This is a genomic window from Kitasatospora sp. SolWspMP-SS2h, from assembly GCF_003259315.1.
Taxonomy (GTDB): domain Bacteria; phylum Actinomycetota; class Actinomycetes; order Streptomycetales; family Streptomycetaceae; genus Kitasatospora; species Kitasatospora fiedleri.
On sequence record NZ_QLLT01000012.1, the window covers coordinates 113458 to 170136 of the forward strand.

A 56679-nucleotide genomic window follows, 5' to 3' on the forward strand; every position below is an offset into this window, starting at 1 on the left:
ATCTCGGTCTCGTTGAGCCAGCGGGGATCGTCCATGCCCCGCAGTCTACTCCGGTTGTTCAAATTCGAACTCAGGTGTACCTTCGGGAGCGCAAGGTTCAAATTTGAACTACACGGTGCGGAACCACCCGGTTCCGCACCGCACCGCCGACAGCGAACGGCAGCGCGGCCCCGGCAGCAGGAGGACGGACCCATGAGCACCCCCACCACCGAGCGCATGCCCGCGCTCTACCTCTCGCACGGCGCGCCCCCGCTCGCCGACGACCCGGTCTGGCCCGGCGAACTCGCCGCCTGGTCCGCCGACCTGCCCCGCCCCAAGGCGATCCTGATGGTCTCGGCACACTGGGAGGAGGCCCCGCTGGCGATCGGCGCGGTGCGCACCCTCCCGCTGGTGTACGACTTCTGGGGCTTCCCCGAGCACTACTACCGGGTCCGGTACGCCGCCCCCGGCGCGCCCGAGCTCGCCGAGTCCGTCCGCAAGCTGCTGCGCGCCCCCGGCACCCCCGTGCAGGACGTGCCGGACCGCGGGCTGGACCACGGCGCGTACGTCCCGCTGGTCGAGATGTACCCCGACGCCGACATCCCCGTCCTCCAGGTCTCGCTGCCCACCCTGGACCCGCGGCGGCTGATGGAGATCGGCCGCAGGCTCGCCCCGCTGCGCGACGAGGGCGTGCTGATCGTCGGCTCCGGCTTCTTCACCCACAACCTGCGCGCCCTCTCCCCCGACGGCCGGATCACCTCCGTGATGGCCGAGTTCGACGACTGGGGCCGCCGCGCCCTGGACGCCCGCGACCTCGACGCCCTGCTCGACTTCGAGCACAAGGCCCCCGCCGGACGGCTCGCCCACCCCCGCACCGAGCACTTCGCCCCGCTCTTCGTCACCCTCGGCGCCGGCGAGGCCGACCTCGGCGAGCAGCGCAGCGTCATCGACGGCTTCTGGATGGGCCTGGCCAAGCGGTCGATCCAGCTCGGCTGACCGGGCCCCGCCCCCTCCCGCCACGGCTGGTCCTTACGCGTCCTTTCCGCCCCGTTCGGCAGAATGCATCCGGCACGGCGATCGGAGACCGGCGACCGACGGGCTCCGGAAGGACCGGCAGGCTCCGGACGGACCGGCGGTCAGCGGAACGGGAGGACGGACGGGATGGCGGGAGCGGGATGCCCGGGCCGGGCCAGGTACTGCCTGGCCGCGATGGCCGCCGGCTGGGCCGGCAGCTGGCCGGCCCTGCACGCCGAGGGGAACGTGCAGGAGCTGCTGCGGCACTGCCTGAGCGGCCCCGGCGTTCCCTCGTACGCCGTGCTGCTGGCCTGGGCCGGGCTGCTGCTCAACCTGGCCGCCGCGGTCTGGGCCGTCCGGCTGGCCCACCGGACGCTGCGGGAGACCAGCCGGCCGATCAGCGCCGGGCGCGGCCTGCTGTTCGTGGCGCTGCCCTCGGCGCTGCTGATCGGGGCGTTCCAGTGCGCCGTCCTCCAGGACGCCGGCGCGCACCGCGGGCCGCAGCGCAGCCTGTGCGCGGGCGCGCCGTCCGGTGGCGGGTGGGCGGGTCCGACGGGGGCCCGGCCGGTGGGTCAGTAGCCGCAGGTGAAGCGCTCGCCGCGGTGGGCGGGGCGTTCGAGCTCGTCGACCAGGGCGACCGCGAGGTCCGGCAGCGAGACGGTGGACAGGCCGTCCGGGGCCGTGACCAGCGCGTCGGTGCCGGAGCGGTAGCGGCCGGTGCGCTCGCCCGGGAGCAGGCTCTGCGGCGGGCTGAGCACCGTCCAGTCCAGGTCGCGGACGGTGCGCAGGTAGTCCAGCGCCCGGCCGTGGGCGCGCATCAGCTCGAACTGGCGCGGCGGCACGGACGGGTCGTCCCACAGCGGGGCGCCGGACCCGGCGGTGAGGCTGCCCGCGCTGCCGACCACCAGCAGGCGCGGGGCCGCGTCCGCGAGCTGCCGCAGCCCCGCGACCAGCGCGTGCGCGGCCGGTTCCACCAGCCGTCCCCGGCCCGGGCCGTCCCCGCCGCCGACGGCGCTCACCACCGCCTCCTGCCCCTGCCCGACCCGCGCGACGTCCGCCGGGTCCAGCACGTCCCCGCGCTCCACCCTGATCGCCAGCCCCTGGTACTCCTCCGGCCGCCGCACCACCGCGGTCACCCGGTGGCCCCGGGCCAGCGCCTCGGTCACCACGCACCGACCGATCCCGCCGTTCGCCCCGATGACCGCGATCTGCATGCCCGACCAGCCTCGCTCTCCGCACCGCGAATCCGACGTTTCATCAGACCATGTGATCGGGCGGAGGCCCGGGAGGTCGCCACGGGGCCGAAGGCCGCTGCGCGGGGCCTGGGGGCCACGGGAGGGGAGGTGAAGAGACGGGAGGTCGCCACGAAGCCAGGGGCACGGACGCCGCTGCGCGGGGCCCGGGGCGACGAAGCGGAGGCCGGGGAGGTCGCCACCGGGCGGAGGGAGGGCCGAGGGCCGCTGCGCGGGGCCCGGGGGCCACGGGAGGGGAGGTGAAGAGACGGGAGGTCGCCGCGAAGCCAGGGGCACGGACGCCGCTGCGCGGGGCCCGGGGCGAGGAAGCGGAGGCCCGGGAAGCTGGCACCGGGCGGGGTCTCGGCGGGCCTGGGTGGGATTGGGTGGGGTGGTGGCGGGGTGAGGTTCGGGGGTAGGGGTGGGGGGTCGGGTCGTCGAGTCGTCGGGTGGGAAGGGGTGGGGCGGGTGGACCGGCTGGTGGCGGATCTGATCGCGGAGGGGGCGGAACTGGAGGCGCTGGTGGGCGGGTCGGGGCACGACGGGTTCGCGGCGGGGACTCCGGCGGCGGGGTGGACGGTGGCGCACCAGGTGGCCCACCTGGCCTGGACGGACCGGTGGACGCTGCTGGCGGTGCGGGACCCGGCGGGGTTCGCGGCGGCGCTGGGGCGGGAGTTCGCGGACGGGGCGGCGGCGGTGGACCGGGGGGCCGCCGAGGGGGTCGGGGAGGATCCGGCAGCGCTGCTGGAGCGCTGGCGGGCGGGGCGGGCGGAGGTGGCGGCGGCGCTGGCGGAGGTGCCGCCGGACGTGCGGCTGCCGTGGTTCGGTCCGCCGATGAAGGCGCGGTCGATGCTGACGGCGCGGCTGATGGAGACCTGGGCGCACGGGCAGGACGTCGCGGACGCGCTCGGGGTGGAGCGCGTCCCGACCGACCGGTTGCGGCACGTCGCGCACCTGGGGGTCCGGACCGTCGGTTTCGCGTTCGCCGCGCACGGGCGGCCCGCGCCGGACGTCCCGTTCCGGTTCGAACTGCGCTCCCCCGGCGGCGAGTCGTGGTGCTGGGGCGCGGCGGACGCGGCCGACCGGGTGAGCGGCCCGGCGCTGGACTTCTGCCTGCTGGTCACCCAGCGCCGCCACCGCGACGACCTGGCGCTGACCGCGGAGGGCGAGGCCGCCCGGGCCTGGCTGCCGATCGCCCAGGCGTTCGCCGGGCCGCCCGGCGAGGGGCGTCCGCCCCGGCGGGGGTGAGCGGGTCAGCGGGGGGGGTGAGCGGGTCAGCGGCGCGGGAGGCAGGGTTCCTGACCGGGCATCGAGATGTACGAGCCGGTCTCCTCGTCGCCGCGGAGCTGGAGGAGGACCACCCCGTTCGGGCCGTCGGGGCCGTAGCCGAGTGCGGTGACGCGTCGGCACAGGTCCAGGGCCTGTGCGCGGGCGGTGCCGGGCTCGACGTCGATCGTGACGGCGTTCCCCTGCCCGGGGACGTCGTCCGAGCCGGAGGGCTGGCGCAGGTAGGAGCCGTCGGCGACGTGCGGCAGGCAGCGGATCTCCTGCGGCAGCGACGTCGACCAGCCGCCGAGCCAGCTCTGGGTGGGGCTGGGCGCCGCCCCGCACGCGGCGCCGGGGGACTCGGCGGCGGCGGTCGCGGTCGCGGCGGCGGCAGCCATGGTGGCGGTCGCGTCGGCGGCAGCCGTGGTGGCGGTGGGGGCGGTGGTGCCGGTGCAGCCCGCGAGGGCGAGCAGGGCGGTCGCACCGAGGGCGAGTGCGGCGGCGCGGCGGCTGGGCATGGGTCTCCTCTGGTCCATCCGCACCCTACCGACCGGGGCAACCGCTTTCCCGCCGCCCCCCGCACGCCCCCGGCGGCCCACCGGCCGCTACTCGGCGGCGAGTTCCGCGCGGGCCCGGTTCACCCAGCGGCGGACGCCGCGGGCGGCGGGGGCGTCGGTCAGGTCGGCGGCTTCCCGGAGGTGGGCGGCGGCGTCGTCCGGGCGGCCCTGCCGGGCGGCGAGGTGGGCCAGGCCGACGAGGTTCGCGGCGACGCCGGGGAGGAAGCCCAACTCGCGGCGCAGGCGGGTGGATTCCTCCAGGTGGGTGCGGGCTTCGTCGAGCCGGCCGGACAGGTGGGCGGCGATGCCGAGGTGGCGGCGGGCGTAGGAGACGGTCAGCCGGTCCCCGGCGGCGGTGGCGAGGGCGAGGGCGTGTTCGAAGGCGGGCAGGGCGGTGGCGGTGTCGTCCCGGACGACCTGGTGGAAGGCGCCGATCCAGAACCGGGCCTCGCCCTCGCCGCGGGTGTCGCCGAGGGCCCGGTACAGCCCGGCCGCGCGTTCGAACAGCTCCAGTTCCCGCTCGTCCGCGACCCGCTGTTCCAGGAAGCGGGCGTGGGCCACCCGGCCGCGGGCCAGCGCGAGGTCGGCCTCGACGGCGTCGAGGTCCCGGTCGGCCGCTGACAGGACGTCAGTCCTTCCGCCGAACACGGCCTGTTCGTAGCGGAGTTGGGCTTTCTCGATCCGCGCGTCCATGGTCATGGGCCGATCGTAGCAACGATGTTCGAACGGCGGCCGTACGGTGCGGCGGCCCGGACGAGCGGGATGGTTTGACCTAGATTGCCCGGTTATGGGAGACAGTGACGGGATCAGTCGGCGGACGGTGCTCAGGACGGCCGCCGTCGCCGGTCTCACGGCGGTGGCGGGCGGCGGGACGCGGGCGGCGGCAGCGGGCACGGCGCCGGCGGGGGGCTTTCCGCAGCCCGTGACGGCGCACCGGCGGCCGACGCCGGGGCGGGTGCCGTCGGTGCTGGAGCAGGTGCTGGACGTCCGGTACGCCGGGATCGACGTGCCGGGCCACGGGCGGATCACCACCCGCGCCTACAACGGGGCGTTCCCGGGCCCGACGCTGCGGGTGCGGGCCGGGGACACCCTGCTGCTCACCCACGTCAACGGGCTGCCGCCGAACCCGGCCGCGCCCGGCACCGGGGACGCCCGCGCCCACGGCGCACGGATGCCGCACCGCCCCAACAGCTTCAACCTGCACACCCACGGGATGCACGTCTCCCCGTCCGGGCACGCCGACAACGTGCTGCGGGAGTTCGCGCCGCGCGCCGCCGAGGGCGACCCGGAGCCGCGCTACACCAGCGCCGTGCACGTCCCGGCCGACCACCCCGCCGGGACGTACTGGTACCACCCGCACCTGCACGGCTCCACCGCCGAGCAGCTCGCGGGGGGCCTGGCGGGGGTGATCGTGGTGGAGGGCGACGTCGACGAGGTGCCGGAGATCCGGGCCGCCGCGGACCTGGTGGTCTGCGTCAACGAACTGAGGCTGCGCGACGGGCGGGTGCCCGCGTTCACCTCGAACAGCTGGCTGTCCGGGGTGCCGTCGGTGTTCACCGTCAACGGCGCGGTCAGCCCGGTGCTGGCGCTGCGGCCGGGCGAGGTGCAGCGGTGGCGGCTGGTCGGGGCCACCGCGTTCACCGCGCTCACCCTGCAACTCGTCGGCGAACAGGGCACGTTGACCATGCACCGGATCGCCCAGGACGGGGTGACGCTGCCCGCGCCGGTGGCCGCGCGGACGGTGGAGCTGGCGATGGGCAACCGGGTCGACGTCCTGGTCCGGGGCGGGGCACCCGGGCGGTACGAGCTGCGCGCGGAGCGGGTGGGCCGGCCGCTGCTGACCGTCGAGATCGCGGGCGAGCCGGTCGACCCGCCGATGGGCCTGCCGACCGCGCTGCCGCCGGGCCGCCCGTTCCTCGACGAACGGGAGGTCACCGGCCCCGACCGGGAGGTGGTCTTCCACGCCGACCCCGGCGTCCTCCCGCAGCCGTTCCCGGACGCCTTCCGCATCCTCGGCAGCCACCCGACCCCGCCCGCGCACCCCGGCGGCGACCTGCGCCGCGACCCGGCGTACGGCCTGTACGACCCCGGCTACGTCAACCACGTGCTGCCGCTGGGCCGCACCGAACGCTGGACGGTCCGCACCGGCGAGACTTCCCCCGGCTTCAACCACCCCTTCCACCTGCACACCAACCCGTTCCTGGTGACCCACCGCAACGGCGTCCGCCTCGACCCGCCGGTCTGGCACGACACCGTCGGCCTGGCCGGCGGACACCCCGGCGACGAGGTGACCTTCCTGGTCCGCTACGAGGACTTCACCGGCCGCGCCCTCGCCCACTGCCACCAACTGCACCACGAGGACCTCGGCATGATGCAGGCCGTGTCGTACGTCGCCCCGTGAACCATCCCGCCGAACCGCCCCGCCAGGGCCGCGCCGCCTCAAGCCGGCCCCGGCCCCGGCGGCGGGGACGCGGGCCGCACCCGCCGCACCTCGCTCCACACGGTCTCCCGCGCGACACCGCCGTTGCGCGCCGGGGACGAGTACCGGTGCCCCCAACGGTCGCCCAGCGCAAGGGCCTCCAGCACCCCGTACTCGTCCGGCGCGGGACCGTTCAGCCGCAGTTCGACCCGGTAGCAGCTCGCGGTCCCGGTCAACCGCGCCTCCCCGCCACCGGCCCGGGCCAACCGCTCGGCGATCTCCCACGCCCGAGCCCGGGCCTCCTCGTCCCCCTCCGGGACGTCGTCCCCCGCCGACGGCTCGCCGGTGTACCGCACGCACTTCCTCCGATGTCTCGTTCCGCGTGTCCGGCAAGGGCGTTCAGGCCGCGTCCGGCGCCCCGCCGACGGCGGGGGCGACGGCGCAGCGCGGGCACCCGCAGGGCGGCCAGATCAGCGCCGAGACCAGGGGCAGGCAGAACGCCTCGTCGCACGTCCGGTGCGAGACCTGCACCCGGGTGCCGTCGCCCCGCACCCGGTAGACCCGGATCGTCAACTTCGATATCGGGCATGGGCTTTCGCGGGCCGAGCCGTCCGCCACCGGATCGTCCGATCGAGGCTGTGCGGTCGTCATGATCGTTGCTCCATCGTGCAGACGCCCTCGGCGAGGGTCACTTTCCGTGTTGTCTCCATGCGGGGAAGGGCGGTCAGATCGGCAGGTCCCAACCCGGACCGTCCTCGGTCCCGATCCAGACGCGCTGACCGGTGGGTGACACCGTGATGCCGAAGCCCTCCTGGTGCGGGCCGCCGGCGGACTGCCACTCCTCGACGGCGCTCTCCACCCGGTCCCAGAGGCGGAGCGGCCCGCGCTGGACCACGGTCCATCCGCCGTCGCCGTCGGGTCCGGGTGCGGTCCGCGCCTGCGAGCCGGTGGCCACGTCCACGAGGATCTGCTGTCCGCCGGCCCCCATCCGTTCGGCCGAGGGGGCCGCGAGTTGGGCGACCCAACTGCCGGTCCAGGTGGCGATGGTGCCGGGGTCGATCCGGGTCGGTCGTTCGTCCCCGGGCAGCAGGGTGATGCTCTGCCGGGGCGGCCGGTCGTGCGGGCGGGCCGTCATGAAGCTGGTGTGGCCGGGCAGGAACCGCCCGGTGGCTTCGCCTGGGCCGGTCACGGTGAGCAGCGCGAAGCCGTAGCCGAAGGACCAGCCGGAGAGGGTGACGAGGATCTTCCCGCCCGGCTCGACCTGGTGCAGCCACGGGTAGGGCACGTGGCGCACCGAGCAGGTGGCGATCAGCCGGTCGTACCCGCCGCCGTCCGGGTCGCCGAGGAGCCCGTCGCCGATGACGAGGCGGGGCGAGTGGCCGGCGGCCCTGATGGCGGCAGCGGCGGCCCGGCCGACCACCGGGTCGTACTCGACGCTAGTGACGTGGTCGTCCCCGAGGCGGTGCGCGCCGAGCGCGGTCGAGTACCCGGTGCCCGTACCGATCTCCAGCACCCGGTGCCCCGGCTCGGCACCGAGCTGGTGCCACATCCGCAGCACCAGTGACGGCAGGGTGGACGACGACGAGGGGACGCCCGTCACGGCGCCCCCGGCCACCTCCTCGGGGCGGGTCCGCCCGTCGAGTTGGGTGATCAGGGTCTGGTTCGTGTAGACGCCCTCCAGCCATCCGGGCTCGCCTTCGCGGACGACCCGGTACCCGGTCGGGCCGCTGCCCTGCTCCGGCAGGAAGTACGCCCCGACGAACAGTTCCCGGGGGACGGTCCGCGCGGCCCGGTCCCACCCGGGGTCGGTGACCGCGTCGTCCCCGGTGAGACCGTCCACCATGGCGGCGCGGAGTTCGGCCGATGTGTTCACGTGTCAGCGCCTTTCTCCAGTTGATCGGCGAGTGCTCCGGCGATGGCGGCGGTCGTCCCCGGCGGCTGCCAGGCCCACTGGCCGTTCGCGTTGCACTCCAGGAAGTACCAGGAACCGTCGGCGGTGACCGCGAAGTCGAACGTGCCGAAGGTCAGGCGGAACTCGGCGAGGTAGGCGCCGACCGAGCGGGCGACCGGCCCGGGCACCTCGACCGGTGCGCACGACATCAGGTCCTGACGGCGGCGCCAGTCGAGATCGGGGCTCTCGATGCGGACACCGAACAGCCGGTCGCCCACGGCGGTCACCCGCACGTCGAACGCCTTCGGCACCTCGGCCTGGAACAGGTGCGGGCACACGGACACGGCGTCGGTGATCTCGGCCGGATCGACCCCTCGCACCCACACCTGCCGCGCGGCCCCCCGCGCGGTCCGGTACCGGCTGTCCCACAGCGGCTTGTAGACGGCTCCGCCGGGCTGGCGGGAACAGAACTCCCTTGCCTCTTCCGGATTTTCGGTGATGACCGTGTTCGGCACCAGGAACCCGCTCCGGCTCGCCGCGGCGAGCTGGGCCGGCTTGTACTCCGCGTTGCGGATGAGCCACGGGTGATTGACGTAGTGCGCCCCGGGCAGCGAAGCGAGGATGCCGCCGGTTCCCCAGAAAGCCTGCGCGGCGGCGAACCTGCCGTCGCGCTCCGCCATGCCCGGCGGCGGTTCGTAGGGCGAAGGCCTGCGGACCCACACCGAGCGGACCTCGGACAGGTCGAGCGTGCGACTCACCGTGCGAAGGGTGCCCCGCTGCTGCCCACCTGGGCCGTAACGGGCGGTCAGCGAGGCGCCCCCGGGCGGATCGGCACCGGGATCGAACCGGACCACCGGCACGCGGCGGTCGGCGAGGAGACGCAACACGACATCCGCCGTGACGTCGCAGGCGTTGGTCAGGACCAGCACGGCCCCGGGCCGATCCCCCATCTCAACCCGTGCCCTGGTCCTGGTCGTTCGCCTGGATGCTGTCCGTGTCGGTGGGCGCGCTCTGCCCACCGCTCTGACCGTCGCCGCCACCCGTACTGGTGGGCGAACTCGTGTTGGTGCCGGTGCCGTGCGCGCCCAACTCGACCGTGCGGCCGTGCTCGTCCACGATCACGGCAATCTGCGTCTCGGGGTCGATCACGGGAGTGAACTGCGGGACGGCGGCGCTCGGCGCGTACGGCGCCATGCGGGTGGTGCCCCACGGTGTGGTCGTCATCTGTGCGGTACCTCCGAATCCTGGTGGTGCGGGCAGGGTGAACCCCGTCCGGGCATGCCATGGGATGCGGACAGTGAGTGACCGTCCGTGTATCCATAGTTGCGATATCGCTGACGGACCGCCAGCATCTGAACTGGACAGTACGAACCTGGGAGTTCAGTTGGGGCGGCCGCTATGAACAAGAAGGATCTTGATCCCACGCTCTCCCCCGCGCACGCGTTCGGGGTCCAGCTCCGGCGTTCGCGCGAGTCGAAGGGACTCACGCAGGCCCAGTTGGGGAAGCTACTAGGCATCACCGGCACCTACGTCGGCTGCTTCGAGCGCGCGAGCCGGACTCCCCACATCGATACCGTGACCAGGGCGGACGAAGTACTGGAGACCGGCGGGACGCTGGCGCTCCTGCACTGGAACATCCGGCACTCCGCGTTGTTCGAAGGCTTTCCGGAATTCGCCGAGCGCGAGGCGGAGGCCACCGAGCTACGGCTCTTCGAGATCGGCATCGTGCCCGGCCTGCTCCAGACTCCGGAGTATGCACAGACCGAGGTCGCCGGTCTGGTCGCCCGAGGGACCATTTCAACTGAACAAGCCGCCGAGCGGCTGTCTTTCCGCCTTGCCCGACAGACTGTGATCACCCGCCAACAGCCGCCGGTGGTCCACGTCGTGATGGACGAGAGCGCGCTTCACTGGCAACTCGGCGGCCCGTCGGTGATGGTGCCCCAGTTACGGCACCTCGAAGAACTGGCCGAACTGCCGCACGTGATCATCCAAGTGGCACCGTTCACCCTCGGCGCCCGTCGCCCGTTCCATTCCGCCGTGACACTGCTCACCCTCCCCGATCACAGCCGGATCGGTTACGGGGAGACCACGAAGCGGGGCTACCTCGAACGAGACCTCCTCACTGTTCAGCAGTGGTCCAGGGACTACGACCGCTTGCAGGTCGACGCGCCGTCCGTAGCCGACTCGGTGGCGATGATCCGTGCCGTACGGAAGGAACTGGAACGACGCCCCCTGTCCGCGACCTGAGCGCCGCGCGTTGGACCAAGTCGAGCTACAGCGCCAACGGCGGGCAGTGCGTCGAACCGGCGCTGAACCTCGTTCAGGTCCACGGCATCGTCCCGGTCCGCGACTCGAAGGATCCCGAGGGCCCTGCCCTGGTGTTCCCCACCGCTGCCTGGGCGGCCTTCGCCTCGGCCGTCCGCAGTGGCGAACTCGGCTCGGTCTGACAGCACCCCGCTCCGCCGAGCCCCCTCCCGCAGGGGGCTTTCGGCCGTCCTGAGGGCTGTTCCCGTAACTGATCTTCGGGGTGGTCGAGAGCCAGGCTCGCTGACTGCCGGGGCGTTGGTCTGTGCGGCCTGAAGAAGTTTGTGCAGGCGGGCGATGCCGGGCATCGCGTGGTGGATGCCGTCTCCCTTGAGTCGGCAGTCCGTCAGGGTCTTCCAGGTCCTCATCCGCGCGAAGACGTGCTCGACGCGGGCCCGCACCTGCTTGTGCTCACGGTTGTGCTCGACCTGTCACTCGGCCAGTGGTGGTAGTCGCCGTAGCCGAGTCGGTGCCGAGCGGCCAGCGGTAACCGGCATCATGCAAACCGGCCAGGGCCGCATGATCGTTGGACACCAGCACTTGGGCCAGTCGAGCTGCGGCCGCGACCACAGCAGGCCAGCCAGGGGAATCCAGATAGACCTCGTCGCGGGCATCAGCGCCGACCGAGTCCTGCACTGCGCTGTACGCAGCACCGAGACGGGACATCAACTCGACTTCCTGCTTGGTACGAAGGGACTGCCCCAACCACGGCAGCGGATTGTTCGCATCGCAGAAGTCATCGAAAAGCACGTGCACCGTGTGGTCGAGATCCTCGAACTGCTCCGGATCCGGCCACACCTCTCGCTGCCATGTCGGACTGGCCAACGCCACAACAGCGGGCACGAGGTGAAGGCGGTAGAAGGGCAGAGCAATGCCGTGATCGATCACCAGCCGAGACTACTCACCCAGTGATCGGCCGGACAGTTCCCGGCCGGGTGGTGTCACCGTCACAGCTACTCGAACTGGAAGAACGGATGAAGCAGTCCCGAGGCTGGGAGATCGCGAACAGGGCGCGATCGGTCATCGACCGGGCGGTCAGCGGATCGACGGAGGTGCGGGCGGCGGTGCTCCAGGACGGGGCGAGCGGACCGGCGTCGGTGAAGTCCGGCGGGTGGAGCGAGATCACTCGGATGCCCTCGGGGCGCAGCCGGGCTGAGAGCACGTCGGCGAAGCCTGCTTGAGCGGCCTTGGCGCTGGAGAACGCCGGGTGCGAGGCGGAGCGGTGGTTGCGCGGCTCGGCGCCGGCGGAGACCAGGTTGACCACGTCGGCGGAAGCGCGCGGCAGCGGGAGCAGGTGGCGGGTGAGCGGGACGGTGGCGGCGATGGTGCCGGCGGCGGCCTCCGCAGCGGTCTTCCGCGCCGGTGACGACCAGGACGGTCGGCCAGTTCCATCGGTGGCCACCTCTCGGTGGCGCGTTCCCGGTGGGGGAACATACCGGTACGGATGGAGGGAGCCGGGGTGCGGGGCTGGGGTGCGGAGGTGGCGGTGGTGTGCGGGTGTGGGGCGCGGGCGTGGCGGGAGGTGGGGCAGTCCGTTCGGGGTGGGCGGCTGTGCTGGGACGCGGAGTTGCGGTGTGCGGGGTGCGGGGGCGGCGGCTGTCCGGGGTTCGGGGAGGGGGACGCGCCGGGCTGGGTCCGTGGGCCGCTGCTGGAGCGGTACGGGCCGGTGGTGGTGCGGTTGGTCGATCCGGGGGCGGGGCGGGGTGCGGTGCTGCGGGTGGTGCGGGCGGCCTGGCCGGTGACGTTGTCGCAGGCCGTCGAGGTGCTGGGGCGGCTGGCCGGGGAGGGGGTGGCGGGGACACCCGCGGAGGCGGCGTGGCTGTGCGGGCGGTTGGCGGGGCAGGGGGTGGCGGCCGAGGCCGTGCCCGGTCCGGCGGGGGCGGGCGGCGGGTGGCCGTGGGGGGCGTCCGGGTGAGGGGGGCGGGGGTCAGTCATGGTGGGGTTCGGTGGAGCGGTGGCGGTGGGCGGCGCGGGTGAACTGGCCGGTGCCGACGCGGGCGGCGAGGGTGTCGTCGGGGCCGGAGAGGAGGGAGCCGTAGCCGGTGGCGGCCCAGAGGCTGCGGTCGGCGGGGACTTCGAAGTAGGGGACGGTGCGGCCCTGGTCGCGGACGGCGAGCACCTGCGGGGAGCGGCGGGCCTTGAGGGCCTGGCCGCAGTCCGCGCAGACGGCGACGTCGACGCGTTCGCGGCGGCCGAGCGGGCGCCAGGTGGTGCGGCGGGCGGCGGTGCCGTGCCGGGGGTCGAAGAAGCAGAGCGGCAGCCGGGGTTCGGGGGCGAGCGCGGCGCGGCCCTCGGCGGCCAGGGCGAGCACGCCGGCCAGGTCGGGGATGCCGTCGGCGCCGTCCAGGACCCGGCCGGCCGCGTCGTAGGCGTCCAGGGCGCGGCCCAGGCCGGGGGTGGAGCCGTCGGCCTCGTCCAGGGCCGCGCCGAGGGCGAGCACCTCGTCGGCGGCCTGGCGGCGCAGCCCGGCCTCGTCGGCGGCCCGGTCGGCGGCGAACACCGCGTCGGGGAAGGTGAACGCGGTGTGCCGGGGCCGGCGGCGGCTGCGGGCGACCAGGGCGGCGCCGACCACCAGGGCGAGCACCAGCGCCGCGGCGAGCGCGAACGGGCCGGTGGCGGACGAGGAGGAGGACGCGCCGGGGGTGTCGTCGGTGTGCGGGCGGGCCGAGTACTCGCGGTCGACCCGGTCCGCCTCGGCCTTGTAGACCTCGGTGCCCTTGCCGGTGGCGACCAGGTCGATCACCCGGCCGACCTTGGCGGCCAGTCCGGCGTCCTTGAGTTCCTTGAGCAGGCCGACGGCGTTGGCCGAGTCGCGGACCTGGTGGGTGTCGGCGGGCCACTCGAAGCCGTTCAGCCAGCTGCCGTAGTCGTCGCTGGTGACCATGATCAGCGGCGACTGGCCGAGGCGTTCCTGCACCACGGCGGCCATCGCCTTGGCGCTGCCGTCGAAGGCGTCGCCCTTCTGGAGCGGCACCAGCACGACCTTGACGGGCAGTCCGGTCGCGGCGATCTGCTCGGTGAGCTGCTGCTGCTGGGCGGGGGTGACGGCGGCGGCGAAGGCCGGGTCGACGTACACCGGGGAGGTCTTCAGCGCCTCGGCGATGCTCGCGCCGGTCGCCGTGGTGGCGGGGGTGGCGTCGGCCCGGGCGGGGGCGCCGGTACCGGCACCGAGCAGGGCGGCGCAGGCCAGCAGCAGGACGGCCAGCAGGCGGGAGGCCAACGGGCGGGAGGCCGGGAGGCGGGAGGCCGCCCGCCCGGTGGGCACGGTCGGCGCGGTCGCGGCGGTCGGCGGGGTGCGGCGGTCACTGGACACTGGCGGACTCCCTGGCCCTGAGGATGAGTGCGTCGAGGCCCTCGCGCGCGGACGGCAGGACCTGCCCGGCCTGGTCCCAGGCGGGGCGGGTGCGGTCGTCCGGGCCGGGCGGGCGCAGCAGCAGCCGGTCGGCCTCGGCCCGGCGGGTGGCCAGGTCGACGGGGTCGCGGGTGGTGCCGCCGCTGCGGAGGGCGTCCCGGCAGTCGGAGCAGAGCTGGGCGGAGCCGGGGCCCAGCTCGACGGCGGGGAACCAGGACGGGACCCGGCCGCCGTCGGCCGTGCCGTGCAGCGGGTTGAGCCGGCACAGCAGCGGGCCCCGGCGGCCGTGCAGGGCGTCGAACCCGGCCCGGGCGAGGGCGGTGGCGGCGGCCAGGTCGGACGGCTCGGCGGTGCGCAACCCGTCCGCGCCGACCAGGAGTTCGGCGGCGTCCAGGCAGTCCCAGGCGCGGGCCCGGCCGGGGGCGTCCTGGTCGACGGCGGCCAGCCGGACGGCGAGGGCGCGGACGTCCTCCTCGGCCCAGGCCCGCAGGTGGCGGGTGGACGGCCGGGCGGCGGTGCGCCGGGGGCCGGGGGCGCGCTGCGGGGCGGCCGGGGCGGCGGCCAGGGCGCGCCGGGAGCGGAGCACGGCCCGGCCGGCGGCGATCGCGGCCCAGGCGAGCAGCAGCAGGAGGCCGTACACCATCGCGCCGAGGATCAGGCCGCCGCCGAAGTCGTCGCCGAACAGCGGCGGCAGCCTGTTGCCGCGCAGTTCGGGCAGGTCGGAGCGGCCGGCGCCGGACGACGGTTCGCCGGTGGGCCGGGCGGCGGCCACCTGGTCCAGGACGCTGTTCAGCCGGTCCGGGAGGCGCAGGTCGTCGGAGTCGGTGCTGCGGTCGGGGTAGCGCAGGTCGGCGCGGCGGAACCGGCTGGGGGCGTCCGTGCCGACGGGGCCGTACTCGGCGAGTTCGACGTAGCCGCGGACCGGGTCGACCTGGACGTACACGCCGTCCCGGCCGGTGCGCCGGTGCACCTGGGCGAGCAGGGTGGCGCCGTCGCCCTCGCTCTCGTCGTCGGAGTCGGAGGCGGTGAACAGCAGGTACACCGGGGTCTTGGCCGCGAGGTCGGCCATCCGCTGCCGGACGGCCGCGAGTTGGGCGGGCGTCAGCACGGTCGGGGCGGAGGCGTCCTGGTAGACGCCGTCGGCGGTGAGCGCGGCGGCGGCCTCGGTGGTGCGGGCCTCCAGGTCGGCCCGGGTGACGGTGAGGTCGGGGCCGTCGGTGGTCTGCGGGAAGACCGCGGGCGCGGCGAACACCACGCCGAGCACGGCGGCCGCGGTGGCCAGCAGGGTCACCGCGAGGACGCCGCGGTGCCGCGGCTCGGCGACGCGGGCGGAGGCGCGGGCGGCGGCGGGCCGCTTCGCGGAGCCCTTCGCGGAGCCTTTCGCCGGGCCCTTGGCGGAACCCTTCGCGGGGCTCTTCGTCAGACCCTTGGTGGGGCGCTTCGTGCGGCCCTCGGCGGGCTTCTTGCCCAGGTCGACGGCCCCGGACCGGCGGAGCGGGCGGCGGCGGGAGAGGCGCAGGCCGAGGGCGAGCAGCAGGCCGGGGAGGACCACGACGGCCAGGCCGAGCAGCAGGTTCTGGTTCTGCCGGTCGGTGGCGGACATGTACCGCCGGGGGTAGTCGCCGTCGCGGCGTTCGGTCGCGCGCGCCTCGGCGGCGACCTGGTCCTCGCCCCGGCCCACCCGGTCGGTGAAGGCGGTGAACCCGGCGAGCGGTCCGGCGTCGTACGGGGTGACGCGGTTGGCGATCCGGGCGGCGTCGGCGGCGGCGGGGAGGTCGACGCCGAACGCGGAGACGGTCAGGTCGCCGAACTCCCCCACCAGCACGTACAGGCCGTCGGCGCCCAGCCGGTCGTGCACCTGGGCGAGCAGGGTCCGGTCGGCGTTCGGCAGCACCAGGACGTAGGTGGGCACGCCGGTGCGCCGCGCGACGGCGGCGAACTGCGGGGCGAGCGAACGCGGTATCCGGCGCGGCAGGTCGGCGGAGACGTAGACCGGGTCCCTGCGCAGTTCGGCGGCCAGCCGCTCGGCCTGGGACGCCTCGGCGGGCAACTGCCCGGCGGCGGGGGCGGTCGCGGTGGCCGGAGCGGTCGCGGTGGCCGGAGCGGTCGCGGTGGCCGAAGCGGTCGCGGTGGCCGAAGCCGTAGCACTCGGGTCGGCGGCGGTAGCCGGGGCGGCGGCGGTGCCGAGCAGCGCCAGCGCGGCGAGCACGGCCGCGGTGGCCACCAAGGCTCCCGGGGCTCCCGGGGCTTCCGGGACTCCGGGGAGCACCGGTCGGGTCGGCCGTCTCCGGCCCGGTGTCCGCTTCTGTGTCCGCATGGGGCGCCTCCCGGTGGTTCGGCCGGTCACTTTACCCGCGCTTGATGGGGACGAGAACCGGTGCCCGTCGGTTCCGGATGGTTGGATCGGGGCGGCGGCGTCGCCACGGGCACCGCCGGACGGAGGGACGAGGACGATGAGCGGCGCGGCGCGGCCGGACGGCGAGGACGGACAGGACGACGGGCGGGACGGCGGGCGGCACCCGGCGGACCGGCACGACCTGATCCGGGTGCACGGGGCCCGGGTGAACAACCTCAAGGACGTCAGCGTCGAACTGCCCAAGCGCAGGCTGACGGTGTTCACCGGGGTGTCGGGTTCGGGCAAGAGCTCGCTGGTGTTCGGGACGGTCGCGGCGGAGTCGCAGCGGCTGATCAACGAGACGTACAGCGCCTTCGTCCAGGGCTTCATGCCCTCGCTGAGCCGCCCCGAGGTGGACGTGCTGGACGGCCTGACCACGGCGATCATCGTCGACCAGCAGCGGATGGGCGCCGACCCGCGCTCGACGGTGGGCACCGCGACGGACGCCAACGCGATGCTGCGCATCCTGTTCAGCCGGCTCGGCGACCCGTACGTCGGCCCGCCGCCCGCGTTCTCCTTCAACGTGCCGACGGTGCACGGCGCGGGGGCGGTCACGGTGGAGCGCGGCGAGGGGGCGCAGGCCGAGCAGCGGACGTTCGGGCGGGCCGGCGGGATGTGTCCGCGCTGCGAGGGGCGGGGCAGCGTCTCGGACATCGACCTGCGGCAGCTGTACGACGGGGCGAAGTCGCTGGACGAGGGCGCGCTGACGATCCCCGGCTACAGGCCCGGTGGCTGGAACTACCGGCTGTACAGCGAGTCCGGCCTGGTCGACCCGGGCAAGGCGATCGACGCGTACACCGAGCAGGAGCGGCACGACTTCCTGTACCGGGAGCCGACCCGGATGAAGATCGCCGGCATCAACATGACCTACGAGGGCCTGGTGCTGCGGGTCCGGAAGTCGATGCTGGCCAAGGACCGGGCCGCCCTGCAACCGCACATCCGCGAGTTCGTGGACCGGGCGGTCGCCTTCACCACCTGCCCGGAGTGCGCGGGCACCCGGCTGAACGAGGGCGCCAGGTCCGCGAAGATCAGGGGCCGCTCGATCGCCGACGCCTGCGCCCTCCAGATCAGCGACCTCGCCGACTGGGTGCGGGAGTTGGACGAGCCGACGGTGCGCCCGCTGCTGGAGTCGCTGCGACAGCTGCTGGACTCGTTCACCGCGATCGGCCTCGGCTACCTCTCGCTGGACCGCCCCGCCGGGACGCTCTCCGGCGGCGAGGCGCAGCGGGTGAAGATGATCCGGCACCTGGGCTCCTCGCTGACCGACGTCACGTACGTCTTCGACGAGCCGACCACCGGCCTGCACCCGCACGACATCCAGCGGATGAACGGGCTGCTGCGGCAGCTGCGCGACAAGGGCAACACGGTGCTGGTGGTGGAGCACAAGCCGGAGACCATCGCGATCGCCGACCACGTGGTCGACCTCGGGCCGGGCGCCGGGGCGGCGGGCGGCGAGGTGTGCTTCGAGGGCAGCGTCGACGGGCTGCGCGCCAGCGGCACCGTCACCGGCCGGCACTTCGACGACCGGGCCGCACTCAAGGCCGAAGTGCGCACTCCCACCGGCGTGTTGGAGATCCGTGGGGCGGACGCGCACAACCTGCGGAAGGTCGACGTGGACGTGCCGCTGGGCGTGCTGACGGTGGTGACCGGCGTGGCGGGCTCCGGGAAGAGTTCGCTGGTGCACGGTTCGCTGGTGAACGGCGCGGCGCTGGCCGGCGGGGTGCCGGAGGGCGTGGTGGCGATCGACCAGAGCCCGATCCGGGGCTCGCGGCGCTCGAACCCGGCGACGTACTCGGGCCTGCTGGAGCCGATCCGCAAGGCGTTCGCGAAGGCCAACGGGGTCAAGCCCGCCCTGTTCAGCGCCAACTCGGAGGGCGCCTGCCCGAGTTGCAACGGCGCGGGCGTGGTCTACACCGACCTGGGGATGATGGCCGGGGTGGCGACGGTCTGCGAGGAGTGCGAGGGCCGGCGCTTCCAGGCGGCGGTGCTGGAGTACCGGCTCGGCGGCCGGAACATCGCCGAGGTGCTGGCGATGTCCGTCGACGCGGCGGAGGAGTTCTTCGGCACCGGCGCGGCCCGCACCCCGGCCGCGCACACCGTCCTGAAGCGGCTGTCCGGCGTCGGCCTCGGCTACCTGACGCTCGGCCAGCCGCTCACCACGCTCTCCGGCGGCGAGCGCCAGCGCCTCAAGCTGGCCGCGCAGATGGCCGAGAAGGGCGGCGTGTACGTGCTGGACGAGCCGACCGCCGGGCTGCACCTGGCCGACGTCGAGCAACTGCTGGGCCTGCTGGACCGGTTGGTCGACTCCGGCAAGTCGGTGATCGTGGTCGAGCACCACCAGGCGGTGATGGCGCACGCCGACTGGATCATCGACCTCGGCCCGGGCGCGGGCCACGACGGCGGCCGGATCGTCTTCGAGGGCACCCCCGCCGCGCTGGTCGCCGACGGCGGCACGCTGACCGGGCGCCACCTCGCCGAGTACGTCGGGTCCGGCATCGACTGACGGACCGTCACCGACCGTCGTCGCCCGGTGCGTTCGCGCGGGCGGCGGCGACGGTCGGCCACCGCGCCGATCCCCTCCGTCACCCGCCGCCGCCCCTCCGGTCACTCCCCCGCATCGCCTCGGCAAAGTTTTCATCCCAGGCGGGTCTTCCCCCGCGACAGCGTCCCGGCCCCGGCCGAGAATGACAGCCGGTCTGCACGGAGCACGACAACGCGGGTACGGACGGTACCCGGTACGGGGGAATGAGCATGGCCATCCAGCTGTCGCTGGCCGAACTGGACACCGAGCGCTGGACGGGGCTGGAGACCGCGCACTGGTCCAGCCCCGCGACGATGGTGCCGCGGGTGCTGCGCCGGCTGGCCGCCCCCGGGCCCGGCGGCGCCCGCCCCGAGGACTGCGAACTGCTGCACTGCCTGGTCCCCGAACCGGGCCGGCCCGTCCCGTCCGCGGCCCCCGTCGCCCTGCCGTTCCTGCTCGCCCTGGCCGCCGACCCGGCCACCGGCACCGCCCGCGCCCCGCTCACCGTCCTGCTCGCCCGCCTGCTGCGCGCCGCCCCCGACCTGCCCGAACGGCACCGCTCGCACGCCCTGCCGCTGCTCACCGACCCGGACCCGGCGGTCCGCCGCGCCGCCCTTCCGCTCGCCCCCGACCCCGGCTGCCTGCTCGGCCTGTGGCGCACCGAGGCCGACCCGTCCGTCCGGCTCTCCCTGCTGCTCGCCCTCGCCCCCACCGGCACCACCGGCGCCCGCGCCGTCCTCTCCGAGACGCTCACCGAGGACCACCCGGCGCTGTACGTCGCCGCCGTACACGGCTCCGCCGCCTACGACCGCGACCTGCCGGTCCGCCACCTCGACCGGCTGCTCACCCTGCTCACCGACCCCGCCCTGCGCCCGCGCTTCGACGACGTCTGGTACCCCCCGCAGCACACCGAACCGCTCACCCGCGAGCACCTGCTCTGGTCGGTGTACGGGCTGCTGGCCCACCGCCCCGACCTCCGGGCCGACCTGCCCCGCCACCTGCTCGCCACGGCCGACCGCACCGGCGACGGGCGGCTCCGCCGGGAGGCCCTCCAGCTCGCCCGGCACCACGCGCCCTGACCGCCCCGGCCCGCCCCGTTCCGGCTCTCAGCTCGGCAGCGGCTGTTCCACCGCCCGGGCCAGCGCGGCCCGCAGCCGGGTGAGCCGGGCGATCTCCTCGTCCAGCGCGGCGATCCGCCGCCGGACGACCGGCCCGCCGGAAGCGCTCCCGCACCGCCGGGCCGGGTCGGCGACCAGCAGGTCGAAGGACCCGGCGTGGCCGCGCAGGTCCTCGATGGTCAGCCCGAGCGCGAGCAGCCCCCGGATCACCCGGACCCGGGCCACGTCCGTCCCGTCGTAGTCCCGCTGCCCCCCGGCCGTCCGGGCCGGCGGCGGCATCAGGCCGCGCTCCTCGTACAGCCGCAACGCCCTGGGCGTCGCCCCGGCGGCCGCCGCCGCGTCCCCGATCCGCATCCCCGCGCGTCCTTCCTCCCCGTGCCGCCCCGTCAAACCGCCACCACCGGACGGTTGTTCCCGCCGCCCGCGCTCGGCGGTGGGGACGGCCGGGACCGCGGGGGACGGGACGGTGGCGGAGCCCGCGGGGGACGGCGACCCGCACGGCACCCGGCGCGGCACCGGCCGCCACGCGGAGTCCGCCCGGCCACGCCCTCCCGGACGGCCGGGCGGCCGGGCAGCGCGTCCCCGGTCGCGGCCCTGGCCCCGGGGCCTGCGGCTTCCCCTATCCCAGCTCCACCAGGACCGCGCCGAAGTACCGGCCCTCGATCATCTCCTGGAACGCCTGCGGGGCCCGGTCCAGGCCGGTGATCCGGGTGTGCGGGAAGGTGATGGCGCCGGTGCGCAGCCACGCGCCGAAGCGGGGCAGCCACTCGGCTTCGGCGGCGGCGTGCCCGTCGTTCGCGTAACCGGCCAGCCGGACGCCCTTGAGGATGAGCGGGAAGGCGTCCAGGCGGAGCGGGGCGCTGCTCCCGGGGGTGCCGTCGAGCTGGTGGGAGAGGACGCCGATCAGGGCGGCGCGGGCTCCGGGGCGGGCGGCGGCGAGGGCGGCCTCGGCCTGGTGGCCGCCGACGGTGTCGAGCAGGACGTCGATGCCGTCGGGGGCGGCCTCGGCGAGTTGCCGGGCGAAGCGTTCGGCCCGCTCCGGGCCGGGCGTGCGTTCGTCCACGAGCACGGCGTCGTAGCCGAGTTCGCGCAGCCGCTCGGCCTTGGCCGGGGAGCCGGTGGTCCCCAGGACGGTGCCCGCGCCGAGCAGTCGGGCGGTCTGGCCGGCCAGCGTGCCGACGGCTCCGGCCGCGCCGGTGACCAGGACGGTGTCGCCGGGGCGGACGGGCGCGGTCCGGGTCAGCGCCCCGTACCCGACCGCGCCGGGCGACAGGTGGGCCGCCGGGTCGGGCAGTCGGCCGCCCAGCGGAGTGAGCGCCGCCGGGTCCGCCACCGCGTACTCCCGCCAGCCCTGCACGTGCGCGACCAGGTCGCCGGGCCGCAGCCCGCTGTCCGCCGGGGCTTCGACCACCTCCCCGACGGCCGGTCCGAACAGCGTCTCCCCCGGTCCGATCCCGGGGAACGGCGTCCCCGGCGGGGTGTCGCCGAGCAGTGTCGCCAGGCCGGGGAAGAGCACGAACCAGCGGTTGCGCAGCAGTACTCGGCCCGCCCCGGGCTCCGGCGCGGGCGTCTCCACCACGGCCAGGTCGGCGGCGACCGGACGGCCCTGCGGGAGACGGGCCAGCCGGACCTCCCGGACGGTTTCGGGCACACTCATGACGGCTCCTCCAGGAGGGCCCGGCGGACGGCCGGGCGGGCGGGCGGAAAGTGCCGGAACGGTAATCCCTGCCCCGCGGGTCAGGGTCAAGGAGGCCGGTCCGCCGCGGGCCGCGCGGGTGCGGGCGGCGGCCGGTCGGTTCCCGCCGTGGTGGGTCCGGGCCCGGTCGCGGGCGGTGTCCAGGACGCCGATCGGGGAGGTGCCGGGGTCGGTGAGGGCGTGCTCGACGTGCGGCGGGTCGCCGCCGTGGTCGGTGCGGGTGGGCCGGCGGTCGCGCTCCATCGCGCGGAGCGTCCCGGTGGGCGCCCCGGGGCTGACGCCGCGCAGCCGGGCCTCGAGTCCGGCGGAGCGGTGCGGCGCGGGCCCTACCGGGCGGTCCGGGCCGGGCGGTCCGGGCCGGGCGGGGGTGGGCCTGTCCGGGCCGGGCGGGGGTGGGACGGAGGCGGTCAGGGCGCGTGGTGCCGGACGGGTACCGGGCGTTCTCGCAGGGCCGCGTCGCCGAGTCCGGGCGGCCGGCCGCCGGGGCGGGCGGCGTGGACCGGTTGATGGTCGTCCCGCCGGTGGACCTGGCCGCGGACGCCGGGGCCGCCGGCCGGTGCACCGGCGCGGTCGGCACCGTCACGGGCCCCGGCCGGATCTCGCACGCCGACCCGGCCGTCGCCCTGCCGGACGAGACCGACACCCCGCGCCACCACGCCGTCCGACTCGCCGTCTCGTCCTGACGGGACGCCGCCGAGCCGCGCCACGCCGGGTCCGGGCGGCCCGCGGCCGGCGTCGGTGGCGGCTGGCAGGCTGGCCCGATGAGTGAACCCACCACCTCGCCGCAGAACTTCTCCCCCGCCTGGTCCGAGACCGCGGGCCGGGCCGATCCGCCGCTGGTCGGCGACGAGCGGGAGATCCTGCTCGCCTACCTGGAGTTCCACCGCGAGACCTTCGCGCTCAAGTGCGCGGGCGTCCCGGCCGAGCGGCTGTCCGAGTTCCTGGTGCCGCCGTCCGGGCTGACGCTGCACGGGCTGGTGCGGCACCTGGCCGGGGTCGAGCAGTGGTGGCTGCAGATCCAGTTCGCCGGGGACGAGTCCCGCCCGCTGGTGTACTACTCGGACGACGACCCGGACCAGGACTTCGAGCACCTCGACGGGGACTTCGGGCAGGCCCTCGCCACCTGGCGCGCCCAGGTGGCGGTCTCCCGCCGGATCGTCGCCGACGCCCCCTCGCTGGACGCCACCGGCACCCACAGGGCGACCGGGCAGCCGGTCTCGCTGCGCCGCGTCCTGGTGCACCTGCTGGCCGAGTACGCCCGCCACAACGGGCACGCGGACCTGCTGCGCGAGCGGATCGACGGCGCCACCGGGTACTGACCGGCCCGGCGCGCCCCGGCCCGGCGCGCCACCGGCCCCCGGCACCGGCCGCGCGCGGCCCCGGGCTCCGGGGGCTCCGGCGGCACCGCCCGGAGCCTCCGGGCGGGGGTTGTAGCCTGGTGGGGTGCTCCTACTCGTCAGCCGTCGCCACGTGGACCTGCTCCGCGTCACGAGCATGTCCTGTCGACGCTCCGGCTGACCCCACCCCCGCTCGACCCCTCTCTCCCGGCCCCCGCCCTCCCACCCGGACGCGCGGGCCCCCGTCTCCCCCGGCCCCTCCGGCGCGACCCGCCGTCCCCCGCCGGGGTCTTCACCACCGCGGACGCACCCCCATGACGCAGCAGCACCCCACCTCCCTCCCCGTCATCGACCTCTCGCTCGCCGACGGCTCCCCCGCCGACCGGGAGCGCCTGCACCGCGGCCTGCGCGCGGCGGCGACCGGTGTCGGCTTCTTCCAGCTCACCGGGCACGGCGTCACCCCCGCCGAGACCGCCGCGCTGACCTCCGCGACGCGGGCCTTCTTCGCCCTGCCCGAGGCCGACCGGCTGGCGGTCAGCAACCTGAACTCGCCGCACTTCCGCGGCTACACCCGCACCGGCGACGAGCGCACCGGCGGCCGCCGCGACTGGCGCGACCAGCTCGACATCGGCCCCGAGCTGCCGCCGCACGTCCCGGCCCCGGGCGAGCCCGCGTACTGGTGGCTGGAGGGCCCCAACCAGTGGCCCGCCGCGCTGCCCGAGCTGCGCACCGCCGCCCTGCACTGGATCGACCGCCTCGACGGCGTCGCCCGCCGCCTGCTGCACGCCCTGCTCGCCTCGATCGGCGCCCGCCCCGACTTCTACGACGACGCCTTCGCCCCGCACCCGCACCTGCGGCTCAAGCTGGTCCGCTACCCGGGCAGCGCCCCCGACGGCCCGCCGCAGGGCGTCGGCACCCACAAGGACTACGGCTTCATCACCCTGCTCCTCCAGGACACCGTCGGCGGCCTCCAGGTCGAGCGCCCCGACAGCACCTTCCTGGACGTCCCCCCGCTGGACGGCGCCTTCGTCGTCAACCTCGGCGAACTCCTGGAGGTCGCCACCGACGGCTACCTCAAGGCCACCTCGCACCGGGTGGTCTCCCCGCCCGGGGCCCGCGAGCGCTTCTCCGTCCCGTTCTTCTACAACCCCCGGCTGGACGCTCACGTCACCCCGCTCGACTTCCCGCACGCCCACCACGCCCCCGGCATCACCCGGGACCCCTCGAACCCGCTGCACGCCGAGTTCGGCGTCAACGAACTGAAGGGCTACAGCCGGGCCCACCCCGAGGTCACCCGGCGCCACCACGCCGAACTGCTCCCGCTGGGCTGACCACCGCCGCCCGCCCGGTCCGTACGCCGGGCCGGGCTCCGGGCCGGGCTCCCGCGCGGTCCGGGCCCCGGGGTAGGCTCCCCGCGCTGATCGGGCCCGACGGGGAGGGGCGGGGCATGACCGCGTACGACCACTGGTTCCGGCTCGACCTGGAGGTGACCGGAACGGCCGGCGGCCGGGCGAGGCTGCGCGCGGGGCTGGAGGCCCACGGCTGGGTGGTCACGGTGCTGGACGAGGACGGGCCGCGCCGGGCCCGCTGGCTGGTGGAGGCCGGGGTCACCGGCGCCCGGGCCGGGGCGGCCCTCGCGGTGCGGCTCACCCTGGCCCGGCTGGTCGGGCGGAGCCCGGCGGAGGCCGACCTGCGGCTCCAGGAGCCGGTCCACCGCCGGGAGCCGCCGCGCGGGCGGTACGCCGTCCGGCGGCCGGTGCCGGGGCCGGCCCGGTGGCGTCCGCTGCTGGCCCGCACCGGGCTGTTCGACACCGGGCGCGAGGTGTTCCTGTCCCCGGGCCCCGACGTCCGGGACCGGGCCGCGGCCGAGGCGGTCCGGGCCCTGCCGGGCGTCGCGCTGCCCCCGGCGGACGGCGAGCCGCACCCGGTCGGCCCGGAACTGGTCCGCGCCGGCCGCGCCGGGGCCGTTCCGCTGCCGACCCGGACGGTGGTCGTGCTGCTCGCCGCGGGGGTGTGCGCGGTGCTGCTGGCCGGGCTGGCGCTCGGCGGCCTGCACGCCGGTCCGGCGGCCCGGGCGGCGGTCCTGCTGCTCACCGCGCCGGTGGGCGCGCTGCTCGCGGCGGTGGTCGTCCACGCGCCGCACTGGACGGCCCGTTCCGCGCCCGGCACCCCGGCGGCCTGCGCGGCCGGGGCCGTGGGGGCGCCGGTCCTCGCCGCGCTGGCCGCGCTGGCCGGGGCGTCGTCGGCCCGGCTATGGCCCACCGCCCTGGCCTCGGTCGGCCTGCTGCTGTGCGGCAACGGGCTGCGGCTGCTGCTGCGCGGCCTGACCTGGCAGGCCACCGCCGCCTGGCTGGTCCCGGCGCTGCTGCCGATCGTGCTGGTCGGGCTGCCCGGGTTCGGCTTCTCGCTGCACGCCTTCTACCTGGACGGCTTCGGCCTGAACCGGGAGGACGCCCAGATCCCGGCGCTCTGGCAGGTGATCGCCGACGCCAAGGCGCTGGTGGTGGTGGCGGGCCCGCTGGTCGCGGTGTCGCTGCTCGGCTACGCCCGGCACCTGCACGCCTTCCGGACGCTGGGCGGGGTGTCGGTGGCGGCGCTGCTGCTGCTGGTCGCCTTCGCGGGGGCGGTCGCGCTCTACCAGACGCAGGTCATCGTGCCCGCCGCGCACGCCGCCGACGTCGCCCGGCAGCAGGCCCGGGCGGGCCGCCGGCCCGCGCCGTACTTCGGCATCGCCCCGCGCCTGGTCTGCCTGCGCCCGGTGGGCGAGGCCGGCTGGGACGGGGCCGCGCCGGTGGCGGAGCACCCGTACCTGGTGTTCCCGGCCGCCGGGGACTGGGCCGTGCTGTGGGACGTCCGCACGGGCGGGACGCTGAACGTCAAGCGCGAGCAGTACCGGATCACCGACTCGACCGGGCCGGGTTGCTGACCGGCCGGTCCTGGTGCGGCGGTGGAGGCGGGTGGGACACTGCTGGTGTCACAGTGGCGGCGAGGGGTGTGGGGCGTTGGCGGACGGGCCGCGGTGGACGGTGGAGGAACTGGCGGACCGGGCCGGGGTGACGGTGCGCACGCTGCGGTTCTACGGCGCGAAGGGGCTGCTGCCGCCGCCGGAGCTGGGGGCGCGCCGGGTGGGCTGGTACGGGGCGGAGCACCTGGGGCGGCTGGAGCTGATCGAGGAGTTGCAGCGGCAGGGGCTGACGCTGGCCGCGATCGACCGCTACCTGGCGCAACTCCCGCAGGACATCGGCGAGTTGGACCTGGCGATCCACCGGGCGCTGGTCGCCTCCTGGACCCCGGAGTCGGCCGAGGAGGCCGACCGGGCCCAGCTGGAGCGCCGCACCGGCCGGGCCCTGTCGGACGCGGACCTCGACTCGCTGGCGGCGATGGGCGCCCTGCACCGCACCGCCGACCCGGACGTGTTCAAGGTCGACCCGGGCCTGCTCCCGCTGGGCGTGCGGGTGCTGGACGTGCCGATCCCGCTGGAGACCCTGCTGGCCGCCCGCGCGGTGGTCCGCCTGCACAGCCGGGCCACCGCCCACGACCTGCACCGCCTGTTCCGCGACACCGTCTGGCGCCCGTACCGGGAGAGCGACCCGGCCCCCGGCGAACTGGAACGGATGCGGGAGCTGACCGACCGCATCCAGCCGATGGTGGTGCAGGCCCTGGTGACGGCGTTCCAGCGGTCCCTGGCCGAGGAGCTGGCCCGCCCCCCGGTGGAGGGGGCGGGCCGGGCCGAGGATCAGTAGCGGCCGCCGCTCCCGGCGAGGGCGACCAGCGAGGCGGGCGGGGTGAAGCGGTCGCCGTAGGCGGCGGCGAGTTCGCGGGCGCGGGCGGTGAAGCCGGCCGGGCCGCCGGGGTAGCCGTTGACGTACTGGAGGACGCCGCCGGTCCAGGCGGGGAAGCCGATGCCGAGGATGGAGCCGATGTTGGCGTCGGGGACGGAGGTGAGGACGTTCTCGTCCAGGCAGCGGATCGCGTCGATGGCCTCGGCGAACAGCATCCGCTCCTTCATGTCCTCGAACGGGATCTCCGCGCCGGGCCGGGCGAAGTGCTCGCGCAGGCCGGGCCAGAGCCGGGTGCGGCGGCCGTCGGCGTAGTCGTAGAAGCCGGCGCCGCCGCTGCGGCCGGGGCGGCCGAACTCGTCCAGCATCCGGTCCATGACCTCCTCGCCGGGCTGGGTGGTCCAGCTGCCGCCGGCCTCCTCGACGGCGCGGCGGGTCTCGTTGCGGATCTTGCGCGGCAGGGTGAGGGTGAGTTCGTCCAGCAGCGCGAGGACCTTGGCGGGGTAGCCGGCCTGGGCGGCGGCCTGTTCGACGGAGGACGGGTCGAGGCCCTCGCCGATCATCGCGACGCCCTCGTTGAGGAACTGGCCGATGACCCGGGAGGTGAAGAAGCCGCGGGAGTCGTTGACCACGATCGGGGTCTTGCGGATCTGCCGGACCAGGTCGAAGGCGCGGGCCAGCGCCTCGTCGCCGGTCTCCGGGCCGCGGATGATCTCCACCAGCGGCATCTTGTCGACCGGCGAGAAGAAGTGCAGGCCGATGAAGTCGGCGGGCCGGTCGACGCCCTCGGCGAGCAGGCCGATCGGCAGGGTGGAGGTGTTGGAGCAGAGCAGCGCGTCGGGGGCGACCAGGTGCTGGACCTCCTGGAAGACCTTGTGCTTGAGTTCGGGCTGCTCGAAGACCGCCTCGATGACGGTGTCGCAGCCGGCCAGGTCGGCGGCGTCCGCGGTGGGGGTGATCCGGGCCAGGAACGCCTCGCGTTCGCCGGCGGTCATCCGGCCGCGCGCCACCTGCTTGTCCAGCAGGCCCGCGCTGTACGCCTTGCCGCGCTCGGCGGCCTCCGCGCTGACGTCCTTGAGCAGGACGTCCAGGCCGGCCTTGGCGCAGGAGTACGCGATGCCCGCGCCCATCATGCCCGCGCCCAGCACCGCGACCTTCGCCGCCTTCCGGGCGGGCACCGCACTCGGGCGTGAGGCACCGGAGTTGACGGCCTGGAGGTCGAAGAAGAACGCCTGGATCATGTTCTTCGAGGTGGGCCCGCAGGCGAGTTCGGTGAAGTACCGGGCCTCGATCGCGAACGCGGTGTCCACGTCGACCTGGGAGCTCTCCACGGCCGCCGCCAGGATGTTGCGCGGCGCGGGGTAGGGCGCGCCGTTCAGCTGCTTGCGCAGGTTGGCCGGGAAGGCGGGCAGGTTGGCGGCGAAGGCCGGGGTGCTGGGGGTGCCGCCGGGGATCCGGTACCCCTTGGCGTCCCAGGGCTGGAGGCTGGTCGGGTTCGCGGCGATGAACGCGCGCGCCTTGGCGTCCATCTCCTGCGCGTCGGAGGCGAGTTCGTGCACCAGGCCGTGCTCCAGGGCCTGCGCCGGGCGGTACTGCTGCCCTTGGAGCAGCACCTTGAGCAGGGCGTCGGCGATGCCGAGCATCCGCACGGTGCGCACCACTCCGCCGCCGCCGGGCAGCAGGCCGAGGGTGACCTCGGGCAGGCCGATCTTGCTGCCGGGGGCGTCCAGCGCGATCCGGTGGTGGCAGGCCAGCGCGATCTCCAGGCCGCCGCCGAGCGCGGCGCCGTTGATCGCGGCGACCACCGGCCGGCCGAGCGTCTCCAGCCGGCGCAGCGCGCGCTTGATCCGCATCGAGTTCGCGAAGACCTGCTCGGCGTCGGCCGGGCCGACGGCGGAGAGCAGTTTGAGGTCGCCGCCGGCGAAGAAGGTCTTCTTCGCGGAGGTGATGACGACGCCGGTCAACTCCTCGGTGGCGGCGAGCCGTTCGACGGTGGCTTCGAGCGCGTCGGTGAAGCCGGCGTTCATGGTGTTGGCGGACTGGGCGGGGTCGTCGAGGACGAGGGTGACCACGCCGTCCTGGTCCTGCTCCCAGCGGATGGGGCTGCTCACGTCGGTCATGTCGTTGGAGTCCTTGGGTGAGTACGTGAGGGGACGGGTGGTCAGGCGGTGACGCGTTCGACGACGGTGGCGATGCCCATGCCGCCGCCGACGCACAGCGTGGCCAGGCCGTAGCGCAGGTCGCGGCGCTCCAGCTCGTCGACCAGGGTGCCGAGCAGCATCGCGCCGGCCGCGCCGAGCGGGTGGCCGAGCGCGATCGCGCCGCCGTTGACGTTCACCTGGTCGTGCCGGAAGCCGAGTTCGCGCATGAAGCGCAGCGCGACGGCGGCGAACGCCTCGTTGATCTCGACCAGGTCGATGTCGGCGGCGCTCAGCCCGGCCTTGGCGAGCGCCTTGCGGGTGGCGGGGGCCGGGCCGGTGAGCATGATGGTGGGTTCGGAGCCGGAGACCGCGGCGGAGACGATCCGGGCCCGCGGGGTGAGGCCGTACCGCTCGCCGATCTCGCGCGAGCCGATCGCGACCAGCGCGGCGCCGTCCACGATGCCGGAGGAGTTGCCGGCGTGGTGGACGTGGTCGATGGACTCCACCCAGTGGTACTTCTGGAGCGCGACGGCGTCGAAGCCGCCGAGGTCGCCGATGTCCGCGAAGGAGGGCTTGAGCCCGGCCAGCGACTCCACCGTGGTGCCGGGGCGGATGAACTCGTCGCGGCCCAGCACCACCAGCCCGTTGCGGTCCAGCACCGGCACCGTCGAGCGGTCGAACAGCCCGTCGGCCTGCGCCTTCGCGGCCCGGGCCTGCGACTCGGCGGCGAACGCGTCCACGTCGGTGCGGGTGAAGCCCTCGACGGTGGCGATCAGGTCGGCGCCGATGCCCTGCGGGACGAAGCCGGTCTCGTACGCGGTCATCGGGTCGGCGAACCAGGCGCCGCCGTCGGAGCCCATCTTCACCCGGGACATCGACTCGACGCCGCCGGCCAGGATCAGGTCCTCCCAGCCCGAACGGACCTTCGCCGCCGCCAGGTTGACGGCCTCCAGGCCGGACGCGCAGAAGCGGTTCTCCTGCACGCCCGCGACGGTGTCGGGCAGCCCGGCGGCGATCGCCGCGACCCGGGCGATGTCGGAGCCCTGGTCGCCGACCGGGCTGACCACGCCGAGCACGACGTCGTCGATCGCCGCCGGGTCCAGGGACGGGAACCGGCGCCGCAGCTCGTGGATCAGGCCGACCACCAGGTCGATCGGCTTGGTGCCGTGCAGGGAACCGGTCTGCTTGCCGCGTCCGCGCGGGGTGCGGATCGCGTCGTAGACGTACGCTTCGGTGGTCACGGTGGGGATGCCTTTCGGGCGGAGGGGTCGGGCGGGCTTCAGGCGAGCAGCGAGCGGCCGATGATCTCCTTCATGATCTCCGTGGTGCCGCCGTAGATGGTCTGGACGCGCCCGTCGGTGAACGCCCGGGCGACCGCGCTGTCGCTCATGTAGCCGGAGCCGCCGTGCAGTTGCAGGCAGCGGTCGGCGGTGCGCTTCTGGAGTTCGGTGGCCCACCACTTGGCCATCGAGGCGTCCACCGGGGTCAGCGCGTACCGGTTGTGCTCGCTCACGCAGCGGTCCACGAAGGCCCGGGTGACGGCGCACTCGGTGGCCAGCTCGGCGATCTCGAACCGGACGTGCTGGAGCTTGGCCAGCGGCCGGCCGAACGCGGTGCGCTGCTTGACGTACGCCGTGGTCTCCTCCAGCAGCTGCTCGGCGGCGGCGATCGCGGCGACCGCGATGGCCAGCCGCTCCTGAGCCAGGTTGCGCATCAGGTACAGGAAGCCCTGGTGCTCCTCGCCCAGCAGGTTGGCCTTCGGGACGCGCACGTCGTGGAAGAACAGCTCGGCGGTGTCCTGGGCCTTCTGGCCGATCTTGTCGAGGTTGCGGCCGCGTTCGAAGCCCGGCGTGTCGCGTTCCACCACCAGCAGGCTCAGGCCGTGCGCGCCGCCCTCGGCGGTGGTCTTCGCGACCACCACGACCAGGTCGGCGAGGATGCCGTTGGAGATGAAGGTCTTCGCGCCGTTGAGCAGGTAGTGGTCGCCGGCGTCCACCGCGGTGGTGCGGATCGCCTGGAGGTCGGAGCCGGTGTCGGGCTCGGTCATCGCGATCGCGGTGATCAGCTCGCCGGAGCAGAAGCCGGGCAGCCAGCGCTCCCGCTGCTCCTCGGTGGCCAGGCCGGTCAGGTACGGGCCGATGATGTCGTTGTGCAGGCCGACGGCCAGGCCGCTGGCCCCGGCCCGGACGAACTCCTCGGCCAGCACGGCGGCGAACCGGAAGTCCGGGCTGCCCCCGCCGCCGTGGCGCTCGTCCACGGCCAGGCCGAGCAGCCCGGCCTTCCCGGCGGCCAGCCAGGCGGAGCGGTCGACGACGCCCTGCCGCTCCCAGCGGGCGTGGTGCGGGACGACCTCCCGGGCCAGGAAGGCCCGGACGGTGGTGCGGAAGTCCTCGTGCTCCTCGGTGTAGAGCTCGCGCTGCACGGACGTTCCCTTCAGGAGGCTTGCGTGGCAGGGGGGTCGAGGCCGGGGACGGCCCAGTCGCGGGCCACCTCGGCGGTGTGCTCGCCGGGCCGGGCGGGCGGGGTGCGCAGCGCGCCGGGGGTGGCGGAGAAGCGCGGGGCCGGGGCGGGCTGGCGGGTGCCGCCGTGCTCGGGGTAGCTGCCGCGGGCGGCCAGGTGCGGGTGCGCGGCGGCCTCGCCGAGCGTCAGCACCGGGGCCACGCAGGCGTCGTGGCCCTCGAAGCGGGCGGTCCACTCGGCCTGGGTGCGGGTGGCGAAGCGGGCGGCGAGGGCGGCGCGCAGCTCGGGCCAGCGGGCCAGGTCGTACTGGTCGGGGAGGTCCGCGTCCAGCTCCAGCAGGCGGGCGAACTCGGCGTAGAAGCGCGGCTCCAGCGGGCCGACGGCCATCCAGCGGCCGTCGGAGGTCGCGTACGTGCCGTACCAGGGGGCGCCGCCGTCCAGCAGGTTGACGCCGCGGCGGTCCTGCCACAGGCCCGCGTCCAGCAGGCCCCAGAGCATGGTGGACAGGTGCGCGGCGCCGTCCACGATCGCGGCGTCGACCACCTGGCCGGTGCCGGTGGCGCGGGCGTGGTGCAGGGCGGCGAGCAGGCCGACCACCAGGTAGAGCGAGCCGCCCGCGTAGTCGCCCAGCAGGTTCGCCGGGATCGCCGGGGGGCCGTCCGGCGGGCCGATCAGCCCGAGCAGGCCGGAGGTGGCCAGGTAGGTGACGTCGTGCCCGGCGCGCTGCGCCAGCGGGCCGTCCTGCCCCCAGCCGGTCATCCGGCCGTACACCAGCGCCGGGTTACGGGCCAGGCAGTCCCGCGGGCCGATGCCGAGCCGCTCGGCCACGCCGGGGCGCCAGCCCTCGACCAGCAGGTCGGCCCGGGCGGCGAGGTCCAGCACGGTGGCCGGGCCTGCGGCGGACTTCAGGTCGACCAGCACCGAGCGCTTGTTGCGGTTGGTCAGGTCCCGGGCCGGGTCCGGCCCGAGCGTCTGCCCGCCGGGGCGGTCGACCCGCACCACGTCCGCCCCCAGGTCGGCGAGGAGCATCGCGGCGAACGGGGCCGGGCCGATGCCCGCGAGCTCCAGCACCCGGACGCCCGCCAGGGGGCCGGAGGGGGGTGCGGCGGAGGTCGCGGGGGGTGTCGCGGAGGTCGCGGCGGAGGTCGCGGGGGGTGTTGCGGAGGTCATCGTCGACCGCCTCCCAGGTTTGACAGTGAAGCTGTCACAGTGGCGATGATAGGGACGTGACCGGCCGGTAACAAGAGCCCGGCCCGGCTGCCGCGCCCGGGGGTGCGGGATCATGGACGGACCGATCGACCGGGAGGGCCGGAACCCCATGCGTGAACTCGACCTCGACACCGCCGTACTGGACGACCCCGTGGGCCACGCGCTGGGCGGGGCGCACGCCCACCTGGCGCGGCGGTGCGGGGAGGCGGTGCGGTACGACCCCGAGGTGGCGAGCTTCAGCAGCGTCGGGGCCCGGCCCGGCCCGGGGGCCTGGGACGACCTGGTCGGGCTGCTGGGAGCCGGCGAGTTCGCCGACCTGTTCAGCTGCCCGGCCCTGCCGCCCGCCCACTGGCAGCCCGAATTCGTCCTGGAGGGCCACCAGTTGGTGCAGGTGGAGCAGGTCCGCCCGGCGCTGCCCGGCGGCCTGCGGGCGGTCGAACTGGGGGCCGCCGACGTGCCCGAGATGCTCGACCTGGTGGAGCGCACCCGCCCCGGCCCGTTCCGGCCCCGCACCCGCGAACTCGGCACCTACCTGGGCGTCCGCGACCGGGACGGCGTGCTGCTCGCCATGGCCGGCGAACGCCTCCGCCCGCCCGGCTTCACCGAGGTCTCCGCCGTCTGCACCGCCCCCGAGGCCCGCGGCCGGGGCCTGGCCGCCCACCTGGTCGGCGAACTCGCCGCCCGGATCACCGCCCGCGGCGAACGCCCCTTCCTGCACGTGGCCGCCGCCAACACCGGCGCGCTCGCCCTGTACGGACGGCTCGGCTTCGCCCGCCGCGCCGACGTGGTCTTCCGCGGCTTCCGCACGCCCTGACCGCTCCCGCCGGACCGCCCCCGACCGGCCGCCCCCGCCCGAACGCGTCCGCCCCGACCGGCCGCACCCGCCCCGAACGCGTCCGCCCCGACCGGCCGCACCCGCCCCGACCGGTGATCTTTTCCGACCGCGGAACCGGCGGGTAGAGTGCGGCGATCTGTCGTGCCCACGGGGGGCACCACCGAAACGAACGTCCGGTGACCGCATGACCGTCTGGACCCGTCCCGCCGCCTGGTGGCGCAGCGCCATCGTCCTGTCCGCGTTCCTGGGGATCTTCCTCAGCAACAGCTCCCTGGTGTACTTCACCATCCAGAGCAACGTGATCGTGCTCGGCTACTTCCTGGCCGCGGTCTACTGGATGGCCCGGCGCGGCACCGCCGACGCCCCGGCCCCCCGCCTGCGCGGCGCCGCCGTCCTGTACATCACCATCACCGGCATCGTCGCGCATGTCCTGCTCAACCACGGCGAGAACCCGCTGCCCGGCCTGGTCTCCGGCCCCGACCGGCTCCAGCACTGGTCCAGCTTCTTCCTGCACTACACCACCCCGGTCATGGTGCTGGTCGAGTGGCTGGTGTTCTCCCCCCGCAACGCCTCCCGCTGGCGCGACCTCCCGCTCTGGCTCTCCTACCCCCTCGGCTACGCCGTCCTCACCGAGACCCGGGCCGTCCTCTTCCCCGGCTTCCCGGTCCGCTACCCCTACTTCTTCCTCGACCCCACCGAGAAGGGCTACGCCTGGGTGGGCCTCCAGATGGTCCAGCTCGTCGTCGAGTTCGCCGTCCTCGGCGCCCTGGTCATCGGCCTCGACCGCCTCGGCACCCGGCTCCGCCGCGAGCCCGCCCCCGCGCCCGGCACCGGCACCGGCACCGACGCCGCCTGAGCCCGCGCGGCGGCGCGCGTCAGCGGGTCGCGCCCATGCGTTTCGAGACGCGGGCGGCGGTGGCGGCGACGACCGGGCCCAGTTCGCGGACGCGGGCGGCGGTGATGCGGGAGGTGAGGGCGGAGGTGGAGATGGCGCCGATGACGGTGTTGTTGTGGTCGAAGACCGGGGCGGCGATGCAGCGGACCTCGGGTTCGTTCTCGCGGTCGTCGACGGCGTAGCCGCGGGTGCGGATGCGGGTGAGTTCGGCGCGCAGGGCGGCGGCCGAGGTGAGGGTGCGGGTGGTGATGGCGGGGAGGCCGTCGGCGACGACGCCGGCGAAGGCGTCCTCGGGCATCCAGGCGAGCATGGCCTTGCCGACGGCGGTGCAGTACATGGGGGCGCGGCTGCCGATCCGGGAGGCCATCCGGACGGCGGTCTCGTTCTCGACCTTGTCGACGTAGACCACGTACGGCGCGTCGGGGACGCACAGGTGGACGGTGCCGCCGACCTCGCGCATCAGCTGGTGGGCCTCCTCGGAGGCGGCGGTGCGCAGGTCGAGGGTGGCGAGGTACGCCTGGCCGAGCTGGAGGGCCCCGGGGCCGAGCCGGAAGTGGCCGGTGTCGCGGTCGCGGGCGAGGAGTTGGGCGTCGACCAGCGGGGCGGCGAGGCGCAGCACGGTGGACTTGGACATCTCCAGGCCGTCGGCGAGCGCGGTGAGGCTGAGGTCGGTGCCGGCCGCCGCGCGGTCCCGGACGTGTTCGAGCACCGCGAGGGCGCGGCGCAGCGACGCGGACTGGTTGCGTTCCGGCCGGCCCTCAGGGGTCCGGCTCTCGGCGGCGGTGCTGGTCATGGGGTGTGACGCTACGGCGCGCCCGGGTGCGGTGCCAGTTCCGCAGCACATCGTTTTGCAGTGCAGAACTTTCGCGCTCTGCTCTTGTCGCCGCGCCCGGCGAGTTCCTAACGTCCCGCTCACACCGATCCCCCACTGCATGTCCCGGTTCGTCCCGGGGCGCGCAGGTGCGTCCCGCTGCGGCGAGGAGATGAGTTGAGCATGAAGAAGCTGGCCCGTGGTGCCGCCCTTGCCCTGCTGGCCGGCACCGTGGCCACGGCCTGTGCGCCGGGCACCGCGAAGACCGCGTCCTCGCAGGACGAGCAGACCGGCACCGTGAAGGTCTGGCTGTACGACGAGGCGAACCGGGCGCCGAAGGAGCAGGTGGTGGCGCAGGCCGTCGCCGACTTCAAGGCGAAGCACGCGGGCGTCGAGGTCGAGGTCTCGTACATCCCGACCGACGCCGGTCCGCGCGCCGAGAAGATGAAGGGCGCGTTCAACGACCCGTCCTCGGCCCCGGACGTGGTGGAGTTCGGCAACACCGACCTGTTCGGCTACACCGCCTCGGGCGGCCTGGCCGACATCACCTCCGACCTGGCGGACTGGACCGGGGGCAAGGACCTGCCGCAGGACCTGAAGGACACCGCCGTGGTCGACGGCAAGACGTACGGCCTGCCCTGGTGGCTGGGCGTGCGGGCGCTGTACTACCGCACCGATGTGTTCACCGAGCTGGGCCTGTCGGCGCCGACCACGTACGACGAGCTGAAGTCGGCGGCGGAGAAGGTCCGGGCCGCGCACGGCGACCTGCTGGGCATCGCGGTAGGCGGCAAGTACACCTTCGGCGCGCTGCCGTTCGTCTGGGCCGGCGGCGGCGACCTGGCGGCGCGGAACGGCTCGGCGTACACCTCGGCGATCGACTCGGCGCAGTCGCAGGCCGGCGTGAAGCGGTACACCGACCTGTTCACGGACGCGATCTGCCCGGCCCAGCAGTGCGCCGACCTGACCGGCGGCAAGACCGTCGAGGCGTTCGCGGCGGGCAAGGCCGGCATGGCGATCCTGCCGAACTCCTCGCGCGGCGCGGTGGAGGCGGGCGCGGCGGCCGGCAAGTACGCGATCGTGCCGCTGCCGGGCACCACCGCCGGGAAGATCGCCCCGGCGTTCTCCGGCGGCAACGACCTGGGCGTCATGAAGTCCACCCGGCACCGTTCGCTGGCGGTCGACTTCATGAAGGAACTGGCCTCCGAGAAGAACCAGTTGGCGCTGTTCGACGCGATGGGCAACCTGCCGGCGCTGTCCTCCGCGCGCGCCGAGGTGGTGCAGAAGCAGCCGTGGCTCAAGCCGTTCACCGACACCATCGAGGCGGGCACCAAGTTCGTCCCGAAGGACGCCGCCTGGGCCCGGATCGACGCCCAGAACGTGGTGCCGACCATGCTGCAGAAGGTCATCACCGGCAAGTCCGACGTGGCCGCCGCCACCAAGGAGGCCGCCGCCGCGATGAACGCCTCGTTCAGCGGCAAGTAGCCGTCGGCCCGTAGGAGACCCGTAGGAGAAGCGGAAGTTGTCGATGCCTGCCACGACCGTCACCGCCCGGGCGGACCACGGGGGCCCCACCCCGCTCCGCCCGGCGGGCGGCGCCCCCGCGAAGGGTCGCCGCCGCCCCGGGCCGCTCGCCCGGATACCCGTCCCGCTCTGGCTGCTGCTGCCGGCCGCCCTGGTGCTGATCCCGCTGTTCGGCTATCCGCTGTACCAGCTGGGCCTGCTCTCGGTGCTCGAGTTCGGCCAGCCGCAGGCCTCCGGCGGGGTGCCGACCGAGTTCGTCGGACTCGCCAACTACGCCGAGGTGCTGGGCGACGCGCAGTTCTGGTCGGTGCTCGCCCAGACCCTGGCGTTCGCCGCGTTCTGCGTCCTGGCCACCCTGGCGGTCGGCGCGACCTGCGCGGTGCTGCTGACCCGGGTCGGCCGGTGGCCGCGGCTGATGCTGATGTTCGGCGCCCTGGGCGCCTGGGCCGCCCCCGCGATGACCGGCTCCACGGTGTGGATGTTCCTGCTGGACACCAACTCCGGCCTGGTCAACGAAGTCCTCGGCACCCAGGGCCACAACTGGATGTACGACAAGTGGTCGGCCTTCGCCATGGTCGCCGTGGTGGTGGTCTGGCACAGCTTCCCGTTCGTGATGATCACCCTCTACGCGGGCATCCAGGCCATCCCGGACTCCGTCCTGGAGGCGGCCCGCCTGGACGGCGCCGGCACCACCACGGTCTTCCGCAGGATCATGCTGCCGATGCTGCGCCCGCTGCTGGTGATCGTGGTGATCCAGTCGATCATCTGGGACTTCAAGGTCTTCACCCAGATCTACGTGATGACCGGCGGCGGCGGCATCGCCGGCCAGAACCTGGTTCTCAACGTCTACGCCTACCAGAAGGCCTTCGTCGCGGAGAACTACAGCCTCGGCGCGGCCATCGGCGTCCTGATGACCGTCATCCTGCTGGCCGTCACCGCCGTCTACGTCCGCAGCCTGCGCCGCTCCGGGGAGGAACTGTGACCGACAAGCCCTTCTCGATCAAGCGCCGCGACAGCCGGGTGCTGCGGCAGGGTGCCAACACGGCCGCCGTGGTGCTCGCCCTGCTGACGGTGTTCCCGCTGTACTGGATGGTGCTGTCGGCGGTGAAGCCGAAGGGCGAGATCACCTCGGCGCACCCGCGGCCGTGGACGTTCGCGCCGACGCTGGAGAACTTCCGCAACGCGCTGGGGGTGTCCGGGTTCGGGCGGTACTTCGTGAACAGCATGCTGGTGGCGGTGGTCGTGGTGGTGGTGTCCGCCGCGATCGCCTTCCTGGCGGCGGTGGCGCTGTCCCGGTTCAGGTTCCGGTTCCGGACCACGATCCTGATCATGTTCCTGGTGGCGCAGATGGTGCCGGTGGAGGCGCTGACCATCCCGCTGTTCTTCCTGGTGCGCGACATCGGCTCGGTCGCGCCGGGCTTCGGCCTCTCCTCGCTGGGCTCGCTGATGCTGGTGAACCTGGCGTTCTCGCTGCCGTTCGCGGTGTGGATGCTGCGCGGCTTCGTCGCGGCGGTGCCCGAGTCGCTGGAGGAGGCGGCCCGGATCGACGGCGCGAGCCGGTTCACCGTCCTGTGGCGGATCCTGTTCCCGCTGGTCGCCCCCGGGCTGGCGGCGACCAGCGTGTTCTCCTTCATCACCGCGTGGAACGACTTCGTGTTCGCCAAGACGCTGATCCTGGACACCGACCACCAGACGCTGCCGGCCGCGCTGATGGTGTTCTTCAAGCCGGACGAGAACGACTGGGGCGGCATCATGGCCGCCTCGACCCTGATGACCGTCCCGGTGCTGGTCTTCTTCGTGCTGGTCCAGCGGCACATGGTGTCCGGGCTGGGCGGCGCGGTGAAGGACTGACCCGCTCCGGCCGGGCGGCGGCCCGGGCGGCTCAGTCCGCCGCCCGGGCCGCCCAGGCGGCGAACGCCTCGTGGAAGCCGGGGAAGGTCTTGCGCACGCACCCCGGGTCGTCGAAGGTCGTGCCCGGGGTGCGCAGCCCGGCGACGGCGAAGGACATCACGATCCGGTGGTCGCCCCGGGTCTCGATCTCGACCGGCTCCGGGGTGCCGGGGCGGATCTCGATCCAGTCCCGGCCGGTGGCGACGTCGATGCCCTGGCGGCGCAGGTTCTCCGCGCAGGCGTCGAGGCGGTCGCACTCCTTGATCCGGGTGTTGTAGACGTCCTCGATCCGGATCGGGCCGGAGGCGAACGGGGCGATGGCGGCCAGCGTCGGCATGGTGTCGGAGATGTCGCGCATGTTGACGGTGCCGCCGGTGAGGGTGCCGCCGGTGACGGTGGTGGCGTCCGCCCCGGTCTCGACCTTCGCGCCGAGCCGCTCCAGCACCTCGACGAAGCGCAGGTCGCCCTGGAGCGCGCCGCGGCCCAGGCCGGGGACGGTCACCTCGCGGCCGGTCAGCGCGGCGGCGGCGAAGAAGTACGAGGCGGTGGAGGCGTCCGGCTCGACCGGGTACCGGGCGGCGGTGTAGCCGCCCGGCGGCACCTCGAACACGTTCCCCGCGCAGGCCACCTCGACGCCGAAGCCGCGCATCATCGCCAGGGTGATCTCGACGTACGGCGCGGAGACCAGGTCGGTGACCCGGATCCGCAGGCCGGTGCGGGTGAGCGGGCCGAGCAGCAGCAGGGCCGTCAGGTACTGCGAGGACAGCCCGGCGTCGAGCACCACCTCGCCGCCCTCGACGCCCGCCGCCCGGACGCTCAGCGGGTGGTGGCCCTCGGCGCCGTGGTGCTCCAGGTCGACGCCGAGGTCGCGCAGCGCGGCGATGAGCGGGCCGAGCGGGCGGCGGCGCATCTGCTCGGACGCGTCGAAGTGGAAGGTGCCGTGTCCGGCGGCGGCCAGCGTCGGCAGGAAGCGCGCGGTGGTCGCGCCGTCCCGGCAGAACACCGTCGCCCCGTCGGCCGCCGGCCCCTGCGGGCGCCCGGTGATGCGCCACTCCCGCTCGTCGCGCTCCACCCGGTACCCGAGCGCGCGCAGCCCCTCGGCGAACCCCTCGGTGTCGTCGGACACCAGCGGTCGCACCAGGGTGGTCACCCCGTCCGCCGCCGCGGCCAGGAACAGCGCACGCGCCGTGACCGACTTCGAACCGGGGATCTCGACCAGCGCCACGGCGCACACTCCAGCGGGGCAACGACAACAGGACCGCCCCCGATCCTGCCCTCCCGTCCACCGACCGGGCCGACTCGTCCCACGGTGCGGACACCCCGGCGGACGGGACCGGCACCGGGACGGCGACGGGTCAGCGCGGGTCGGTCGGGCGCAGCTCACCCCCGTCCCACTCCAGCCAGCGGGTGATGCCGATCTCCCGGAGGAAGGGGTGGTCGTGGCTGGCGACGAGCAGGGCGCCGCGGTAGCCGGACAGGGCCTGGGTGAGCTGGCGGACGCTGGCCAGGTCGAGGTTGTTGGTGGGCTCGTCGAGCAGCAGGAGCTGCGGGGGCGGGTCGGCGAGCAGCAGGGCGGCGAGGGTGGCGCGGAAGCGCTCGCCGCCGGAGAGGGTGCCGGCCGGCTGGTCGGCGCGGGCGCCGCGGAACAGGAAGCGGGCCAGCCGGGCCCGGACCTCGTTGTCGGTGGCGGCGGGGGCGTGCGCCCTGACGTTCCGGAAGACGGTCTCCCGGTCGTCCAGCACGTCCAACCGCTGCGGGAGGTGGCGCAGTTGGACCGGGGTGGTGACCATGCCCTCGGCGGGGGCGAGTTCACCGGCGACGGTGCGCAGCAGCGTGCTCTTGCCGGAGCCGTTGCGGCCGATCAAGGCGATCCGCTCGGGGCCGCGCAGCTCCAGGTCGATCCGGCCGCGGCCGCCGTGGGCCAGCCGGACGCCCTCCAGGGTGAAGACGGTGCGCCCGGCGGGGACGGCGGTGCGGGGCAGGTCGATCCGGATCTCCGCGTCGTCCCGGACCGCCTCCTCGGCGGTGGCCAGCCGCTCCTTGGCCTCGTTGAGCCGCTCGGTGTGCATGCCGCGCAGGCGGCCGGCGGTCTCCTCGCCCTTGCCCTGGAGCTTGTCGGCCAGCGCCTTGGGGTCGTTGCGCCGCACCGAGCGCTGCTTGCCGTAGGCAGCGGACTTGGCGAGCCGCTGGGTGGCCTCGACCAAGTCCCGCCGCTGCCGCTTGACGTCGGCCTCGGCGTTGCGGACCAGGCGCTCGGCGGCCTCCTGCTCGGTCTCCAGGGCCTCCTGGTAGGCGCTGAAGTTGCCGCCGTACCAGGTGACTTCGCCGTCCCGCAGGTCGGCGATCTGGTCGACCCGCTCCAGCAGCTCGCGGTCGTGGCTGACCAGCAGCAGCACGCCGGGGAAGGCGGCCACCGCGTCGTACAGCCGGGCCCGGGCCCGGGCGTCCAGGTTGTTGGTGGGCTCGTCGAGCAGCAGGACGTCGGGGCGGCGCAGCAGCAGGGCGGCGAGGTGCAGCAGGACGGCCTGGCCGCCGGAGAGCTCGCCGCTGGTGCGGTCGAGGTCGAGCCCGGCGAGGCCGAGGCGGTCGAGGGTGGCGCGGGCGCGCTCCTCGACGTCCCAGTCGTCGCCGATGGCGGTGAAGTGGCGCTCGGCCACGTCTCCGGACTCGATGGCGTGCAGGGCCTCGCGCTCGGCCCGGATGCCGAGCGTCTCGTCGACCCGCTGCCCGGCGACGACCGTCAGGTCCTGTGGCAGGTAGGCGAGTTCGCCCGCGACCCGGACGGTGCCGGCGGCGGGGGCGAGCTCCCCGGCGATCAGCCGCAGCAGCGTGGACTTGCCGGCCCCGTTGAGGCCGACCAGCCCGGTGCGGCCGGGGCCGACGGCGAGGTGGAAACCGCTCAGCACCGGGCGGCCGTCGGGCCACTCGAAGCCGAGGTCGGTGCAGAGGATCGAGGTGGTGGGTTGCGCCATGAGGGCCTCCTGGAGGTTGCCGTGGGAAGGGGAGCAACACGGGAGACACCGGGGACGCGGGTGCGAGGAGGACCGGCGCGGGGAGACGGGCAGCCGTCACGGGAAACCGGGAAACCGGGAACCCGCACGGGAGCAGTGGATCGCCGCCCTGCCGAGGTCGCACGCGCGCCCGCACGCCGATCGACCCGGGAAGGACACGGGTGTGGCGTGGCGCGGTGTCTCATGACCTCAGACGAGCAACGGCCTTCTCCAGACGTGCGGGAATGCGACGCCTCCGAGGCTACGGACCCCCGCGCACCCGCCGCAACGGAATTAAGTCCCGCCCCCGGTCCCCGCCTCCCCCGGGTGTCGGTGGCGGCTGCCAGGATGGGCGCCATGGAACGAGTCCTCGGCATCGGCGGGTACTTCCTGCGCGCCACCGACCCGGCGGCGCTGACCGCCTGGTACCGCGACGTCCTGGGCCTGCCCGCCGACGGGCACGGCCGGTGGGAGCAGGCCCCGGGCCCGACGGTGTTCGCCGCCTTCGAGTCCGGCACCGACTACTTCGGCTCCCCCGCGCAGCAGGTGATGCTGAACGTCCGGGTCCGCGACCTGGACGCGATGCTGGCCCAACTGCGCGCCGCGGGCGCGGCGGTGGCCGGGGAGGTGCAGGAGATGCCGGGCGTCGGCCGGTTCGGCTGGGTGACCGACCCGGAGGGCAACCGGATCGAGCTCTGGCAGCCCGCCTGAGCCGGGGCGGGCCGACCGGCGCGTCTGGGCCGCCGGGCCGCCGGGGTCAGCGGTGGGTGCGGCCGTGCCGGCCGACGGCCCGGCGGAGGAAGACCACCAGGAGGGCGGTGCCTCCCGCGAGGGCGGCCGCCCGCCACCGCGCTGCGGGAGCTCGCCGAGGAGGCCGGGCTCCGGCCCGCCGAGGCACTACGGCCGCTGACGGCGGGCCACCGGTCGGCGGCCGGAGCGCCGGTGTGACCGAGTGCCGAGCACGACACGTTCGCGTGGCGGGCCCGGAAGCGGTGGCTCTCGTTCCTTCAGGTCGAGCAGCGGGCGGGGTTCGCCTCGCTCCGCACCGCCCACCGGAAGGAACGCACGGTCATGCCGGTCGACGGCCGGGACGCCGCAGGTGCCGCAGGTGCCGCCGCCCGTGCGGTCGGAGAGCCGTCGCACCGTCCGGAACGGACCGTGCGGCACGGCGCAGCACCGGGCCCCCTGCGGAGGAGGGCCGGGTGCTGCGCCGTGACGGGTGGTGGTCAGCCGGTGACGGCGACGGGCGCGTCCCAGGCGTTGCGGTCGACGGTCAGGGTGGCGCCGCCGTAGGTCTCCTTCTGGTTGACCTGGTACTGGTGGGCGCGGCGGTGCCCGCCGAACAGGCCGCCGCCGTAGGGGAAGCTGCCCGTGGTGTCGGCGGCGCCGTCGTACTTGGCGTACCACAGGGCTTCGGGCAGGTCTGCGGCGCCGGCTTCGGCGGCCCTGGCGATGCCAGCGGCGCTGGAGGAGGCGAAGCCGTAGAAACCGGGCCGGTAGGAGCGCGCCTTGACCGCGCGGTCGAAGGACTGGGTGTAGGCGAGGACCGCGTCCGCGCAGGCGGTGTCGGCGGTGTTGTAGGCCTCCACGTCCAGGTAGAGCGTGCTGCCGGCGCGCATGCCCAGCGCCGACGCCTTGGCCGCCGCGTCCGCGCCGTCCGCCGCGCCGAGCGAGACGGCCGTGTCGGCGGTGATCTTCTCGGGGCTGGAGCCGGTCTGGCACGGCGGCTGCGCGCCGACGTACAGCGGCACCAGCTTCCAGCCCGAGCCGGCCACCGCGCTCACCCAGGAGGCGGTCAGCTGCGGCTGCGCGCAGCCGCGGTTCTTGCCGCCGACGTAGACGGCGACCGCCCCGTAGGGGGAGGTGCCGCGCCAGGCGTTCATGGTGGCCAGCGGCGGGGCGGTGCAGGTGTCGAACGCGAGGCCGGTGAACACGCTCCCGCTGGAGGTCCCGGCCGGCGCGCCGCCCGCCGCGGCGGCGGGCTTGGAGGCGCCGGGTGCCGAGGCCGAGGCGGCGGCCGAACCGGACGGTGACGCGGACCCGGACGCCGAAACCGAGGCCGATGCCGAGGCCGACACGGACCCGGAGGCGGACGCCGAAGCCGAGGTGGAGGCCGAGGGCGATGCGGAGGCGGAGAGGCTGTCGGTCGCCGACGGCGAAGCCGTCTGCACCGCGCCGACCGCCTCGCCCGCCGACCCACTGCGCGGATCGTCAGCCGGCTTCGCGCACGAGCTGAGCGCCAGGGCGGCAGCGGCGGTCAGGCAGGCGGCGGACAGCACGGTGCTGCGCCCCCTGCGGAGGGGGGTGTTCGGCACGGGGATTCCTCATGAACGGAGTGTCCGCAGGAACGCGGAGAGCGACTGCCGGTATGCATATCACTCTGGGAGCGGTTCGTTCCAGCCGGCTTGAGGCGAAGCGGTGAGCTTTGTCCGGGCGTGTCCGTTCTTTGAACTGCTCTCGACCTGATCACCAGTCAGATGCCGACCCTCCTCCTCCGGCCTCGGAAGATTCCCAATCGGCACACACCTCGGGTTCCGGACCTCCGGAGCCTGGCAGAACAGGCCCGACGAAACTGACGGGACCGATCGAGGGCCAAGGGGCCCGGGCCGAGAAGGTCGGCATCCAGCATTCCGGTTCGACCTCATACCTTCACCCTTTAAGCACACATCCTCGCCGGACTGCCCACGTTTCGGTTTCATAAATTCTTCGAGCCTGCCGCGAGCCGCTTGCCGGATATTGGCATGACTGTTCGTCATATGCCGGATTCATGACCCGCATACGATCCACGCACCCCCGCTTCAGAGGCGGGGCGGTCGCAGGGAGTGGATGTGCGCGAACACATGTCAGAGCGCCGCGGGCGGCTGATGCCGCCGGGCGCCCGGGGGGTGAGCGCCGTACTGGCGCTCGCCGTGTCAGTGTCACTGCTGGCGGGGACGGAGGACGCGCTGGCCGCGCCGAAGCCGGACAAGTCCGGGCAGACGCAGGGCACCAAGTGGGCCACCGAGGCCGCTGACATCCCGTCGGCGCGGGTCGCGGCCCGGCTGTCCGGGCAGCGGGTGGAGGCGCTGTCCGAGCGGACCGAGACATCGACGACGTGGGTGAACAAGGACGGCTCGCTGACCAGCGAGCTGTTCGCCGGGCCGGTACGCTTCCAGCGCGACGGCCGGTGGACGGACGTCGACCTGACGCTGCAGCGGCAGCCGGACGGCTCGGTCGCGCCCAAGGCGCACCCGGGCGCCCTGAAGCTGGCCGCTCCGGGCGGCACCCGGGCGCGCTCGCTCGCCGACTCGCAGTCCGGCAAGGGCGAGGACCGCACGCTGGTGACCCTCGGCGAGGGCGACCAGCAGGTCGAGCTGCGGTGGAAGGGCGGCCTGCCCGCACCCGAGCTGGACGGCACGAAGGCCACCTACAGGGACGCGATCAGCGACGGCGCGGCCGACCTGGTGGTGGAGGCCACCCGCACCGGCTTCGAGCAGTACACCGTCCTCAAGCAGCGCCCGACGGCGACCGGCTACTCCTACACGATGCCGCTGAAGGCCGGGGGGCTCAAGGCCGAGGCGCAGGCGGACGGCAGCGTGCTGTTCAGCGACAAGAAGACCGGTGAGAAGCGGGCGGTGCTGCCCGCGCCGGTGATGTGGGACTCCGCCGTCATCGCGGAGGGCTCGCGCGAGCACGCGAACCGGGCGAAGGTCGACCTGAAGGTCGTCCAGCACGGCGACGGCATCGACCTGGTGTTCACTCCCGACGCGGCGTTCCTCGCCGACCCGAAGACCCGGTACCCGGTCACCGTCGACCCCTCGACGATCGCGCTGGGCAACGTGTTCGACACCCGGGTGCAGAGGGGCGAGAGCGTCGACTGGTCGGCGGACACCGAGCTGTACTGGGGCAACCCCGGCACCAAGAACGCCGACGGCTCCTCCCGCGAGGCCCGCGCGTTCATCAACTGGAACACCGCGCCGATCGCGGACGCGCTGATCACCAACGCGACCGTGTCGCTGTGGAACTTCCAGTCCGGCAACAGCGACTGCGCCGGCTACGCCTGGGACGTCTACGACACCTCGCTCGCCTCCACCGCCTCCCGGTGGACCCTGCAACCCTCCTGGAACTCCAAGCAGGCGACGTCGACGGAGACCGCGGGCCGCACCGGCTGCCAGAACGACGGCTGGATCAACGCCGACGTCACCAACCTCGTGCAGAACTGGACCTCGGCGAAGAACCCCACGTCCGGCATGGGCCTGCGCGCCCCGGACGAGAGCAGCACGAAGTACTGGAAGGAGGTCAACTCCTCCGAGGCCGGCTCGAACGTGCCCAAGCTGACGGTCACCTACAACTACCGCCCGCGCACCGGCACCGACCAGCAGGCCGGCTCCCCCTTCTACAAGGACGGGAACGGGACCTGGTGGGTCAACTCCACCACCCCGACGCTGCGCGACACCTTCGTCGACCCGAACAACGACAAGGTCGACGGCACCTTCCAGGTCTTCGACAACGACAGCGGCGCGCAGGTCGGCAACGTGCTGGTCTCCCCGTACGTCGCCTCGGGCCAGCCGGCCTCGGTGACCGTCCCCGCGGGGCTGCTGACCAACGGCAAGACCTACCGGTTCCGCACCTCTCCCTATGACGGCCTGCACTACAACACCACGTGGTCGCCGTGGGCGTACTTCACCGTCGACACCGCCGCGCCCTCCGCGCCGTCCGCGATCACCTCCACCGACTACCCCTCCGGGCAGTGGGTCAAGGGCGCCGGGCAGTCCGGCGTGTTCACCCTGACCCCGCCCGCCGGTGACCAGAGCGCCCTGGAGTGGACGCTCGACGGCACCACCTGGACCAAGGTCGCCACCGCAGGCTCCACCGCCCCGGTCAACCTGACGGTCACCCCCGACAAGGCCGGCACGCAGACCCTGCAGGTCCGCGCCGTCGACAAGGCCGAGAACAAGTCCGAACCCGTCACCTACACCTTCCAGGTCGGGGCCGGCGGCGTGACCGCGCCCAACGACGGCACCCGCACCGCCGCCCGCCTCCCGCTGGTCGCCGAGGCCGACGCCGCCAAGTACAACGCGGTCAGCTTCTCCTGGCGCCGCTCCGACGCCGACGCCTGGACCACGATCCCGGCCTCCGACGTCACCAACGCGGGCAGCGCGGTCAGTTGGCCCGTCGCGCTGAACAGCGGCAAGAGCCCGTCGCTGACCTGGAACGCCACCAGCACCGTCAACCCCGACGGCACCGTGCAGGTCCGCGCCGACTTCACCGGCCCGAACAACGCCGCCGTCTCCTCCGAGGGCATCAAGGCCGTCGTCGACCGCAAGGCGACGGGAGCTGCGACCCAGCAGATCGGTCCCGGCACGCTCAACCTGCTCACCGGCGACCTCACCGTCTCGGCCACCGACGCCTCGTTCTTCGGCCTGACCGTGGGCCGCACCAGCACCTCGCGCGACCCGAAGGCCGCCGCGAACAAGGACGGCCAGGCGCCGATCTTCGGCCCCAACTGGACCTCCGGCGTGGCCTCCGAGGTCTCCCAGTCCGGTTACACCGAGATCCGCAAGACCTCGAACACCTCGCTGGACGTGGTCCTCGCCGAGGGCGACACCATCGGCTTCACCGCCAACACGGCGGGCAACGGCTGGGTGCCCGAGCCGGGCAGCGAGGCGCTGGCCCTGCGCGGCTCCTTCGCCTCCGGCGACTTCACCCTCTCCGACACCGACGGCACCGTCACCACCTTCGCCAAGGTCGACCCGGCGGCCACCACCTGGACGGTGACGTCGAGCCTGCTGGACGGCATGGCCAACTCGACCACCACCGTCGTCTCCGAGAAGACCGTGGTGGGCGGCAAGACCCTGGCCCGGCCGAAGTACATGATCGCGCCGACCTCCGCCGCCACCGCGGCCGCCTGCACGGCCGCCCCGTCCACCAAGGGCTGCCGCGTCCTGCAGTTCGTCTACGCCACCACGACCACGGCCACGGGCTTCAACAGCGCCAGTCAGTTCGGTGACTTCGCCGGCCAGGTCTCGGCCGTCAAGCTGTGGGCCACCGCCCCCGGTGCTTCGGCCGCCACCGCCACCGACGTCGCCACCTACCGCTACGACCTGGGTGGTTCCCTGCGCCAGACCTGGGACCCGCGCCTCGGGCAGACGGCCCAGACCCAGTACTCGTACGTCGCCGGCGGAGCGTCCGACGGCGCGCTGTACGCGGTCCTGCCGCCCGGCGTCAACGGCGGCTACCACATGGCCTACGGCAACATCGCGGCCAACCCGGCCGCGGGCGAGGGCATGCTCACCAAGGTGTGGACCAACACCCTCACCCCCGGCACCACCGCCACCGTCAACGGCACCGCCACCACCACGATCGTGTACGGCGTGCCCACCAGCGGTGCCAAGGCCCCCGAGGACCTGTCCGCCACCGCCGGCGCCGCCTGGGGCCAGAGCGACCTGCCCACCGACGCCACCGCGGTCTTCCCCGCCGACCAGATCCCCGCCTCCAACAGCGGCGCCGACCTGAGCACCGGCGACTACACCCGGGCCACCGTCAACTACCTCAACGCCTCCGGCCGCCAGGTCAACACCGCCGCCCCCGGCCACCGGATCACCACCACCGAGTACGACAAGTGGGGCAACGGCGTCCGCACGCTGACCGCCGCCAACCGCGAACTCGCCCTCGGCACCACCGACGCGGCCAAGGCCCAGCTCGCCGACCTCGGCATCAACAACCTGCCCAGCGGCGAACGCGCCCGCCTGCTGTCCACCACCAGCGTGTACAGCGCCGACGGCCAGCGCGAGACGGAGAACTCCGGCCCGCTGCACCGCATCACCCTCGCCGCCGACATCGTCTCCGGCGGCGCGACGGTCGCCAAGGCCGGCACCCAGACCGTCGCCCGCACCCGCACGGTGAAGACCTACGACGAGGGCCGTCCCACCGACGGCACCGCCAAGGTCAAGGACCAGGTCACCACCACCGTCACCGGCGGCGCCCTGCGCGCCTGGCCCGAGGTGTTCGCCGAGACCCGCACCGACAAGTCCGTCTTCGACTGGGCCCTCGGCCTCGCCACCCAGCGGATCCAGGACGCCGGCGGCCTCAACCTCACCACCACCACCGGCTACGACACCCAAGGCCGGATCACCTCCCAGTCGCTGCCCAAGTCGACCGGCACGGACGCGGGCACCACCCGCACCACCTACTGGTCCGCCACCGGCACCGGCGCCTGCGCCGGCCGCCCCGAATGGGCCGACCAGCCCTGCCAGACCGGCCCGGCCGGCGACATCACCGGCGGCGGCACCAACCCGGTCCAACTGCCCGTCAAGACCGTCCAGTACGGGCTGTTCGGGCAGACCACGCAGACCACGCAGACCGACGAGACCGCGAACGGCGTCACCCGCACCACCACCATCACCCCCGACGCGGCCGGACGACCGGTGACCACCACCGTCACCGGCGGCCTCGGCACCGCCGTCCCGGCCGTCACCACCACCTACGACCCGGTCACCGGCAAGGTCACCAAGCAGACCTCCACCGGCGGCGGCACGATCACCAAGGCGTACGACGCGCTCGGCCGCCTGACCTCCTACACCGACGCCGACGGCGCGACCACCACCACCGAGTACGACGCCCTCGACCGGCCCACCAAGGTCACCGACAGCGTCCCGTCCACCACCACCTACACCTACGACACCGCCATCGACCCGCGCGGCCTGACCACCTCGGTCACCGACTCGGTCGCCGGCACCTTCACCGCCCGCTACGACGCCGACGGCACCGCCGTCACCCAGGGCATGCCCGGCGGCTACACCGCCATCGACCGGTTCGACCCGAGCGGTACCACAACCAACCGAACATACACGCGCGACAGCGACGGCCTCGTCCTGGTCTCCGACAGCATCACCGAGACCGTTCAAGGCCAGTGGGCCACCCACACCGGCACCCCCGGCATCACTGCGGCCCAGACCTACGCCTACGACAAGGCAGGCCGCCTCACCGCCGTCCAGGACACCTCGCCCGACGCCGTCTGCACCACCCGCGGCTACGGCTTCGACAACAACACCAACCGCACCACCCTCGCCACCGCCACCGCCGCCCGCGGTGCCGACTGCACCACCACCGGAGCCACCACCCAGACCACCACCTACGACAGCGCCGACCGCCTGGTGACCACCGGCTACACCTACGACGCCTTCGGCCGCACCACCGCCCTGCCCGGCTCCAGCGTCGCCTACTACACCAGCGACCTCGTCCAGCAGCAGACCACCGGCACCAACCGCCAGACCTGGACCCTCGACTCCAACCAGCGCTTCCGCTCCTGGACCACCGAGACCAACAACAGCGGCACCTGGACCACCACCGGCACCAAGACCAACCACTACGGCTCCGACAGCGACAGCCCGCGTTGGACCGGCGACAACCTCGCCAACTACACCCGCAACGTGGCAGGCATCGGCAACGACCTCGGAGCCACCACCAGCAGCACCGGGCCGGTCACCCTCCAACTCGCCGATCTGCACGGCGACGTGGCACTGCAACTGCCCCTCAACGGCAGCGCCCCCACTGTCCTCGACTTCGACGAATACGGCAACGGCCGCACCGGACAGGCGGCCGTCCGCTACGGTTGGCTCGGCGGTAAGCAACGCTCCAGCGAAACCCCCGGCGGCCTCACCCTCATGGGTGTGCGCCTCTACAACCCGGCCACCGGACGCTTCCTGTCAGTCGACCCGGTGGCTGGCGGCAACGCGAACGCCTATGACTACGTCCACGCCGACCCGCTCACCCAGTATGACCTCGACGGAAGGGTCTGCTGGAGCTGCGGTTGGAAGAAAGCCAAATCAGTCGCCAAGACGGTGGTCAAGGGCGTGAGCTTCGTCCAAGCCGGAGTCATTGGGCACGTCACGGCGACCCTCAGCTACCACCTGGGATACAGCTGCACCCGCATCGATGGCATGCGGGTGTGCCGTGGTGGAATCGGGCTTCACGCACGCGGCGGCACGACCCTCGGCACCACGTACTTCACCAGCAACGACCCCAAGAGCTACACCAAAGAGAAGATCCAACACGAAAAGGTCCACCGCGATCAATGGCGAACCTACGGTCAGCACTTCGCGATTCTCTACTTCATGGGCGGCTTGAACGCGTGCCGCAACCCCTGGGAGAGGCAAGCCGGCCTGAAGAACGGCGGCTACGGCTGCTGAGGAAGTCCGTCGTACCAGTAGCGCTATGCGTCCTCCTGCCGCTCACCCTGAGCGGGTGCTTCATGTCGGATCCTGAACCGCTTTCGTTCGGTGTCCGCGTCACGAGGGGAAAGGTCGAAGTCAAGGTACCTGTCTGCAAAGACGAGCAGATCGTGGAGATCACAGCTTATCTGCCCGAACCGCCCCAAGACGTGCTGTTCAAAGCCGCCAACTCCGCAGGAACGGCGGCGCAGAACGGTGCGTTCACGCTGTGGCAGGACGGCGTCTGGAAAGCGGACGGGTTCTCCCCCAGGGAAGTCGACCAAGCACGCGCTGAACTTCCGGACGTGTTGGATGTGGGCTACCTGGACAGCAAGGGCGGTAAGGCTGGCGACGCGTTGGACCTCAAGGCGGCTGCCGCAGCCACACCCTCCGACGGGAGCTACTGGACCAGGAACGGAATCCGAACAGCCGAGGCCATAGACCGCCAGTTGAAATGCAACTCCAGCAAGACCAACTGATCACTGGCACTACTGATCACGGGGTCCACCCAAAGCGGTGGGCTCCGTGTGAGGTCCTGAGCAGGTACTTCATCCTCCAGCGCCCACGCTGGCAGCGTCCGTCCCAACATCTCCTGCGGCACCCTGCACAACTCCGCCGGCACCACCGGGGACGGAGCCATTTTGCGTGATCTTCACCGCCCAAGGCTCCCGCCCTGCTGCCCGCCCGGCGGGCCAGACCCCGGATCTGCGCCTGCACCTGCGGGTCGGCGCGCAGGGGCGCACACCGCAAGGAGGCGGTGCAGCGGGTACCCGCCCCTTCCCGCTACACCGACCCTTCTCGCGGGGCAGCAGCTTCGTGCGGCGGGAGCGGGACGGGCTGTGCCCGGGCCGGATCCCGATCGTGGCCTTTGGCGCCCGGGCCCTGTCCTGGACCGTGCCACCGTCCCAGGGTCGGAGCGCATGCAGGATCCAGTCCTCGGCTGGCGCCAGCCGGCCCGGGTGCGCATCACGGCGATCGCCTCGTCGTCCCGGCCGTACCGGGCCAGCAGGTCCGCCAGTTGGTCGCGGCCGGGACGCCGGTGCATTTGAGCGGGGAGCACAATGCGTTCGCGTGGCGGACACGGCAGCAGTGGGAGCCGTTCCTGCAGCCGGAGCAGCAGGCGCGGTTCTCCTCGCTCCGCGCCGCCCACCGGGCAGGCCGCACCGAGGTGCTGGTCGACGGCCGGGGCGCGGGCGCCGCACCGGTGCCGTCGCCGATGCGACCGGAAAGCTGACCGGCCACCGACGGCTTCTGCCGCACCATGGCCAGGACCGCGGACCCGGTCGTGCTGCTGTGCCGCTCGACCGGCCGGTTCCTCGCCGAGCCGGACGCCCTGTGCCACACGGGCAGGCCGAGCCTCCGGGCAGCGGTGCGGTCAGCGCGCGCGGATGGCCGCCTGTCGGGCGGTGACGACAGCGCGCCGCCGCCCGCGGACGCTCTGCTCGTCGTCGATCCAGCGGGCGCTGATGGCCGGGTCGGCGGTCCGGTCGGCCGTAGCACAGGAGATGTCGAGGTAGTAGCCGTAGTCGCCCCCCGCGGTGAGTCCGCCAAGTCGGGCCACTACGCCGTCGGTGCCGTGCTGGTCACCGGTGACGGCGTAGTGGAAGGCGAAGGCGAGCTCGACGGCGGCCCGGGCGGCGCCGATGCCCGCGTTGCCGGTGTCGGCGCGCATTTGGAGGGCTGGCCGTTCGAAGGAGTTGGTGCCAGCGTCCCGGATGAGTGCCGCGGTGGCGACGGTGAAGGTGGTGGCGGTCAGGGTGCGCTCGTGCAGCAGCTGGGCGGCGGAGTCGATCTCGTCGCCCGCCGCGCGTACGCCGTTCCCGGAGCCGGCCGCGGCTGACTGGCCGAGCAGGCCTGAACCCAGGTTGGCGCCGGATCGCACCGCCGGACCAACAGTCGCCGGCTGGCACGCCTGGGCGTCGGAGGCGGCGTGGCCCCTGCCGCTGCTGCCGGACGACGCCGACCAGGAGGCCGAGCCACCGACCACCTATCGGCTGTAGACGGAGCCGGAGTTCGGGCAGCCGGGACGGCAGGTGTTCGGCAGTGGTCGGCGAGAACGGGCCGCCGCCGGGGAAAAGCGGTCAAAGTGCCGACAACAGGCGGAATCGGATCTACGGTCGCCTGCACACGACCCACCGGCGCCACGGAGAGGAGCACTGCCGTGCCGCACGACGGCAGCATTTGGGGCAGGCCGACCGACAGCATCTGGGGCGGCGCCGCCCACCGGCGGCCCGCTGCCGATCCGCCCGCCGGCCCGCCGGACCCGCTGAACGTCCCGGATCAGGGCCCGTAGCCGCGCCCGCCGAACCGCCGGCCGGCACGCCTGTGCGGTCCGAGCGGGCACGTGGACTCACCGGTCCGCGAGCCCTTCCCGGCAAGGTCCCGGATCGTCCGGATCCACCGCGCCGGCCGGGAAGGCGGCCGGGGGCAGCCCGCTGCGGTGCGCGCAAGCGGCCGTCCGAACGTTCCTGCCCCGGCTCGGTCGTTCGGGCCGGGACGTCGGGTTCAGCCGGCCGTCCGGGGCGCTCCGGGCGGCGGCCTAGAATCGGGGCATCATGACTGCCACTCTCGTCGTCAAGGACCTCGCCGCCGGCCACGGCGAGCGCACGCTGTTCTCCGGGCTGGACCTGGTCGTCGCCCCCGGGGACGTGATCGGCCTGGTCGGGGTGAACGGCGCGGGCAAGTCCACGCTGCTGCGGCTGCTGGCCGGGCTGGACGCCCCGGAGGGCGGTTCGCTCAGGCTCAGCCCGCCGACCGCGAACGTCGGGCACCTGCCGCAGGAGCCGGAGCGCCGGGAGGGCGAGTCGGTGCGCGACTTCCTGGCCCGCCGCACCGGTGTCGCGGCGGCCCAGGCGGCGCTGGACGAGGCCACCGAGGGCCTGGTGGAGGGCCGGCCGGGCGCGGACGACGCGTACGCGGTGAGCCTGGACCGCTGGCTGGAGCTGGGCGGCGCGGACCTGGAGGAGCGGGCCGAGGAGGTCGCCGGCCAGCTCGGCCTGAAGGTCTCGCTGGACCTGCCGATGACGGCGCTGTCCGGCGGCCAGGCGGCCCGCGCGGGCCTGGCCTCGCTGCTGCTGTCGCGCTACGACGTGTTCCTGCTGGACGAGCCCACCAACGACCTGGACCTGGACGGCCTGGAGCGCCTGGAGGCGTTCGTGAAGGGCCTGCGCGCGGGCACCGTGCTGATCAGCCACGACCGCGAGTTCCTGGCCCGCACCGTGACCAAGGTGCTGGAGCTGGACCTGCACCAGCAGCAGGTGAACCTGTACGGCGGCGGGTACGACGCGTACCTGGAGGAGCGGGCGATCTCCCGCCGGCACGCCCGCGAGCAGTACGAGGAGTTCGCGGACACGAAGGCCGGGCTGGAGGCGCGGGCCCAGATGCAGCGCAACTGGATGGAGCACGGTGTCCGCAACGCCCGGCGCAAGGGCGGCGACAACGACAAGAAGGCCCGGGCGCAGCGCGCCGAGTCGACCGAGAAGCAGGCCGCGAAGGCCCGGCAGACCCAGCGGATGATCGAGCGCCTGGACGTGGTGGAGGAGCCCCGCAAGGAGTGGGAGCTGCGGATGGAGATCGCCGCCGCGCCGCGCTCCGGCTCGGTGGTGGCGACGCTCGGGCAGGCCTCCGTCCGGCGCGGGGACTTCGCGTTCGGGCCGGTGGACCTCCAGATCGACTGGGCGGACCGGGTGGCGATCACCGGCGCGAACGGCGCGGGCAAGTCGACGCTGCTGGCGGCGCTGCTGGGCCGGCTGGAGCTGGACGCGGGCAGTGCGGCGCTCGGCTCGGGCGTGCTGGTCGGCGAGGTGGAGCAGGCCCGCGGGCACCTGTTCGGCGGCGACGCCGGGCGTCCGCTGCTGGAGGCGTTCGCCGCCGCCGTGCCGGACCTCGCCCCGGAGGAGGTCCGCACCCTGCTGGCCAAGTTCGGCCTGAAGGCGGTGCACGTGCTGCGCCCGGCCGCGACGCTCTCCCCCGGCGAGCGGACCAGGGCGGCGCTGGCCCTGCTCCAGGCGCGCGGGGTGAACCTGCTGGTGCTGGACGAGCCGACCAACCACCTGGACCTGCCGGCGATCGAGCAGTTGGAGTCGGCGCTGGCCTCGTACACCGGCACCCTGCTGCTGGTCACCCACGACCGCCGGATGCTGGACACCGTGCAGGTGAACCGGCGGCTGGTGGTCGCGGACGGGAAGGTCTCCGAAGCCTGAGGCGGGGCCGACCCGGGGCCGGGGCCGCGCCCGAGCCGGGGGTTGCGCCCGGTCGTTCTGGGCCGGTTCTTGCCAGGGCCCGGCGGCGTCTTCCGCCCGGGTGCGCCGTGTGCTGTGCTGGCGCGCATGGTTGACCGAGCTTCCGCCCCGGCCCCGTCCCACCCGACGGCGCCGCTGCACCCGATGACCGTGCCCGCCCACGAGGCGGCCGACCGCTGCCGGGCCTTCCACCGGGTGATGGCCCGGCGCCGCACCGTGCGCGACTACGCGAGCCGCCCGCTGCCCGAGGGGGTGCTGGAGTGGGCGGTGCGGACGGCGGCGACCGCGCCGAGCGGCGCGCACGTGCAGCCGTGGCGGTTCGTGGTGGTCACCGATCCGGAGCGCAAGCGGCGGCTGCGGGAGGCCGCGGAGGCGGAGGAGCGGGAGTTCTACGCGCACCGGGCGTCCGAGGAGTGGCTGGCGGCGCTGGCCCCGATCGGCACCGACTGGCGCAAGCCGTTCCTGGAGGACGCGCCCGCGGTGATCGTGGTGTTCGAGGTGCACAAGGGTCCGGACTCGCCGCGCCCGTACTACACCAAGGAGTCGGTGGGCATCGCGGTGGGCTTCCTGCTCGCGGCCCTGCACCAGGCGGGCCTGGCCACGCTGACCCACACGCCCAGCCCGATGCGCTTCCTCAACGAGGTGTGCGACCGCCCGCCGGAGGAGCGCGCCGCGTACGTCATCCCGGTCGGCTACCCGGCCGAGGGCGCCCGGGTGCCGGACCTGGTCCGCAAGCCGCTGGACGAGGTGCTGGTGCGGCTCTGAGCCGCCGCCCGCCCGGGTGGTGCGCCCGGGTGGTGCGCCCGGGTGGCGGAGGGGATATCCGCTGGTCGGCGCGTTGCCGGATGGCGCATACTCCGTCCATGAGTCACTCCACCGACGCACCTGACAACGCTGTGCGACCGCTCACCGCGGGCCGCCCGCCCGAGCTGCTGCCCCTCGGCGGCGGCGCGCACCTGCGCCGCCGCCGGGTGGCGGACGCCGCCGGGCTGAACGCCGCGGTGATCGCCAACCTGGACCACCTGCGTCCGTGGATGCCCTGGGCCCGGCAGGCGCCGACCCTCGCGGAGAGCGAGCAGCTCTCGGTGGCCGGCGAGGCGGCCTGGGAGCAGGGCACCGACTTCATGTACCTGCTCGGCCTGGACGCGGACCCGGCCGCGGTGATCGGCGGCTTCGGCCTGCACGGCCGGATCGGTCCGGGCGCGCTGGAGATCGGCTACTGGGTGCACCACGGGCACACCGGCCGCGGCCTGGCCACCGCCGCCGCCCGCGCGCTCACCTCGGCCGCCCTGGCCCTGCCGGGCATCACCCGCGCCGAGATCCACTGCGACGAGTCGAACGCCGCCAGTGCCGCCGTGCCGCGCAGGCTCGGCTACGTCCTGGACCGGATCGAGCCGGCGGTCCCGACCGCCCCGGCCGAGACCGGCCGCAAGATGATCTGGCGGACCGGGGCCTGAGCGCCCGCCGGTACGCGCGACGAGGGGACGGCGCGCCCGGCGCCGCCGCCGGCGCTCAGCGGTGGGCGAGCCGTTCGATCAGCGTCTGCCAGCCGTCCGCGAGCAGGGACCCGAGGTCCTCCTCCGCGCAGCGGCCGGCGGCCGGGGCGGTGGGGGGCAGGTCGGCGACCAGGAAGAG

General features: G+C 74.3%; 52 protein-coding genes and 1 pseudogene (2 of these 53 cut by a window edge). 27 read left to right on the plus strand and 26 right to left on the minus strand.

Translation table 11 applies throughout. From position 1 onward, the window contains the following. On the minus strand, positions 1 to 35 hold the 5' end (the start) of the coding sequence (locus K353_RS16690; protein WP_111554384.1) for a MarR family winged helix-turn-helix transcriptional regulator. It extends 430 nt beyond the left edge of the window; only the first 35 of its 465 coding nucleotides appear in the window; it begins with the start codon at positions 33 to 35; the stop codon falls past the left edge of the window. Between the two features lie 157 nt (positions 36 to 192). Here K353_RS16690 and K353_RS16695 point away from each other — a divergent pair, with 157 nt between their 5' ends. Together K353_RS16695 and K353_RS16700 are read left to right on the plus strand one after the other, a co-directional pair. Continuing rightward, positions 193 to 975: a dioxygenase gene (locus K353_RS16695; RefSeq protein WP_111554385.1), complete on the plus strand. Its 783-nt coding sequence runs from the start codon at positions 193 to 195 to the stop codon at positions 973 to 975. A 165-nt stretch (positions 976 to 1140) separates the two neighbouring features. Next, entirely contained in the window at positions 1141 to 1572 is a 432-nt protein-coding gene (locus tag K353_RS16700; RefSeq protein WP_146616481.1) for a hypothetical protein, read from the plus strand. On the opposite strand, the gene K353_RS16705 is transcribed toward K353_RS16700, so the two are convergent. After that, the gene (locus tag K353_RS16705) at positions 1566 to 2207 is read right to left on the minus strand and encodes an NAD(P)-dependent oxidoreductase (RefSeq protein ID WP_111554387.1); all 642 of its coding nucleotides are present in this window, start codon (positions 2205 to 2207) and stop codon (positions 1566 to 1568) included. The genes K353_RS16700 and K353_RS16705 overlap by 7 nt on opposite strands. A 495-nt stretch (positions 2208 to 2702) precedes the next feature. Between K353_RS16705 and K353_RS16710 the strand changes: the two genes are divergently transcribed. Next, entirely contained in the window at positions 2703 to 3473 is a 771-nt protein-coding gene (locus tag K353_RS16710) for a TIGR03084 family metal-binding protein (RefSeq protein WP_233533638.1), read from the plus strand. Positions 3474 to 3499: 26 nt separating this feature from the next. Here K353_RS16710 and K353_RS16715 read toward each other — a convergent pair whose 3' ends face one another. Both K353_RS16715 and K353_RS16720 read right to left on the minus strand, forming a co-directional pair. Beyond that, positions 3500 to 4009 carry a hypothetical protein gene (locus K353_RS16715; protein WP_111554389.1) on the minus strand — a complete coding sequence of 170 codons (510 nt, stop codon included), beginning with the start codon at positions 4007 to 4009 and terminating at the stop codon, positions 3500 to 3502. A gap of 87 nt (positions 4010 to 4096) precedes the next feature. After that, a complete protein-coding gene (locus K353_RS16720) occupies positions 4097 to 4747 on the minus strand; it encodes a tetratricopeptide repeat protein (RefSeq protein ID WP_111554390.1) in 651 nt (216 codons plus the stop codon). 265 nt (positions 4748 to 5012) lie between these two features. Between K353_RS16720 and K353_RS16725 the strand changes: the two genes are divergently transcribed. Beyond that, complete coding sequence (locus K353_RS16725; protein WP_146616482.1) at positions 5013 to 6449, plus strand: multicopper oxidase family protein; 1437 nt, start codon at positions 5013 to 5015, stop codon at positions 6447 to 6449. A gap of 38 nt (positions 6450 to 6487) precedes the next feature. On the opposite strand, the gene K353_RS16730 is transcribed toward K353_RS16725, so the two are convergent. The 5 genes from K353_RS16730 to tgmA all read right to left on the minus strand — a co-directional run bounded on the left by K353_RS16730 (position 6488) and on the right by tgmA (position 9582). Further along, positions 6488 to 6823, minus strand: coding sequence for a hypothetical protein (locus tag K353_RS16730; RefSeq protein ID WP_111554392.1), 336 nt, complete (start codon positions 6821 to 6823; stop codon positions 6488 to 6490). A 43-nt stretch (positions 6824 to 6866) separates the two neighbouring features. Next, positions 6867 to 7118, minus strand: a complete 252-nt coding sequence (locus tag K353_RS33840) for a hypothetical protein (RefSeq protein WP_146616483.1) — start codon at positions 7116 to 7118, stop codon at positions 6867 to 6869. 73 nt (positions 7119 to 7191) lie between these two features. Further along, positions 7192 to 8340, minus strand: a complete 1149-nt coding sequence (gene tgmC / locus K353_RS16735; protein WP_111554393.1) for an ATP-grasp peptide maturase system methyltransferase — start codon at positions 8338 to 8340, stop codon at positions 7192 to 7194. After that, entirely contained in the window at positions 8337 to 9308 is a 972-nt protein-coding gene (tgmB, locus tag K353_RS16740) for an ATP-grasp ribosomal peptide maturase (protein ID WP_111554394.1), read from the minus strand. The genes tgmC and tgmB overlap by 4 nt, the downstream gene beginning before the upstream one ends. 1 nt (position 9309) lies before the next feature. Then, positions 9310 to 9582 (minus strand): putative ATP-grasp-modified RiPP, encoded by a 273-nt coding sequence (gene tgmA, locus K353_RS16745; RefSeq protein ID WP_111554395.1) that lies wholly within the window; start codon positions 9580 to 9582, stop codon positions 9310 to 9312. A 174-nt stretch (positions 9583 to 9756) separates the two neighbouring features. Here tgmA and K353_RS16750 point away from each other — a divergent pair, with 174 nt between their 5' ends. Continuing rightward, positions 9757 to 10605 carry a helix-turn-helix transcriptional regulator gene (locus tag K353_RS16750; protein ID WP_111554396.1) on the plus strand — a complete coding sequence of 283 codons (849 nt, stop codon included), beginning with the start codon at positions 9757 to 9759 and terminating at the stop codon, positions 10603 to 10605. Next, positions 10491 to 10805 (plus strand): DUF397 domain-containing protein, encoded by a 315-nt coding sequence (locus K353_RS37180; RefSeq protein WP_111554482.1) that lies wholly within the window; start codon positions 10491 to 10493, stop codon positions 10803 to 10805. Before K353_RS16750 ends, K353_RS37180 begins: the two co-directional genes overlap by 115 nt. Positions 10806 to 10931: 126 nt before the next feature. Here K353_RS37180 and K353_RS16760 read toward each other — a convergent pair. The 5 genes and pseudogenes from K353_RS16760 to K353_RS36865 form a co-directional block, all read right to left on the minus strand. Continuing rightward, positions 10932 to 11087 (minus strand): annotated as a pseudogene (locus tag K353_RS16760) (IS5/IS1182 family transposase); the annotation flags it as partial. Continuing rightward, a complete protein-coding gene (locus K353_RS16765) occupies positions 11074 to 11550 on the minus strand; it encodes a hypothetical protein (protein ID WP_233533631.1) in 477 nt (158 codons plus the stop codon). The pseudogene K353_RS16760 and the gene K353_RS16765, both read right to left, overlap by 14 nt. 13 nt (positions 11551 to 11563) lie before the next feature. Then, the gene (locus tag K353_RS16770) at positions 11564 to 12064 is read right to left on the minus strand and encodes an SDR family NAD(P)-dependent oxidoreductase (protein WP_199528126.1); all 501 of its coding nucleotides are present in this window, start codon (positions 12062 to 12064) and stop codon (positions 11564 to 11566) included. Between the two features lie 525 nt (positions 12065 to 12589). Continuing rightward, complete coding sequence (locus K353_RS16780; protein WP_233533632.1) at positions 12590 to 13975, minus strand: hypothetical protein; 1386 nt, start codon at positions 13973 to 13975, stop codon at positions 12590 to 12592. Beyond that, the gene (locus K353_RS36865; RefSeq protein WP_111554398.1) at positions 13965 to 16238 is read right to left on the minus strand and encodes a hypothetical protein; all 2274 of its coding nucleotides are present in this window, start codon (positions 16236 to 16238) and stop codon (positions 13965 to 13967) included. The genes K353_RS16780 and K353_RS36865 overlap by 11 nt, the downstream gene beginning before the upstream one ends. Before the next feature lie 229 nt (positions 16239 to 16467). Here K353_RS36865 and K353_RS16790 point away from each other — a divergent pair, with 229 nt between their 5' ends. Beyond that, the gene (locus tag K353_RS16790; protein WP_111554399.1) at positions 16468 to 18912 is read left to right on the plus strand and encodes an excinuclease ABC subunit UvrA; all 2445 of its coding nucleotides are present in this window, start codon (positions 16468 to 16470) and stop codon (positions 18910 to 18912) included. 248 nt (positions 18913 to 19160) lie between these two features. Then, complete coding sequence (locus tag K353_RS36870; RefSeq protein ID WP_111554400.1) at positions 19161 to 20009, plus strand: hypothetical protein; 849 nt, start codon at positions 19161 to 19163, stop codon at positions 20007 to 20009. Between the two features lie 27 nt (positions 20010 to 20036). Here K353_RS36870 and K353_RS16800 read toward each other — a convergent pair whose 3' ends face one another. Beyond that, positions 20037 to 20402 (minus strand): MerR family transcriptional regulator, encoded by a 366-nt coding sequence (locus K353_RS16800; RefSeq protein WP_111554401.1) that lies wholly within the window; start codon positions 20400 to 20402, stop codon positions 20037 to 20039. 265 nt (positions 20403 to 20667) lie between these two features. Next, positions 20668 to 21705, minus strand: a complete 1038-nt coding sequence (locus K353_RS16805; protein ID WP_111554485.1) for an NADP-dependent oxidoreductase — start codon at positions 21703 to 21705, stop codon at positions 20668 to 20670. Between the two features lie 455 nt (positions 21706 to 22160). Between K353_RS16805 and K353_RS16810 the strand changes: the two genes are divergently transcribed. The 6 genes from K353_RS16810 to K353_RS16830 all read left to right on the plus strand — a co-directional run bounded on the left by K353_RS16810 (position 22161) and on the right by K353_RS16830 (position 26824). Next, the gene (locus tag K353_RS16810) at positions 22161 to 22427 is read left to right on the plus strand and encodes a hypothetical protein (RefSeq protein ID WP_111554402.1); all 267 of its coding nucleotides are present in this window, start codon (positions 22161 to 22163) and stop codon (positions 22425 to 22427) included. A 78-nt stretch (positions 22428 to 22505) separates the two neighbouring features. Then, the gene (locus K353_RS16815; protein ID WP_111554403.1) at positions 22506 to 23063 is read left to right on the plus strand and encodes a DinB family protein; all 558 of its coding nucleotides are present in this window, start codon (positions 22506 to 22508) and stop codon (positions 23061 to 23063) included. 124 nt (positions 23064 to 23187) lie between these two features. Continuing rightward, positions 23188 to 23262, plus strand: a complete 75-nt coding sequence (locus K353_RS37185) for a putative leader peptide (protein ID WP_354644872.1) — start codon at positions 23188 to 23190, stop codon at positions 23260 to 23262. Between the two features lie 133 nt (positions 23263 to 23395). Then, a complete protein-coding gene (locus tag K353_RS16820) occupies positions 23396 to 24412 on the plus strand; it encodes an isopenicillin N synthase family oxygenase (RefSeq protein WP_111554404.1) in 1017 nt (338 codons plus the stop codon). Positions 24413 to 24528: 116 nt separating this feature from the next. Continuing rightward, positions 24529 to 26007 carry a hypothetical protein gene (locus K353_RS16825; RefSeq protein WP_111554405.1) on the plus strand — a complete coding sequence of 493 codons (1479 nt, stop codon included), beginning with the start codon at positions 24529 to 24531 and terminating at the stop codon, positions 26005 to 26007. Positions 26008 to 26083: 76 nt separating this feature from the next. Continuing rightward, positions 26084 to 26824 carry a MerR family transcriptional regulator gene (locus tag K353_RS16830; RefSeq protein ID WP_111554406.1) on the plus strand — a complete coding sequence of 247 codons (741 nt, stop codon included), beginning with the start codon at positions 26084 to 26086 and terminating at the stop codon, positions 26822 to 26824. Here the strand turns inward: K353_RS16830 and K353_RS16835 are convergent. From K353_RS16835 to K353_RS16850, 4 genes are read right to left on the minus strand one after another with little or no spacing between them, the layout of a single operon-like run. Next, a complete protein-coding gene (locus K353_RS16835) occupies positions 26818 to 28980 on the minus strand; it encodes a 3-hydroxyacyl-CoA dehydrogenase NAD-binding domain-containing protein (protein WP_111554407.1) in 2163 nt (720 codons plus the stop codon). The genes K353_RS16830 and K353_RS16835 overlap by 7 nt on opposite strands. A gap of 41 nt (positions 28981 to 29021) precedes the next feature. Next, the gene (locus K353_RS16840; protein WP_111554408.1) at positions 29022 to 30242 is read right to left on the minus strand and encodes an acetyl-CoA C-acetyltransferase; all 1221 of its coding nucleotides are present in this window, start codon (positions 30240 to 30242) and stop codon (positions 29022 to 29024) included. Between the two features lie 38 nt (positions 30243 to 30280). Next, the gene (locus K353_RS16845) at positions 30281 to 31423 is read right to left on the minus strand and encodes an acyl-CoA dehydrogenase family protein (RefSeq protein WP_111554409.1); all 1143 of its coding nucleotides are present in this window, start codon (positions 31421 to 31423) and stop codon (positions 30281 to 30283) included. 11 nt (positions 31424 to 31434) lie between these two features. Further along, the gene (locus K353_RS16850) at positions 31435 to 32631 is read right to left on the minus strand and encodes a CaiB/BaiF CoA-transferase family protein (protein ID WP_199528127.1); all 1197 of its coding nucleotides are present in this window, start codon (positions 32629 to 32631) and stop codon (positions 31435 to 31437) included. Positions 32632 to 32743: 112 nt separating this feature from the next. Here K353_RS16850 and K353_RS16855 point away from each other — a divergent pair, with 112 nt between their 5' ends. Next, positions 32744 to 33484 (plus strand): GNAT family N-acetyltransferase, encoded by a 741-nt coding sequence (locus K353_RS16855; RefSeq protein ID WP_370447613.1) that lies wholly within the window; start codon positions 32744 to 32746, stop codon positions 33482 to 33484. Between the two features lie 205 nt (positions 33485 to 33689). Then, on the plus strand, positions 33690 to 34361 hold the full coding sequence (locus K353_RS16865) for a Pr6Pr family membrane protein (protein WP_111554411.1): 672 nt from the start codon (positions 33690 to 33692) through the stop codon (positions 34359 to 34361). 19 nt (positions 34362 to 34380) lie between these two features. On the opposite strand, the gene K353_RS16870 is transcribed toward K353_RS16865, so the two are convergent. Further along, positions 34381 to 35193, minus strand: coding sequence for an IclR family transcriptional regulator (locus K353_RS16870; RefSeq protein ID WP_111554412.1), 813 nt, complete (start codon positions 35191 to 35193; stop codon positions 34381 to 34383). Positions 35194 to 35394: 201 nt separating this feature from the next. On the opposite strand from K353_RS16870, the gene K353_RS16875 reads away from it, so the two are divergent. The 3 genes from K353_RS16875 to K353_RS16885 are packed head-to-tail and all read left to right on the plus strand — an operon-like array spanning position 35395 to position 38583. Further along, complete coding sequence (locus K353_RS16875) at positions 35395 to 36693, plus strand: extracellular solute-binding protein (RefSeq protein WP_111554413.1); 1299 nt, start codon at positions 35395 to 35397, stop codon at positions 36691 to 36693. 43 nt (positions 36694 to 36736) lie between these two features. Next, positions 36737 to 37714, plus strand: a complete 978-nt coding sequence (locus K353_RS16880) for a carbohydrate ABC transporter permease (RefSeq protein ID WP_111554414.1) — start codon at positions 36737 to 36739, stop codon at positions 37712 to 37714. Then, positions 37711 to 38583 (plus strand): carbohydrate ABC transporter permease, encoded by an 873-nt coding sequence (locus K353_RS16885; protein ID WP_370447614.1) that lies wholly within the window; start codon positions 37711 to 37713, stop codon positions 38581 to 38583. Before K353_RS16880 ends, K353_RS16885 begins: the two co-directional genes overlap by 4 nt. 31 nt (positions 38584 to 38614) lie before the next feature. Here the strand turns inward: K353_RS16885 and aroA are convergent, their stop codons facing one another. Beyond that, a complete protein-coding gene (gene aroA, locus K353_RS16890; protein WP_111554415.1) occupies positions 38615 to 39847 on the minus strand; it encodes a 3-phosphoshikimate 1-carboxyvinyltransferase in 1233 nt (410 codons plus the stop codon). Between the two features lie 130 nt (positions 39848 to 39977). Beyond that, on the minus strand, positions 39978 to 41594 hold the full coding sequence (locus tag K353_RS16895; RefSeq protein ID WP_111554416.1) for an ABC-F family ATP-binding cassette domain-containing protein: 1617 nt from the start codon (positions 41592 to 41594) through the stop codon (positions 39978 to 39980). A 375-nt stretch (positions 41595 to 41969) separates the two neighbouring features. Here K353_RS16895 and K353_RS16900 point away from each other — a divergent pair, with 375 nt between their 5' ends. Both K353_RS16900 and K353_RS37190 read left to right on the plus strand, forming a co-directional pair. Next, complete coding sequence (locus K353_RS16900; protein ID WP_100835623.1) at positions 41970 to 42323, plus strand: VOC family protein; 354 nt, start codon at positions 41970 to 41972, stop codon at positions 42321 to 42323. Between the two features lie 24 nt (positions 42324 to 42347). After that, positions 42348 to 42560, plus strand: coding sequence for an NUDIX domain-containing protein (locus K353_RS37190; protein WP_111554488.1), 213 nt, complete (start codon positions 42348 to 42350; stop codon positions 42558 to 42560). Positions 42561 to 42838: 278 nt separating this feature from the next. Here the strand turns inward: K353_RS37190 and K353_RS16910 are convergent, their stop codons facing one another. After that, positions 42839 to 43546 (minus strand): glycoside hydrolase domain-containing protein, encoded by a 708-nt coding sequence (locus K353_RS16910; RefSeq protein WP_370447615.1) that lies wholly within the window; start codon positions 43544 to 43546, stop codon positions 42839 to 42841. Here K353_RS16910 and K353_RS16915 point away from each other — a divergent pair. The 3 genes from K353_RS16915 to K353_RS33845 all read left to right on the plus strand — a co-directional run bounded on the left by K353_RS16915 (position 43539) and on the right by K353_RS33845 (position 51282). Further along, entirely contained in the window at positions 43539 to 44021 is a 483-nt protein-coding gene (locus K353_RS16915; protein ID WP_146616484.1) for a hypothetical protein, read from the plus strand. The two genes, K353_RS16910 and K353_RS16915, sit on opposite strands and share 8 nt — an antisense overlap. A gap of 431 nt (positions 44022 to 44452) precedes the next feature. Then, complete coding sequence (locus tag K353_RS16920) at positions 44453 to 50782, plus strand: DNRLRE domain-containing protein (protein WP_111554490.1); 6330 nt, start codon at positions 44453 to 44455, stop codon at positions 50780 to 50782. 62 nt (positions 50783 to 50844) lie between these two features. After that, positions 50845 to 51282: a hypothetical protein gene (locus K353_RS33845; protein WP_146616485.1), complete on the plus strand. Its 438-nt coding sequence runs from the start codon at positions 50845 to 50847 to the stop codon at positions 51280 to 51282. Positions 51283 to 52178: 896 nt separating this feature from the next. On the opposite strand, the gene K353_RS16935 is transcribed toward K353_RS33845, so the two are convergent. Beyond that, the gene (locus K353_RS16935) at positions 52179 to 52685 is read right to left on the minus strand and encodes a hypothetical protein (RefSeq protein WP_111554420.1); all 507 of its coding nucleotides are present in this window, start codon (positions 52683 to 52685) and stop codon (positions 52179 to 52181) included. Between the two features lie 673 nt (positions 52686 to 53358). Between K353_RS16935 and K353_RS16940 the strand changes: the two genes are divergently transcribed. The 3 genes from K353_RS16940 (at position 53359) to K353_RS16950 (ending at position 56501) form a co-directional block, all read left to right on the plus strand. Continuing rightward, positions 53359 to 55005 carry an ABC-F family ATP-binding cassette domain-containing protein gene (locus K353_RS16940; protein WP_111554421.1) on the plus strand — a complete coding sequence of 549 codons (1647 nt, stop codon included), beginning with the start codon at positions 53359 to 53361 and terminating at the stop codon, positions 55003 to 55005. 126 nt (positions 55006 to 55131) lie between these two features. Further along, positions 55132 to 55809 carry a nitroreductase family protein gene (locus K353_RS16945; protein ID WP_111554491.1) on the plus strand — a complete coding sequence of 226 codons (678 nt, stop codon included), beginning with the start codon at positions 55132 to 55134 and terminating at the stop codon, positions 55807 to 55809. A 98-nt stretch (positions 55810 to 55907) separates the two neighbouring features. Beyond that, positions 55908 to 56501 carry a GNAT family N-acetyltransferase gene (locus tag K353_RS16950; RefSeq protein WP_158585421.1) on the plus strand — a complete coding sequence of 198 codons (594 nt, stop codon included), beginning with the start codon at positions 55908 to 55910 and terminating at the stop codon, positions 56499 to 56501. A gap of 55 nt (positions 56502 to 56556) precedes the next feature. Here K353_RS16950 and K353_RS16955 read toward each other — a convergent pair whose 3' ends face one another. Further along, positions 56557 to 56679, minus strand: the end of a protein-coding gene (locus K353_RS16955; protein ID WP_199528128.1) for a TetR/AcrR family transcriptional regulator. Its footprint extends 513 nt past the window's final position; only the last 123 of its 636 coding nucleotides appear in the window; the start codon falls outside the window, past its right edge; the stop codon is at positions 56557 to 56559.

Bases quoted from the DNA above. Each gene is read 5' to 3' on its own strand.
- K353_RS16695 (WP_111554385.1), top strand. From the start codon at position 193: ATGAGCACCCCCACCACCGAGCGCATGCCCGCGCTCTACCTCTCGCAC.
- K353_RS16700 (WP_146616481.1), top strand. From the start codon at position 1,141: ATGGCGGGAGCGGGATGCCCGGGCCGGGCCAGGTACTGCCTGGCCGCG.
- K353_RS16705 (WP_111554387.1), bottom strand. From the start codon at position 2,207: ATGCAGATCGCGGTCATCGGGGCGAACGGCGGGATCGGTCGGTGCGTG.
- K353_RS16715 (WP_111554389.1), bottom strand. From the start codon at position 4,009: ATGCCCAGCCGCCGCGCCGCCGCACTCGCCCTCGGTGCGACCGCCCTG.
- K353_RS16720 (WP_111554390.1), bottom strand. From the start codon at position 4,747: ATGACCATGGACGCGCGGATCGAGAAAGCCCAACTCCGCTACGAACAG.
- K353_RS33840 (WP_146616483.1), bottom strand. From the start codon at position 7,118: ATGACGACCGCACAGCCTCGATCGGACGATCCGGTGGCGGACGGCTCG.
- tgmB (WP_111554394.1), bottom strand. From the start codon at position 9,308: ATGGGGGATCGGCCCGGGGCCGTGCTGGTCCTGACCAACGCCTGCGAC.
- tgmA (WP_111554395.1), bottom strand. From the start codon at position 9,582: ATGACGACCACACCGTGGGGCACCACCCGCATGGCGCCGTACGCGCCG.
- K353_RS16750 (WP_111554396.1), top strand. From the start codon at position 9,757: ATGAACAAGAAGGATCTTGATCCCACGCTCTCCCCCGCGCACGCGTTC.
- K353_RS16790 (WP_111554399.1), top strand. From the start codon at position 16,468: ATGAGCGGCGCGGCGCGGCCGGACGGCGAGGACGGACAGGACGACGGG.
- K353_RS36870 (WP_111554400.1), top strand. From the start codon at position 19,161: ATGGCCATCCAGCTGTCGCTGGCCGAACTGGACACCGAGCGCTGGACG.
- K353_RS16800 (WP_111554401.1), bottom strand. From the start codon at position 20,402: ATGCGGATCGGGGACGCGGCGGCGGCCGCCGGGGCGACGCCCAGGGCG.
- K353_RS16805 (WP_111554485.1), bottom strand. From the start codon at position 21,705: ATGAGTGTGCCCGAAACCGTCCGGGAGGTCCGGCTGGCCCGTCTCCCG.
- K353_RS16815 (WP_111554403.1), top strand. From the start codon at position 22,506: ATGAGTGAACCCACCACCTCGCCGCAGAACTTCTCCCCCGCCTGGTCC.
- K353_RS16820 (WP_111554404.1), top strand. From the start codon at position 23,396: ATGACGCAGCAGCACCCCACCTCCCTCCCCGTCATCGACCTCTCGCTC.
- K353_RS16825 (WP_111554405.1), top strand. From the start codon at position 24,529: ATGACCGCGTACGACCACTGGTTCCGGCTCGACCTGGAGGTGACCGGA.
- K353_RS16835 (WP_111554407.1), bottom strand. From the start codon at position 28,980: ATGACCGACGTGAGCAGCCCCATCCGCTGGGAGCAGGACCAGGACGGC.
- K353_RS16850 (WP_199528127.1), bottom strand. From the start codon at position 32,631: ATGACCTCCGCAACACCCCCCGCGACCTCCGCCGCGACCTCCGCGACA.
- K353_RS16855 (WP_370447613.1), top strand. From the start codon at position 32,744: ATGGACGGACCGATCGACCGGGAGGGCCGGAACCCCATGCGTGAACTC.
- K353_RS16865 (WP_111554411.1), top strand. From the start codon at position 33,690: ATGACCGTCTGGACCCGTCCCGCCGCCTGGTGGCGCAGCGCCATCGTC.
- K353_RS16870 (WP_111554412.1), bottom strand. From the start codon at position 35,193: ATGACCAGCACCGCCGCCGAGAGCCGGACCCCTGAGGGCCGGCCGGAA.
- K353_RS16875 (WP_111554413.1), top strand. From the start codon at position 35,395: ATGAAGAAGCTGGCCCGTGGTGCCGCCCTTGCCCTGCTGGCCGGCACC.
- K353_RS16880 (WP_111554414.1), top strand. From the start codon at position 36,737: ATGCCTGCCACGACCGTCACCGCCCGGGCGGACCACGGGGGCCCCACC.
- K353_RS16895 (WP_111554416.1), bottom strand. From the start codon at position 41,594: ATGGCGCAACCCACCACCTCGATCCTCTGCACCGACCTCGGCTTCGAG.
- K353_RS16900 (WP_100835623.1), top strand. From the start codon at position 41,970: ATGGAACGAGTCCTCGGCATCGGCGGGTACTTCCTGCGCGCCACCGAC.
- K353_RS16920 (WP_111554490.1), top strand. From the start codon at position 44,453: ATGTCAGAGCGCCGCGGGCGGCTGATGCCGCCGGGCGCCCGGGGGGTG.
- K353_RS33845 (WP_146616485.1), top strand. From the start codon at position 50,845: ATGTCGGATCCTGAACCGCTTTCGTTCGGTGTCCGCGTCACGAGGGGA.
- K353_RS16940 (WP_111554421.1), top strand. From the start codon at position 53,359: ATGACTGCCACTCTCGTCGTCAAGGACCTCGCCGCCGGCCACGGCGAG.
- K353_RS16945 (WP_111554491.1), top strand. From the start codon at position 55,132: ATGGTTGACCGAGCTTCCGCCCCGGCCCCGTCCCACCCGACGGCGCCG.
- K353_RS16950 (WP_158585421.1), top strand. From the start codon at position 55,908: ATGAGTCACTCCACCGACGCACCTGACAACGCTGTGCGACCGCTCACC.